The 56,954-nt window shown below is 67.7% G+C and carries 54 protein-coding genes (1 of these 54 running past the window's edge); 26 read left to right on the top strand and 28 right to left on the bottom strand.

Features of this window, described 5'->3' with window-relative positions:
- The 4 genes from JZ791_RS16535 to JZ791_RS16520 all read left to right on the top strand — a co-directional run.
- Positions 1-2,368, top strand: partial view of an ATP-binding protein gene (locus JZ791_RS16535; protein ID WP_216895788.1) — the 3' portion only. It extends 56 nt beyond the left edge of the window; 2,368 of the gene's 2,424 nt are visible here — the last part of the coding sequence; the start codon falls outside the window, past its left edge; the stop codon is at positions 2,366-2,368.
- 89 nt (positions 2,369-2,457) lie between these two features.
- A complete protein-coding gene (locus JZ791_RS16530; protein WP_216895786.1) occupies positions 2,458-5,730 on the top strand; it encodes a tetratricopeptide repeat protein in 3,273 nt (1,090 codons plus the stop codon).
- Positions 5,731-5,905: 175 nt separating this feature from the next.
- Positions 5,906-6,097, top strand: a complete 192-nt coding sequence (locus JZ791_RS16525; RefSeq protein ID WP_216895784.1) for a hypothetical protein — start codon at positions 5,906-5,908, stop codon at positions 6,095-6,097.
- A 60-nt stretch (positions 6,098-6,157) separates the two neighbouring features.
- The gene (locus JZ791_RS16520) at positions 6,158-6,880 is read left to right on the top strand and encodes a response regulator transcription factor (protein ID WP_216895782.1); all 723 of its coding nucleotides are present in this window, start codon (positions 6,158-6,160) and stop codon (positions 6,878-6,880) included.
- Here JZ791_RS16520 and JZ791_RS16515 read toward each other — a convergent pair.
- On the bottom strand, positions 6,794-8,233 hold the full coding sequence (locus JZ791_RS16515; protein ID WP_438804527.1) for a sensor histidine kinase: 1,440 nt from the start codon (positions 8,231-8,233) through the stop codon (positions 6,794-6,796). The two genes, JZ791_RS16520 and JZ791_RS16515, sit on opposite strands and share 87 nt — an antisense overlap.
- A 401-nt stretch (positions 8,234-8,634) precedes the next feature.
- Between JZ791_RS16515 and JZ791_RS16510 the strand changes: the two genes are divergently transcribed.
- The 4 genes from JZ791_RS16510 (at position 8,635) to JZ791_RS16495 (ending at position 12,762) form a co-directional block, all read left to right on the top strand.
- A complete protein-coding gene (locus tag JZ791_RS16510; protein WP_216895780.1) occupies positions 8,635-11,580 on the top strand; it encodes a WXG100-like domain-containing protein in 2,946 nt (981 codons plus the stop codon).
- A 116-nt stretch (positions 11,581-11,696) separates the two neighbouring features.
- Positions 11,697-12,158: a YbaB/EbfC family nucleoid-associated protein gene (locus JZ791_RS16505; protein WP_216895778.1), complete on the top strand. Its 462-nt coding sequence runs from the start codon at positions 11,697-11,699 to the stop codon at positions 12,156-12,158.
- 5 nt (positions 12,159-12,163) lie between these two features.
- Entirely contained in the window at positions 12,164-12,478 is a 315-nt protein-coding gene (locus JZ791_RS16500) for a hypothetical protein (RefSeq protein WP_216895776.1), read from the top strand.
- A 113-nt stretch (positions 12,479-12,591) separates the two neighbouring features.
- Complete coding sequence (locus tag JZ791_RS16495; protein WP_216895774.1) at positions 12,592-12,762, top strand: hypothetical protein; 171 nt, start codon at positions 12,592-12,594, stop codon at positions 12,760-12,762.
- Positions 12,763-12,929: 167 nt separating this feature from the next.
- Here JZ791_RS16495 and JZ791_RS16490 read toward each other — a convergent pair whose 3' ends face one another.
- The 4 genes from JZ791_RS16490 to JZ791_RS16475 form a co-directional block, all read right to left on the bottom strand.
- Entirely contained in the window at positions 12,930-13,598 is a 669-nt protein-coding gene (locus JZ791_RS16490; RefSeq protein WP_254205804.1) for a L,D-transpeptidase, read from the bottom strand.
- 145 nt (positions 13,599-13,743) lie between these two features.
- On the bottom strand, positions 13,744-14,106 hold the full coding sequence (crcB, locus tag JZ791_RS16485; RefSeq protein WP_216895772.1) for a fluoride efflux transporter CrcB: 363 nt from the start codon (positions 14,104-14,106) through the stop codon (positions 13,744-13,746).
- The gene (crcB, locus tag JZ791_RS16480) at positions 14,103-14,594 is read right to left on the bottom strand and encodes a fluoride efflux transporter CrcB (protein WP_308162949.1); all 492 of its coding nucleotides are present in this window, start codon (positions 14,592-14,594) and stop codon (positions 14,103-14,105) included. Before crcB (JZ791_RS16480) ends, crcB (JZ791_RS16485) begins: the two co-directional genes overlap by 4 nt.
- Before the next feature lie 219 nt (positions 14,595-14,813).
- Positions 14,814-15,023, bottom strand: a complete 210-nt coding sequence (locus JZ791_RS16475; protein ID WP_216895770.1) for a TOBE domain-containing protein — start codon at positions 15,021-15,023, stop codon at positions 14,814-14,816.
- 104 nt (positions 15,024-15,127) lie between these two features.
- Here JZ791_RS16475 and JZ791_RS16470 point away from each other — a divergent pair, with 104 nt between their 5' ends.
- Positions 15,128-15,520 carry a hypothetical protein gene (locus JZ791_RS16470; protein WP_254205812.1) on the top strand — a complete coding sequence of 131 codons (393 nt, stop codon included), beginning with the start codon at positions 15,128-15,130 and terminating at the stop codon, positions 15,518-15,520.
- 4 nt (positions 15,521-15,524) lie between these two features.
- Here the strand turns inward: JZ791_RS16470 and JZ791_RS16465 are convergent, their stop codons facing one another.
- Entirely contained in the window at positions 15,525-16,733 is a 1,209-nt protein-coding gene (locus tag JZ791_RS16465) for an alpha/beta hydrolase (protein ID WP_216895768.1), read from the bottom strand.
- A gap of 413 nt (positions 16,734-17,146) precedes the next feature.
- Between JZ791_RS16465 and JZ791_RS16460 the strand changes: the two genes are divergently transcribed.
- On the top strand, positions 17,147-18,226 hold the full coding sequence (locus tag JZ791_RS16460) for an MCE family protein (protein WP_216895766.1): 1,080 nt from the start codon (positions 17,147-17,149) through the stop codon (positions 18,224-18,226).
- A 33-nt stretch (positions 18,227-18,259) separates the two neighbouring features.
- Here JZ791_RS16460 and JZ791_RS16455 read toward each other — a convergent pair whose 3' ends face one another.
- Together JZ791_RS16455 and JZ791_RS16450 are read right to left on the bottom strand one after the other, a co-directional pair.
- Positions 18,260-18,805 (bottom strand): YceI family protein, encoded by a 546-nt coding sequence (locus JZ791_RS16455; RefSeq protein ID WP_216895765.1) that lies wholly within the window; start codon positions 18,803-18,805, stop codon positions 18,260-18,262.
- A 139-nt stretch (positions 18,806-18,944) separates the two neighbouring features.
- Positions 18,945-19,163 (bottom strand): DUF5808 domain-containing protein, encoded by a 219-nt coding sequence (locus JZ791_RS16450; protein ID WP_254205803.1) that lies wholly within the window; start codon positions 19,161-19,163, stop codon positions 18,945-18,947.
- A 251-nt stretch (positions 19,164-19,414) separates the two neighbouring features.
- Between JZ791_RS16450 and JZ791_RS16445 the strand changes: the two genes are divergently transcribed.
- A complete protein-coding gene (locus JZ791_RS16445) occupies positions 19,415-20,575 on the top strand; it encodes an acyl-CoA dehydrogenase family protein (RefSeq protein WP_308162948.1) in 1,161 nt (386 codons plus the stop codon).
- A gap of 91 nt (positions 20,576-20,666) precedes the next feature.
- Here the strand turns inward: JZ791_RS16445 and JZ791_RS16440 are convergent, their stop codons facing one another.
- The 3 genes from JZ791_RS16440 to JZ791_RS16430 form a co-directional block, all read right to left on the bottom strand.
- Positions 20,667-21,257 (bottom strand): HdeD family acid-resistance protein, encoded by a 591-nt coding sequence (locus JZ791_RS16440; RefSeq protein WP_216895763.1) that lies wholly within the window; start codon positions 21,255-21,257, stop codon positions 20,667-20,669.
- Positions 21,258-21,454: 197 nt separating this feature from the next.
- Positions 21,455-22,516 carry an AraC family transcriptional regulator gene (locus tag JZ791_RS16435; protein WP_216895761.1) on the bottom strand — a complete coding sequence of 354 codons (1,062 nt, stop codon included), beginning with the start codon at positions 22,514-22,516 and terminating at the stop codon, positions 21,455-21,457.
- Between the two features lie 121 nt (positions 22,517-22,637).
- Positions 22,638-23,687 (bottom strand): AraC family transcriptional regulator, encoded by a 1,050-nt coding sequence (locus JZ791_RS16430; protein WP_216895759.1) that lies wholly within the window; start codon positions 23,685-23,687, stop codon positions 22,638-22,640.
- Positions 23,688-23,966: 279 nt separating this feature from the next.
- Here JZ791_RS16430 and JZ791_RS16425 point away from each other — a divergent pair, with 279 nt between their 5' ends.
- The 6 genes from JZ791_RS16425 (at position 23,967) to JZ791_RS16400 (ending at position 30,990) form a co-directional block, all read left to right on the top strand.
- Positions 23,967-25,262: an aldehyde dehydrogenase family protein gene (locus JZ791_RS16425; protein WP_216895757.1), complete on the top strand. Its 1,296-nt coding sequence runs from the start codon at positions 23,967-23,969 to the stop codon at positions 25,260-25,262.
- 123 nt (positions 25,263-25,385) lie between these two features.
- The gene (locus tag JZ791_RS16420) at positions 25,386-25,739 is read left to right on the top strand and encodes a hypothetical protein (RefSeq protein ID WP_216895755.1); all 354 of its coding nucleotides are present in this window, start codon (positions 25,386-25,388) and stop codon (positions 25,737-25,739) included.
- Positions 25,740-25,877: 138 nt separating this feature from the next.
- A complete protein-coding gene (locus JZ791_RS16415; protein ID WP_216895753.1) occupies positions 25,878-26,738 on the top strand; it encodes an LLM class F420-dependent oxidoreductase in 861 nt (286 codons plus the stop codon).
- An 87-nt stretch (positions 26,739-26,825) separates the two neighbouring features.
- Positions 26,826-28,076 carry a permease gene (locus JZ791_RS16410; RefSeq protein ID WP_216895751.1) on the top strand — a complete coding sequence of 417 codons (1,251 nt, stop codon included), beginning with the start codon at positions 26,826-26,828 and terminating at the stop codon, positions 28,074-28,076.
- Between the two features lie 47 nt (positions 28,077-28,123).
- On the top strand, positions 28,124-29,299 hold the full coding sequence (locus JZ791_RS16405; protein WP_216895749.1) for a serine hydrolase domain-containing protein: 1,176 nt from the start codon (positions 28,124-28,126) through the stop codon (positions 29,297-29,299).
- Between the two features lie 59 nt (positions 29,300-29,358).
- The gene (locus JZ791_RS16400; protein ID WP_216895747.1) at positions 29,359-30,990 is read left to right on the top strand and encodes a carboxylesterase/lipase family protein; all 1,632 of its coding nucleotides are present in this window, start codon (positions 29,359-29,361) and stop codon (positions 30,988-30,990) included.
- 4 nt (positions 30,991-30,994) lie between these two features.
- On the opposite strand, the gene JZ791_RS16395 is transcribed toward JZ791_RS16400, so the two are convergent.
- Positions 30,995-31,738 carry a TIGR04282 family arsenosugar biosynthesis glycosyltransferase gene (locus JZ791_RS16395; RefSeq protein WP_254205802.1) on the bottom strand — a complete coding sequence of 248 codons (744 nt, stop codon included), beginning with the start codon at positions 31,736-31,738 and terminating at the stop codon, positions 30,995-30,997.
- Positions 31,735-32,400: a glycosyltransferase family 2 protein gene (locus tag JZ791_RS16390; RefSeq protein WP_216895745.1), complete on the bottom strand. Its 666-nt coding sequence runs from the start codon at positions 32,398-32,400 to the stop codon at positions 31,735-31,737. The genes JZ791_RS16395 and JZ791_RS16390 overlap by 4 nt, the downstream gene beginning before the upstream one ends.
- 421 nt (positions 32,401-32,821) lie before the next feature.
- On the opposite strand from JZ791_RS16390, the gene JZ791_RS45040 reads away from it, so the two are divergent.
- From JZ791_RS45040 to JZ791_RS16375, 3 genes are read left to right on the top strand one after another with little or no spacing between them, the layout of a single operon-like run.
- Positions 32,822-34,477, top strand: coding sequence for a hypothetical protein (locus JZ791_RS45040; RefSeq protein WP_308162947.1), 1,656 nt, complete (start codon positions 32,822-32,824; stop codon positions 34,475-34,477).
- Positions 34,478-34,481: 4 nt separating this feature from the next.
- On the top strand, positions 34,482-35,183 hold the full coding sequence (locus tag JZ791_RS16380) for a response regulator transcription factor (RefSeq protein WP_216895743.1): 702 nt from the start codon (positions 34,482-34,484) through the stop codon (positions 35,181-35,183).
- Positions 35,173-36,195, top strand: a complete 1,023-nt coding sequence (locus JZ791_RS16375; protein WP_216895741.1) for a sensor histidine kinase — start codon at positions 35,173-35,175, stop codon at positions 36,193-36,195. Before JZ791_RS16380 ends, JZ791_RS16375 begins: the two co-directional genes overlap by 11 nt.
- On the opposite strand, the gene JZ791_RS16370 is transcribed toward JZ791_RS16375, so the two are convergent.
- From JZ791_RS16370 to JZ791_RS16335, 8 genes are all read right to left on the bottom strand, one after another.
- Positions 36,196-36,960, bottom strand: a complete 765-nt coding sequence (locus JZ791_RS16370; protein WP_216895739.1) for a hypothetical protein — start codon at positions 36,958-36,960, stop codon at positions 36,196-36,198.
- 220 nt (positions 36,961-37,180) lie between these two features.
- Entirely contained in the window at positions 37,181-37,618 is a 438-nt protein-coding gene (locus JZ791_RS16365; protein ID WP_216895737.1) for a MarR family winged helix-turn-helix transcriptional regulator, read from the bottom strand.
- 69 nt (positions 37,619-37,687) lie between these two features.
- A complete protein-coding gene (locus JZ791_RS16360) occupies positions 37,688-38,749 on the bottom strand; it encodes an NAD-dependent epimerase/dehydratase family protein (protein ID WP_216895817.1) in 1,062 nt (353 codons plus the stop codon).
- A 314-nt stretch (positions 38,750-39,063) separates the two neighbouring features.
- Positions 39,064-39,477 (bottom strand): PaaI family thioesterase, encoded by a 414-nt coding sequence (locus JZ791_RS16355; protein WP_216895735.1) that lies wholly within the window; start codon positions 39,475-39,477, stop codon positions 39,064-39,066.
- 50 nt (positions 39,478-39,527) lie between these two features.
- Complete coding sequence (locus tag JZ791_RS16350; protein WP_216895733.1) at positions 39,528-39,758, bottom strand: DUF397 domain-containing protein; 231 nt, start codon at positions 39,756-39,758, stop codon at positions 39,528-39,530.
- A 217-nt stretch (positions 39,759-39,975) separates the two neighbouring features.
- Entirely contained in the window at positions 39,976-41,070 is a 1,095-nt protein-coding gene (gene galK, locus JZ791_RS16345; protein WP_216895731.1) for a galactokinase, read from the bottom strand.
- Positions 41,067-42,158, bottom strand: coding sequence for a galactose-1-phosphate uridylyltransferase (galT, locus tag JZ791_RS16340; protein ID WP_216895729.1), 1,092 nt, complete (start codon positions 42,156-42,158; stop codon positions 41,067-41,069). Before galT ends, galK begins: the two co-directional genes overlap by 4 nt.
- Before the next feature lie 196 nt (positions 42,159-42,354).
- Positions 42,355-42,759 carry an Rv1352/Rv1906c domain-containing protein gene (locus JZ791_RS16335; protein ID WP_216895727.1) on the bottom strand — a complete coding sequence of 135 codons (405 nt, stop codon included), beginning with the start codon at positions 42,757-42,759 and terminating at the stop codon, positions 42,355-42,357.
- 260 nt (positions 42,760-43,019) lie between these two features.
- On the opposite strand from JZ791_RS16335, the gene JZ791_RS16330 reads away from it, so the two are divergent.
- From JZ791_RS16330 to JZ791_RS16320, 3 genes are all read left to right on the top strand, one after another.
- A complete protein-coding gene (locus JZ791_RS16330) occupies positions 43,020-43,583 on the top strand; it encodes a sigma-70 family RNA polymerase sigma factor (RefSeq protein WP_216895725.1) in 564 nt (187 codons plus the stop codon).
- Positions 43,584-43,744: 161 nt separating this feature from the next.
- Positions 43,745-44,182 carry a QcrA and Rieske domain-containing protein gene (locus JZ791_RS16325; RefSeq protein WP_216895723.1) on the top strand — a complete coding sequence of 146 codons (438 nt, stop codon included), beginning with the start codon at positions 43,745-43,747 and terminating at the stop codon, positions 44,180-44,182.
- Positions 44,183-44,429: 247 nt separating this feature from the next.
- Positions 44,430-45,794: an N-acetylmuramoyl-L-alanine amidase gene (locus tag JZ791_RS16320; RefSeq protein WP_308162946.1), complete on the top strand. Its 1,365-nt coding sequence runs from the start codon at positions 44,430-44,432 to the stop codon at positions 45,792-45,794.
- A 199-nt stretch (positions 45,795-45,993) separates the two neighbouring features.
- On the opposite strand, the gene atzF is transcribed toward JZ791_RS16320, so the two are convergent.
- The 5 genes from atzF to JZ791_RS16295 all read right to left on the bottom strand — a co-directional run bounded on the left by atzF (position 45,994) and on the right by JZ791_RS16295 (position 52,849).
- Positions 45,994-47,625 carry an allophanate hydrolase gene (gene atzF, locus JZ791_RS16315; protein WP_216895721.1) on the bottom strand — a complete coding sequence of 544 codons (1,632 nt, stop codon included), beginning with the start codon at positions 47,623-47,625 and terminating at the stop codon, positions 45,994-45,996.
- Between the two features lie 8 nt (positions 47,626-47,633).
- The gene (locus JZ791_RS16310) at positions 47,634-49,571 is read right to left on the bottom strand and encodes a 5-oxoprolinase/urea amidolyase family protein (protein WP_254205806.1); all 1,938 of its coding nucleotides are present in this window, start codon (positions 49,569-49,571) and stop codon (positions 47,634-47,636) included.
- Between the two features lie 313 nt (positions 49,572-49,884).
- Entirely contained in the window at positions 49,885-50,529 is a 645-nt protein-coding gene (locus tag JZ791_RS16305) for an urea amidolyase associated protein UAAP2 (protein ID WP_216895719.1), read from the bottom strand.
- Positions 50,526-51,290: a DUF1989 domain-containing protein gene (locus tag JZ791_RS16300; RefSeq protein WP_216895718.1), complete on the bottom strand. Its 765-nt coding sequence runs from the start codon at positions 51,288-51,290 to the stop codon at positions 50,526-50,528. The genes JZ791_RS16305 and JZ791_RS16300 overlap by 4 nt, the downstream gene beginning before the upstream one ends.
- A gap of 44 nt (positions 51,291-51,334) precedes the next feature.
- Positions 51,335-52,849, bottom strand: a complete 1,515-nt coding sequence (locus JZ791_RS16295) for an amino acid permease (protein WP_216895716.1) — start codon at positions 52,847-52,849, stop codon at positions 51,335-51,337.
- Between the two features lie 197 nt (positions 52,850-53,046).
- On the opposite strand from JZ791_RS16295, the gene JZ791_RS16290 reads away from it, so the two are divergent.
- Positions 53,047-53,721: a TetR/AcrR family transcriptional regulator gene (locus JZ791_RS16290; RefSeq protein WP_308162945.1), complete on the top strand. Its 675-nt coding sequence runs from the start codon at positions 53,047-53,049 to the stop codon at positions 53,719-53,721.
- Positions 53,722-53,848: 127 nt separating this feature from the next.
- On the top strand, positions 53,849-54,787 hold the full coding sequence (locus JZ791_RS16285) for a DMT family transporter (protein WP_216895712.1): 939 nt from the start codon (positions 53,849-53,851) through the stop codon (positions 54,785-54,787).
- Between the two features lie 13 nt (positions 54,788-54,800).
- Here JZ791_RS16285 and JZ791_RS16280 read toward each other — a convergent pair whose 3' ends face one another.
- The gene (locus tag JZ791_RS16280) at positions 54,801-55,721 is read right to left on the bottom strand and encodes a 2-hydroxyacid dehydrogenase (RefSeq protein ID WP_216895710.1); all 921 of its coding nucleotides are present in this window, start codon (positions 55,719-55,721) and stop codon (positions 54,801-54,803) included.
- Positions 55,722-55,961: 240 nt separating this feature from the next.
- Here JZ791_RS16280 and JZ791_RS16275 point away from each other — a divergent pair, with 240 nt between their 5' ends.
- Positions 55,962-56,423, top strand: coding sequence for an Rpn family recombination-promoting nuclease/putative transposase (locus JZ791_RS16275; protein WP_216895708.1), 462 nt, complete (start codon positions 55,962-55,964; stop codon positions 56,421-56,423).
- A gap of 92 nt (positions 56,424-56,515) precedes the next feature.
- On the opposite strand, the gene JZ791_RS16270 is transcribed toward JZ791_RS16275, so the two are convergent.
- Positions 56,516-56,954: GTP-binding protein (locus tag JZ791_RS16270; protein WP_216895706.1), on the bottom strand; the 439-nt coding region annotated here is incomplete at its 5' end.

Below are 56,954 nucleotides of genomic sequence, written 5' to 3'. Positions count from 1 at the left end.
ACTCTCGGGTTCGGGCGGCGATATCGTGCAGGCCCGCGATGTCCACGGCGACGTGCATTTTCATGGATCACGAGAACCGAATGATCCCACGCCACGGCAATTACCGTCCGATGTCCGCGGTTTCGTCAACCGGCTCGCCGAACTCGCCCGGCTCGACAAATTGCTGGCCGGTAATCCCGAGGAGCCGCTCGTCTGCGGTATATCGGTGATCACCGGAACGGCAGGTGTCGGCAAGACCTCCCTGGCCTTGCATTGGGCGCACCGGGTACGCGACAGATTTCCCGACGGTCAGCTGTATATCGACCTTCGGGGCTACGATCCGGGAGATCCGGTCGGCCCCGGCCAGGCGCTCGACGGCTTTCTACGGGCGCTGGGCACCGTGCCTGCCCGGATTCCGGCGGAACACGCCGACAAAGCCGCCCTGTTCCGGTCGTTGCTCGCCGAGCGCCGGATGCTGGTCGTCCTCGACAATGCGGCGACGACCGCCCAGGTACTGCCCCTGCTGCCCGGTACGGCGGGGTGCCTGGTCGTCGTGACCAGCCGCAGCGATCTCCCCGGCTTGGCGGTGCGGGCGGGTGCGAAACGGCTGACGCTGAACGTGCTGAGCGAGAACGAATCGGTGACCCTGCTGCGAACCGTCACCTCGGACGATCGGGTCGCCGACGACGCCCAGGAGCTGGCGGAACTGGCTCGCCTGTGCGGGCGGCTGCCCCTGGCGTTGCGGATCGCCGCCGACCGTGCCGTCGCCCGGCCGCACGTGCCGCTGGCCGACCTGATCGCCGATCTGCGCGACGAATCCGGACTCTGGGACGCGCTGGGTTCGGGGCCCGAGTCGGAAACGGATGTGCGCACGGTGTTCGCCTGGTCCTATCGGGCGCTTCCGGTCGAGGCCGCGAATCTCTTTCGTGTGCTGAGCCTGCACCCCGGGCCCGAATTCGGTACCGCCGCGACCGCGGCCCTGGCCGATCTACCCGTTCGCCGGGCTCGCCACCTACTGGACGTCCTGGCCGGTGCGCACCTGATCGAACAGCATGCCCCGGACCGGTATCGGTTCCATGATCTGCTGCGCGCTTACGCGCTGGACCAATCCGCCGCGGCGGAGACGCCGGAGGCCCGGGCGGCGGCTCGGCGGCGCGTCCTGCTCTGGTACCTGCTCAGCATGGACGCGATGCAGGCGGTCGTGCGCCCGATGGAATCGCATGTGCCCCTTCAGCCGGACGAGTCGCCCGAACGGATCTGGACCGCCGCCGCACCCGCCGCGTTCGCGACGGCCGAACAGGCGACCCGTTGGTACGCCCTCGAGCGCGTCAACGTGGTCACCGCCGTTCGGGCGGCGGCGACCGCCGGGCTGGACAGCCTGGCGTGGCGGCTCCATATCACCCTGCGCAGTATCTATATGGGAGAGAACCCATTCGACGATTGGCTGATCACCGGGCATGCGGCGCTCGCTGCCGCCCGGCGTGTGCCGGACCGTGCCGGGGAGGCCGAGGTTCTGGAAAGCCTGGGGATGGCCTACACCCAGTCCGGCCGGCTGGACGAGGGCGCGGCACATCATCGCGCGGCCCTGTCGATCCGGCGCGCGATCGGCGACCGGTTCGGCGAGGCCATGTCGCTGAACGGCTTGGGGCTCCTGGCTTTTCGGCAGCATGATCTCGCCACGGCGCTGAGTCTCCTGGAGCAGTGCCGTGATCTGCTGCACGGGCTCGGCGATTCGATGTGGGAGACGGTGGTCACCGTCAATATCGCCGAGGCGTATTTCCGCCTCGATCGGCTGGGTGAGGCGCAGGCATTGATCCGCTCCGCGTTGGTGACATACCGGCGGCGCGGGGAGCAATCCGGGATCGGAAATGCGCTGTGGCTGCTGAGCATGACATCGCGGGAACTCGGCGACCTGGACGAGGCGGTGCGGGCCGCGCGGGAGGCCGTCGAGATCGCCCGAAACCACGGTAACCACATGTGGGAGGGGTGCTGGACATTGGAGCTCGGGGCGGTACAGCGAGCGCTGGGGCAGCAGGGCGATGCCCTGACGTCGTATCAGCGAGCGGTCGTGCTGCACCGCGAGATCGGGGATCGCGGCCGCGAGGCGCAGGCGTGGGACGGCACCGGCGAGGTGTACCGGGATTTGGGCAGACCCGGCGAAGCGGCGGCCTTCCATCGCGCGGCGGTCGCCGCTCAGCGTGAACTCGGCGACCGGTGGCTATGGGCTTGCGCCTTGGCGCATCTGGGCGATGATCTCCACCGTTCGGATGACGCCGACGGAGCCCGGCCGTGCTGGATCCAGGCTCGCTCCCTCCTTGCGGAGTTCGACGACCCCAAGGCGAATCGCCTGCGCCAGCGTGTCTCCGCGAGCCTTGGGCCGAACAGGTAATGCCGTGGCTTCATGCCTGGGGGCTGTCGGTGGTGCGCGGTATAACGTGAGGCACGTATTCGGCGAGAGCAACATAAACGGGGCGGTCCATGACCATGGCGGAGGCGGATTCGCGCGCGTTGGTGATCGGTGACATACCGGACGAGCCGATCGGTTTCGTCGATCGGGAGATCGTCACGCGGGTGCGCGGCATGCTGGAGCGGTCCGTGGTGGTGCTGACAGCACCGGAAGGTACCGGGGGAGTGGGGCGTACGCAGATCGCGGCCGCTTGTGCCCGGAAGGTGATCGCGGGCGATCGTGGCGTGGTCGGCTGGGTGAGTGCACGCACGGAGGCGGAATTGCTCACCGGGCTGCTGGGGATCGCCCGGCAGCTCGAGCTGACCGATCTCGCCGATGCCGATGCCGAGGGCTCGGTGCGCGAACTGTACGCCGAACTGGCCGCGCGCCAAGGCCCGAATCTGGTCGTATTCGACCACTCCGCCGATCCCGGTCTGGTGGCACGCTATCTGCCCCCGCCGGGGGCGGCCCAGGTCATCGTCATCGAAAACGGCGGCGCCGCAGCGCCGGTCGGGGAGGCGGTGCCGGTCGAGCCGTTCGCCCGGCCGGAATCGGTGGCCTTTCTGGGCAGGCGGGCGCAGCTGAACGACGCCGCGGGCGCGGAGACGGTGGCCCAGGCGCTGGGTGATCTGCCGCTGGGGCTTGCGGTGGCGGCGGCGACGATTCGGCTGCGCCGATTTCAGCAGGCGCGGCGGGTGGACTATGCCGGATACCTCGAACTCCTCGACTCCGGCGGTGTCGACGCGGCCCTCGCGCTGGCGTTCGAGACGATCTCGTTCGAGGACGAGAGCGGCCTGATCGCAAGGGTACTGGCGACGGTGGCGGTGCAACCCGCACACGCCGTCGCACGGACCGTGCTGTACGAGCTGGTAGGTGATCAGGGCGCTCCGGACCATACCCCGGTCGAGCCCGCGTTCGCCGACGATCGCGGCGCCGTGCATCAGGAGGAGGTCGAAAGGGCGATAGACGACTGCCTGCGCGGCGCCCTGCTGCTGTACTCGGTGGACAGGCGGACCGTGCTGATGCACCCGCGACTGGCGCGGGTGATCCGCGAAAGGCTCGGCGCCACCGCGACATTGGATTCCGCGATCGAATCGGCCCGGGCGAGGTCGGTGTCCGAGCAGTCCGCCACGCTCCCGGACGCGACGGAGATCGCCGATCTGCTGCGCGTCTTCGCCGACCGGGTGAGCATGCTGGGCGCGCTGCACCCCGAGGCGGCGCAGGCACGGAACAACCTCGCGGTCGCCTACCACATTGCCGGACACCATGATTCCGCGATCCGTCTCTACGAGACCGCGCTCGAGGAGGCCGAACGCGAGCTGGGCCCCGGCGATCGGCGGACCATCATCGCCCGTGGCGATCTGGCTCGCACGCTGCGATCCGGTAAGCGGTTCGACGAGGCGGTCGCGACGTTGGAGCGGACGGTCGCCGACAGCGAGCGCCTCCTGGGCTCCGACGATCCCGACTTCCTGGCCGCGCGGGAACATCTGTGCGCCGTCTATGCGCAGTCCGACCGATACGGGCAGTCGGTAGCCCTGTTCGGCAGATGCGTCGCCGACCAGTGGCACAGGTTGGGCGCCGATCACCCGACAACCCTGGCCGCGCGCCGGTACCAGGCGATGCAGTACTTCAGCGCCGCACGGCGCGACGAGGCCGCACCCCTGTTCGAAAGCCTGATCACCGATCTGGAGCGGCTGCTCGGCAGCGAGCACGAGGATCTGGACTGGGCGCGCTCGGATCTCGGGTCCTGCTATCAGTGGATGGACCGGTTCGAGGACTCGATACCGATACTCGAACACACCCTGCGCGGCTTCGAACTGCACTGCGGCGCGGAGGATCCGAATACCGCGGATATCCGCCTCAATCTCGCCGTCTCCCTGCACCGGACCGGACGGTCGGCGGAGGCGTTGCCGCTGTTCGAGCACGCACTGTCGGTGAACGAGCGCGTCCGGGGCGCCGACGACGAACAGACCCGGCTGGCTCGCGCGCGCATGGCCGAGGCGTATTCCACCCTCGACGATCGGGTGGAGGACACCATCGTCCTGCTGCGCCGCGTTCTGGCCGACCACGAAGAGCACGACGGCCCGGACCATCCCCAGACCGTCGTCGCGCGCCGCCGCCTCATCAACGCGTACAGCAAGCCCAAACGCTGGGAGGAACAGATACCGCTGCTGGAACAGGCACTGGATGTCGCTGTCCGGGTGCAGGGCCCCGCCGGCGTCGAGGCGTCCGACGCGCGTTTCCACCTCGGCCTGACCTACGGGCTCGTCCGCCGCGACGCCGATGTCATCCCGCTGCTGACCGTCGTACTCCCCGAGCGGGAGGGCCGGCTCGGTTCGGATCACGACGGGGTCGATATGGCCCGTTTGGTCCTGGCGTTCAGTTACACCAGGCTGCGTCGTCACAAGGACGCGATCCCGCTGCTCCAGCGGCTGCTGTCGGTCCGCGAACAACAACGCGGCCTCCAGCACAAGGACACCGTTCTGGTGCGGCACTCGCTCGCCCTGGCCTATTCCGAGGTCGGACGGCACGGTGACGCCGCGGAACTGCACGAGCGGGTGCTCGCCCACCGGGAGAGAACGCTGGGGTTGGAGCATGCCGACACTCTCACCGCCCGCCGCCAACTCGCCGGGGCGTACCGACGGTCCGGACAGGCGGAGAAGGCCGCGGCGATGGACGAGAAGAATCTCGCGGCGCAGGAGCGCGCGCTCGGGCCCGATCACCCCGATACCCTCATCTCCCGTCACGATCTCGCCCTCGCCTACCGGAAGACGGGCCGCAGCGAATTGGCGGTCATGCTGTTCGAACAGACCCTCGCCGCCCGGGAGCGGGTGCTCGGTCCCGAGGACGCGGCGACCGTGACCACACGCGCCGAACTCGCCGTCGCCTACGCCCATACCAATGTCGAGCGTTATGACGAGGCCGTCGCGCTCGAGATCCGCAACGTCGATATCCGCACGCGCACCCTCGGCTCCGACCATCACGACACCCTGTGCAGCCGGCACCATCTCGGTCTGGTCTACATCCGGATGGGCCGCTACGCCGAGGCTCTCGCCGTCATCGAGCCCACCCTGGACGATCGTCAACGCACGCTGGGGCCGGAGCATCACGAAACCCTGGTCACGGCCAATAACCTGGGCGTCGTCCACCATTATCTGGGCCACCGCCAGACGGCCATGGCGATTCTCGAGCAGACCCTCGTCGCGCGCGAACGGGTACTGGGCCCGGGCCACGCCGATACGGTCTCGACCAGAGGGAGTCTGGAGAACGTCGTCAAGAGCCGGCCGACGCCACGTCGGCGATGATGCCCCGGTAAGTCATCGGGAAGGTGTGAATCCCGGTCGGATGGGTATTTCCGCCAAAGCGCCTCCGCGGGTCGCGCGCACGGGTCAAGATCGACACGGCGCGTCGATCGGGTGAGTTGATCTTGTCCCGGTGGCGCGCCGCAGTGCAGTGACCCGGGCCGGTCAGGAGGTATCGATGCGACGACGCATCTCGAAAGCCGAAGTGTGGCACCACATCATGTGTGGTCTCATCGCGTTGGGCGGCTGTGTAGGCCCGGCCGAGGCATACGGCGAGTACATGCGTGACCGGCATCAGCCCGAACCGGACTGGGATTGGTCGATCCCGAATCGGTGGTACGACGAGGCTTGGCGGCGCGGCAGCGTGTAGCCGCCCCTTGTTTCCCGGGCTGCGCTCGGCCAGGGCGGAGCGGTGGTGCATGCTGGTTCGGTGCGTGTGCTGGTAGTCGAGGACGAGCCGCGGCTGGCGCAGACCCTACGGCGGGGTCTCGAGCTGGAGGGATTCCTCGTCCAGATCGCCGAGACCGGTACCGACGGGCTGTGGTGGGCGGTCGAGCACGATTTCGATGTGATCGTGCTGGACATCATGCTGCCCGGTCTGAGCGGTTACGAGGTGCTGCGGCGGCTGCGCACGCGGGATGTGCGGACCCCGGTGCTGATGCTCACGGCCAAGGACGGCGACTACGACCAAGTCGATGCCCTGGACATGGGCGCCGACGACTACCTGACCAAACCGTTCTCCTTCGTGGTGCTCATCGCCCGCCTGCGCGCGCTGCTGCGCCGCCGCGCCCCTCAGCAGCCCACCCGGCTGTCGGCGGGAGATCTGGTGCTCGATCCCGCGCGCCGCTCGGTCCACCGCGGTGACGTCGCGGTGACGCTGACTCCCCGTGAATTCGGCCTGCTGGAATTCCTGTTGCGACACAAGGGAAATGTGCTGACCAAGGCCGAAATCCTGCGCAATGTCTGGGATGTGCACTACGACGGCCCGGAGAATGTCGTCGAGGTCTACGTAGGCTACCTGCGCAAGAAGATCGATACGCCCTTCGGCCGCACCAGCATCGAGACCCTACGCGGGGTCGGGTACCGGCTGCTGGACCCCGACGGGGCCGAGGACGGGCAGTTCGACGACGAATCGAGCGCCGCCCCACGGTGATTCGCCGACGGTGACCGTACCGTTGTGGGCGGCCACGATTTCCGCGACGATCGCCAGCCCCAGCCCGGATCCGCCGCTCGAGCGGGCGCGGTCGGCCTCCAGGCGCACGAACCGCCCGAATACCCGCTCCCGGTCGGCCGCCGGAATCCCGGGGCCGTCGTCGTCCACGACGAGCCGCGCGCGGTCGCCGGATTCGGTGATGCCGATCGCGACCCGCGAGCGTGTGTGCGCGGCGGCGTTATCGGTCAGATTGCGCAGCGTCCGAGTCAGTTTCGGCCGGTCGCCGATGATCCGCACCGGGGTGATCGAGGTCTGCACCGCGACGTCGCCACGCAGCCGTAGCGCCGCGGCCTCCGCGTCGACCAGATCGTCCAGATCGACCTCCCCGATGCGCAATTCGAGCCGGTCCTCGTCGGCGGCCGCGAGGGTCAGCAGATCCTCCACCAGGTGCCGCATGCGCTGCGCCTCGGGCAGCAGGGTGCCGGAGATCAGGTCGCGGTCCAGCACCTGCGGGCGGTCGCGGGCCAGTTCCAGCGCCGCGGTGAGAGTGGCCAGGGGACTGCGCAGTTCGTGCGAGGCGTCGCCGACGAATCGCCGCTGGGCCTGATGACCCGCCTCGACCCGAGCCAGCATCTCGTTCATCGTCTCGGCCAGGCGGGCGATCTCGTCGCGCGCCAGCGGTACGGGCACCCGCTGGGACAGTGCCGTCGCGCCGATCCGGTCGACCCGGGCCCGAATCGCCTCCACCGACCGCAGCGAGCGCCCGACCAGCAGATACGTCGCGGCTGCGGCGGTCAGCACGACCACCGGCCCGCCGATCGCGAGCAGGCCCGCGACCTCGGCAAGGGCATGTTCGGCCGATTCGCTGTTCGCGGCCGCCAGGATCGTGTAGGTCCCCGAGGGGGTCGGCACGGTGCGCGCGGCCACCCGCAGATCCTCGTCGTAACCGTCGGCGGCGGGCAGTCCGGTGACATGTCCGGTCGGCGGGACGGCTGCCGGATCGGTGAGCGGCGTTTTCGGATCGGCCGGATGCTCTGCCCGCGGGTTCGGTGCGGACGACCATCGCACTCGGCCGTCCGGCCCGAGCACCTGCACGGCCGCCACCTCGCGTTCGGTGGCCAGCAGTCCATCGGGCAGATGGTCGCCGTCGTCGGCCCGCAGCTCGTCGGCGATCTGACCCGTGCGGACGTCGGCCGCGACATCTAACTCGCGGAGCAGCGAATGGCGCAGCAGGCCCAGCATCGCCCCGGCCGCGGCCAGCAGCACCACCCCGACGATCAGAGCGGACACGACCGCCGACCGGATCTGCACACCCCACCGCGAGGGGCGCAACCAGGCCGGGAACCGTTTCACCCTCCCATCATCGACCATCGGCATGTCGCGGCCGCGAGCGTTCTCAGCGTGTTCTCAGCCGGGTCTCCCGCGCGGGCAGCTGTCCGGCTGGACAGAACCGGCCTGGTGCTGCATTTTCTTGCCCGATTCATCGGAAACCAGACTCTTCGGCCATGAAAATGCAGCGTGCGGCCGGAGTGGAACCCAGCGTCCCCTCGGATGGGCCGCGTTGTCGATGACTGAGTGCGCACAGTCGGCCGTAGTGTTCGCGGAGAATTCGCTCGATCGATGGTCTTGTCGAATTTCCGTGTACGCCATCGTGAATTCACTCGCATCGGGTGAGGTTCGAATGGCAGAGGTGTGCAGGTGGAGGTGACACGGGTGGGGTCGGATCGGGTCTGGATCCCAACGATCGAGGTGCTATGACGCTGGAAATGCCGGAGGGGCTGCGCTGGCTGGGCTGGGTCGCCGGATCGAGCTGGCCGGACGGCGACGAAGATGCCATGTGGAGCATCGCCAACGACTGGAAGGCCGCCTCCACCGCATTGGCCGCTCTGGAACAGCAGGTGCTCCAGGCCCAGAAGGACACTGAACAGGCGTATACCGCGGGCTCGGGTGCGGACGCGATGGGCGCGAAGTTCGACGATCTGATCACCGGCGACAAGTCGGTCAAGGCGCTGGCCGAACTGCTGGACGAGGTATACAACTCGGCTTTCGACATGGGGACCCAGCTGCAGGCGACCAAGATCACCATCATTCTGTCGCTGGCCTGGCTCGCGATGGAGATCATGTGGGCCTGGCTGTTCCCGCCGACCGCCCCGGCGGTCGAGGCGGCGGCCGTCACGACGACCAGGTCCCTGCTGAAGGTCGTCGAGGATTACGTTCAGAATGCCATCGAACGACTCGCGGGTCAGCTCGGGGCCTCGACGATGAAGGGCCGGTACTTCTGGCGTGAGCTGGTCACCGGCGGCAAGCTGATCATGCCCAGCGCCAAGGGGTTCGGCGTGTACTCGATCAAGGCGCTGGAGAGCGCCGGGGCGTCGGCGCTCATGGACGGCTCGGTGCAGCTCGGGCAGATGGCGGCCGGTAAGCGTCACGGGTTCGACTGGAAGGAGTTCGGGGTGTCGATGGCCGCGTCGGTCGCCGGCGCGGCGCCCGGTCGTGAGGCCGCACGGTATCTGGGCGACGGGATCGACAAGTACTTCGGCAAAGACCTGGCCAAGATGAACTGGAAGGTGGGAGGCCTCACCTACCCGGTCGGCTCGGTGGTCCGGGGCGCCGGGATCGGCGTGGTCTCCGGTGCGGTCAGCACGCTGTTCGGCGATATGGTCGGTGCGGCCGCCTACGGCACCTCGGTGTTCACCTCCCCGCAGGGGTGGGTGGGCGGTATGGCCCGCGGTGGCATCGTCGGCGCGGCGCGCGGCACCTTCATCCAGCGGACGGCGGTGTCGGGCCAGAACGACGCGGGCGAGACCGAGCAGGACTTCAGGTCCACCGCCTGGGCGAAGTCGGCGCCGTCGAACAAGGTGAGCCGCACGTCCCGGCCTGCTGCCACCACCGGTGGGGGCGAGGGAGAGACCGTGACCGCCGGCGGGACCCGCACAGGCGGCGGCGGGAACCGTGAGGGGGATGAAGCCGAGGGGCACGACGACAACGCCATGATGTCCGGTGCGAACGGCACCGGCGGGCGTGGCGGCGGCGAACCGCAGGATCAGACGACGCTGAACAATCGCGCCGGCGGCAACGAAGACCAGGCGAATGGCGTGGGCGGGTCGCGCGCTGGTGGGCAGGGTCAGCAGCAGAATTTGTCCGGCGGTGCGCGGTCCGGTGGTCAGGATCAGCAGAATTTGTCCGGCGGTACGCGGTCCGGTGGTCAGGATCAGCAGAATCTGTCCGGTGGTGTGCGGTCGGGCGCGCAGGATGAGCACACCACGGGTGGTGGGAATGAGCGGTCGTGGCTCGACCTGGGCGAGGAGTCCTCGGCCGGCCGAGGTGGGTCCGGTCGCGGCGATGAGTCGTGGATCGAGATGGGTGACGATTCGACCCCGAGTGGCGGTAGGGGACTGGGGAGTACGGCCGGCGGGCAGCGAACCGGTCTCGGGGGGCAGGACGAGAGCACGCCCCTGGGCGGTCGCACGACGGGATCCGGTGCGCTCGGCGGGCGCACACCACTGCGCGGTGACGGTTCGTCCGCACCGGTGCGTGGCCCCGGTGTGACACAGAGCAGGTCCGGCGCACCGGGTTCGTCGCGTACGGGTGCTCAGCAAGGCACGAGCGCGACCGCGGTGGGGCGCGGGGGTGCTCGGGGCGGTCAGAATTCGACCGGCGCAGTGCGTGCCGGGAGCCAAGGCGACAGGGCATGGCTCGATACGAACGACGACTCGTCGCACAGCGGTGACGAGGCGCAGGCCGTTATTCAGCGCGGGACCGGCGGGGGCCAAGATCAGCTGGCCGGTGGTACGACGTCCGGCGGGGCCGGCAGTGGCCGTCAGGGCAACGAGGAACAGTCTTGGCTGGATCTGGGCGATGATTCGGCCACCACGGGTGGCACGCGTGGTGGGCGTGGTGCGGATGATTCGTGGCTGGATATGGATGGTGATGGTTCGTCGGTGAGTGGTGGCGCTCGTGGTGGTCGTGGTGCGGATGATTCATGGCTCGATATGGATGACGATGGTTCATCGGTGAGCGGTGGTGCTCGTGGTGGCCGCGGTGCGGATGATTCGTGGCTCGATATGGATGACGACGAGTCTGTGAATGGCGGTGCTCGTGGTGGTCGTGGTCCCGGCCGGTCGTGGCTGGACATGAACGACGACGAATCCTCGCCTGTACGCCATCGAGGTGGGGGCGGGGGTGCCAGCGGCGGGGGCGAACCCGCGCACGAGCCGGCCAAGGCGGCAGCCCCGCCTGTGCGACGCGGGCAGATGCTGGACAAGGACTTCCTGGGCAAGGCCACCGATATGAAGGCCAAGACCCGACCCAAGCGACATCCCGAACCCGAGCCGCTGCCGGGGCCGTTCGAGGCTCCGACAGCGCCGACCGCCGCAGACTGGGTGCCCGCGGGGGCGACCGGACCGGACGGCGGGTTGGGTGGTGGAACCGGTCCGGATGGAGGGACCGGACCGGACGGCGGAACCGGACCGGACAGCGGAGGGACCGGCCCCGGAGGCTCGGGCGCCACCGGCAGCAATCCCCAGGGTACGAACCCCTTCGGCACGAACCCGTTCGGTACCGACCCCTTCGGCACAGATCCCGAGGGGACGGATCCCGGCGGATCGGGCTCCAAGTCCGGCGCGGGAGTCGGATCGGTCGATATCGGATTCACGCTGACCTCTCACCACACCGATTCAGGCAACGGGACAGGATCCTGACCACCGAAGATTGGTTGCATGTCGTGTCGGATTTCCGTACGTGACATTGCGAATTCACCGGAGTGCGATGGTCTGGACTGGGCGTAACCGACTGTCGGGGCAACGGTGGAGGTGTGATGGTCAATGAGCGAATGGCCGCGGATATGGCGACGATGCTCGACGGACTACAGGCTCAAATGCAAGGTATCGCCGAGTTGCAGCAGCAGCGTTCGAAGCTGACGGCCACGGCTCAGGCCTGTGACAAGCGGATCTCGGTGACGGTCAACGCGGACGGCATGGTCGTGGAGACCCACTTCGCCGAGAACATCGCGGACCTGAGCTACGAGGAGATCGCCGAGGCCGTGACCGCGGCCGCGCAGGCCGCGACGCAGGGTGTGCTGGCCCGCAGTCGCGAACTCATGCAACCACTGCTCGAACGCAAGAAGCGGCTGCCGAAATTGTCCGAATTCATCGAGGGCGCACCGGATCTGGAGGACTTCCTGCCGAAAGCCCCGCCGGCGCCCACGACGCCGCCGCGTATACGGAGCACCGGCGACAATGACGTATCGCGATCGTTGATCGCAGACAAGGATCGGTAGCTGCCATGACCACAGCGGGTCCCGTCCAGGTGAATCCGACTGAGCTGCGCGCCGCGGCCAAGGATTCCAGCGATATTCAGACCAGCATCACCAATGTGCTGTCCACACTGCAGAATTCACTGACCATGTCGAACAAGGCCCCCTGGGGCAACGACTCGTTCGGCCACAAGTTCGCCAACGGCAGCTCGGGATATCTCGCGGTCCGGGACAACCTGTTCTCCGGGCTCAGCGGTATGGCCAGCACTTTCGGTTCGATCGCCAGCGGCCAGAACGAAGCCGCCGACGAACTGAGCGACGCCGACAACGGCAACGCGACATAGCCCCATCCCAGACGGACCGACGAGGCACAGCGTTTCCGTGGTTCTCGGCCTGCGGGGTTTTCAGGCCCTCGAGCCCGCCCGAACGACTCCCAGGATCGGGTTAGGCTGGGGGAATGGGCGTCTTCGGAGAATTGTTCGGCAAGAAACTGACCGACGAGAGCGGCGAGGACAGCGACGGCCAAACCCACCGCCCGCGCCTGGACCTGGACCTCGACAGCGGCGTGATCCGCATATCCCGCCCCGCCGCGCCCAAGCCTGCCGAGGACACTCCAAGCGACAGCTGATCTGCCACCGATCCGCTGTTCGGGCGCGGTGATCGATCGCCGGTGATGATCCTTCGAAGCGAGACCCTGAACAGTTCTGTGTAGCCGCCGTCAACCAGTCGACCTACGTCCCGGCCACATGCGAAGGGCCCCACTTACCGAGCAGCGGGACCCTCTCGCTCAGATACCTACCGAACGACCTCGAACTGGTCGCCCGGGCGCAGATAGTCGTAGAACGCGCGGGCGCCGTCCGGTGTCATCCGGATGCAACCATGGGATTTCTCGTTGATCGGGCCGATGTGCGTGGCGATATCGCCGTTGAAGAACACCGCGTAGCGCATCTCGGCGTTGTGCATGGTGCTCCAGTGGTACCAGTCCTTCGACGCCACGTGGAACAGGCCGGGCGGCGTCTCGTAGCCGGGTCGGCCGTGCGAGATCGGGGTGGGGCCGAAGACGACCCGGCCCTTGTCCATCAGCCAGCCCAGATTGGACGACAGTTGCAGGCACGCCCGGGTGCCGGGGGTGGTACAGGGTGCGGAGATCGGGAGGGTCGGGCCGACCACCGACACGCCGGGAACGGCCGGTCCGCCGGGCCAGCGTGGGGCGGCGGCCGAGGGGCCGACGCTCGGTCCGTTCGGCCAGAGTTGGGTGGTGTTCGACAGTCCCGGAACCGCCGGAACGGCCGGCAACGCCGGCGCGGCGACCGGTGGGCCGGGGATTCTGGGTCCGCCGGGCCAGAGTGGTGCGGCGTAGGAGGGCGCGGCCGTGATCATCGCCGCCGCACCGACACCGGCCAGCAGTGCCAGTCGCGCCGCGCCCTTACGAATACGGTCCTTGCGAAAACGCTTGCTGCTCATCACGATTGCACCTCTTCCGTCAACGCCACATCATTGTCGCTTGCCAGAGTGCTGTAACCGTTTCGGAAAATCATTCCCGACCGGTGTGTCGTGGGCAATCCCGGCGCGCGAATACGTACCTATTCGTGATGACCGTGTCGATACCTCAGCTGGTCAGCGCGTGGGCGACGGTGTACCCGAGCAATGCCGCACCCAGTCCCGCGATCACGCTGACCGTCACGTTCATCACCGCATAGAAATAGAGGCGCTGCTCCATCAGCCGGATCGTCTCGAACCCGAAGGTGCTGTAGGTGGTCAGCGCACCGCAGAAGCCGGTGCCGAGCAGCGCCAGCAACGGGCCGCCGGTGGCCGCGCCGGCGAGGGAGCCCAGGATCAGGCATCCGACCAGGTTGACGGTGAGGGTGCCCCAGGGGAACGGGCTGTCATGACGCGCGCCGACGAGGCGGTCGGTGAGGTAGCGAGCGGGTGCGCCCAGGATCGCGCCGAGGAAAACCAGAGCCAGGGTCATGGCTGCTCGTCTCCCATCGCCTCGACGGCGGTGACCGGTGTGGGCAACATCAGTTTTCGAGCCAGTGTGACGGCGGCCAGCACGGCGAGCAGGGCGGCCAGAAGCGTTCCCGCCGCATAAACGAACGCCAGCACGACCGTGCCGGGCTGCAACAGGTTGCGGGTCTCCACCGCGTAAGTGGAGAAGGTGGTGAATCCGCCCAGGAAACCCACGCCGAGAAAGGGCCGCACGAGCCGGTGCCCGACCCACACCTCGGTGATCAGAACCATCAGCACACCGATGGCGAAGCAGCCGATGACATTGGTGAGAAAAGTGCCCCAGGGAAACTGGCCCGGCTTCGTGGGCAGCAATTGCGCGATACCGTAGCGCGAGAGCGCGCCCAGCCCACCGCCCAGCGCGATGACGGCGAAGACCGGACCATCGGTGCGCCACCAGGCGTTTTTCACGCTCGGATCATCCGCTCTGCCGGCAAGACGTACTTCGGTCACGACAGACTCCTACTCGATCATCAAAGTGCTGGTCAAGTAGGGACTGTTGGCGGCGAACCGCAGTTGTTCCGAGTCGTCGGAAGTGGCGAGCCCCACCGCCACGTTTTTACAGAATAACGGGGTCGGCCGCGGGAGCAGGAGTCCGCCACCGTATGAGTGGCGGCGAGACCCGCCACGACGTCCGCCGCGGCGAATCTCGGCGGCATGGCTATCTGCTGGTTAGTTGACGCCGAGGGCGACCTCGGTCGATTTGATCAACACCGTCACGGCCTTGCCGTCCGCCAAGCCCAGATCGTCCACGGCATCCCGGGTGATCGACGAGGTGACGATCGCACCGCCGGCGAGCTGAACCTTGACCACGGCCATGGCGTCGCCGCGGGTGATCGAGACGACCGAGCCCTCGAGCTGATTGCGTGTGCTGAGTTTCATATAACGCAGTTTACTCAGGGCAAACATGGAATACTGCTTGCGGCCCACGCGGATTCTGAGAGGAAACAAAGCGAAGCCTCAGGCTCCGATCAGGCGTGGCACGCATGCTGGACGAGGACAGCAAGGCGACGAAGGTGAGGTGCGCGATGGTCGAGATCGAGGTCGCGGGGACGACGGTGACCGTGCATGTGCGCGGGACGCATCGGTATCTCGCGCTACGTGAGTACGTCAGCTTCGATTTGGCGAACGTCACCGCCGTCGTGCCCGCCGAGGTCGATCTGCGGCCGCCGTGGCTACGGACGCCGGGCACCTTCTTCCCGGGCGTCATCGCAGCCGGAATCTTCCGCGGTAAGGGCCGTAAGGAGTTCTGGGACACCATGTTCCAGGGCGACGGCCTGCGGATCGAGCTGTCCGGCACCGACTTCACCCGCGTGGTGGTGGACGTGGCCGATGCCGACGCGGTGCGCGCGCGGCTGACCAGGTCCGCGGCGGCCTGACGCCTCACATCACGTGCTGCCGCATAAACCGGCTCAGTTCCGGCCGCAGTAGCTGGGATCCCCATCCGCCCCATTGACCGATGAACCCGTGGTCGACCCACGGCAGGTCGAGGGTCTGCACCGGCACGCCGGCCGCGGTGAGCGCGGCGGCAAGCCGGTCCGCCTGATCCGGCGGCACCAGATGGTCGCTGCCGCCCTGCACCAGAAATGTTGCGGGGAGCCCGGATTCGACGTGCTGGATCGGGGAGGCGGCCAGATAGTGATCGCGGTACTGGTCGATGTCGCCGCCGGTGTATTTGTCGAGCAGATCCTTGCCCACATCGGGCATCTTCGTATCGTTCAGCGCGGCAGGCAGATCCGTGGGCCCGTAGAGGCTGATCACCGAGCGTACGGGCGCCTCGGTGACCGGGCACGAGGGTGGGAACTGCGGATCGCCGACCGTGTACGCGGCCAGCAGCGCCAGATTGGCCCCGGCGGAATCGCCTGCGACGGAGACGTCGTCGGAGCTCACCCCGTACTGCGCGGCGTGCCCGCGCACCCAGCCGAGGGCGCACTTCACATCACCGGTGGCCTCATCCCAGCTGGGCGGGGGAGCCAGGCGGTAGTCGATGGAGAAGACGGTCACGCCCTGGGTGGCCAGCCAGGTGAACCAGCGTGCGCTCGCACCGCGGTCACCGCCGGTCCATCCGCCGCCGTGCACGTAGACGATCGCCGGATGGGCCGCGGCGGGTAGTGCCGAGCGATAGACGTCCAGTTTCAGTTCTTGGCCGTCGATGGTGTCGAAGATCGTTGTCTGCGTGGGGGATCGATGTGGACCGTCGTCGGAGAAGGAGAACCACGACACCGAGTCGCCGTCGGCGTGCGCGGTCCGCCAGGCGCCCAGCCAGGGCGCCAGCACCACCGCCAGCGCCAGTGCCGCCGCGAGCACGGCGACCGTCAGGCGCCACCACTCGCGACCCTGCCAGGACAGCACGATGATCATCAGGCCGACGGCGAACGCGAGTGCGAATTCCACTGTTGCCAGGGACATCAGCAGCCCGCCGGTCCCGACCACGTCCTGTACCCACCGCAGCGGCAGCTTGGGGGAGAAGAAGACCGCGGCGCACACGATGACGAGGACGCAGAACGCCCACATCGCAACGGATCCGATGCGCGCGGCGGGCGGGCGTGCGGCTCGATGCTCGGCCGCGGGAGCCTGGGCGATCTCCGACATGAGCGACAACCTCTGAGGGGACGGTGAGCCGGCGGAACGTGCGGAGCCGGCGGGGTGGGTGAGCGTGGTTAGGCAAAATACCTCCTGCGGGCGTGCTGGGTGCGGTACGACCCACCCTGCCTGCGAAAATTGCCCGGCCGTGCCTGCGGAGCGCGTGCGGGAGGGCCGGATGCCGTCCGTGCCGACACCGCCCGGGGCCGCCAGGATTGCCAATCGGTAGCCGATGGTGTTGTCTGTACCGGATCGTCGGCAGTGATTCCGGTTCCACGAACGTGTTCGAGGAGGCGTGCTGTGCTCGTACGGTATCGATGGGGTCTGCGCGACCCGTTGGCATCCCGCGTTGTTCGAGCGGGCTGCCGCCTCGGCATACCGCCGTCCGGAGGGACGGGGATGCCCCGGATCTCGACGGCCCGATGACGCGAGCCGGTGTGCGGTCCAACAGCCCGCGGGCTCAGCTGCGCCGCAGTGCGCTCGGATTCGGCGCGTTCGCGCTGGTGGCGGTGCTGGTGACCGCGGTGATATGGAATACGCTCGCGCGCAATGTGTCGGGCCCGACAGATACCTACAGCGCGACCTTCAGCAATGTGCTCGGGCTGCGCACGGGCGACGACGTCCGCATCGCCGGTGTGCGGGTCGGCAAGGTCGACGCGATAGATCTGGCCCGTGATCCGGCCGGCAACAAATACGTTGCCACCGTGCGTTTTCGGATGCAGCACGGGCAACGCTTGTACGGCGATACCAAAGCCCTTGTGCGATACCAGAACCTGATCGGCCAGCGGTACGTCGCACTGGCGCAGGGAACCAAGGGCGATCCGGGGCAGCTGCCCGCGGGCGCGACCATCCCGCTCGCGCGCACCGAGCCCTCGTTCGACATCTCGAGCCTGCTCAACGGATTTCAGCCGCTGTTCGAGAACCTGATGCCCCAGCAGATCAACGATCTGTCCAGCACGCTGATCCAGGCGCTGCAGGGCGACGGTGTCTCGTTGAGCGCCTTCATCACCCAGGCCGCGGCGCTGGCAGGGGATTTCCAGCGGCGCGATGCCATCCTGACCGACATCATCGCCAACCTGTCCGGTGTGATGGCGGGCCTGGCCAAGCGAGGCGACGAGCTCGAGACCCTGGTGACGCAGACGAGGGCGCTGGTCGGCGGGCTTTACCAGCAGGGCAGCTCACTGCTGTCCTCGACCGAGCACATCGCGGATGGCACGGATTCGCTGCAACGCATGATCTCGCGGATCCAGCCGAAACTGGCCGTGGCACAGAACGACACCCGGGACGTGCTGACCCTCCTGCTGACCAACGGGGACAAGCTGGACCACGCGGCGCTGGACCTGCCCTCGATCCTGGCCGATGCGGCCAAGGCCAGCCAGGACGGCGCCTACGTCTCGGCGACCGTATGCAGCCTGGACATCTCGCTCTACGGCATTCTGCTGCCCCGCGGGCTGTTCAACCAGATCGGCGGCAACTCACACTCGGCGATCTGCCGGGGCTGAACGTGTTCAGCCCCGGCGACGCGGCCGTCGGGGTCAGCCCTTCAGGCCGACCTCGATGTCCAGCTCGAGGGTGATCTTGTCGCCGATCACGACGCCGCCCCCGTCGGGCAGCGGCATATCGATGTTGATGTCGAAGTCGCGCCGGTTGATGACCGTCCTGGCCTCGAATCCGGCGACCGGGCCCTGGCCCATGCCCGGGTTGACGCCGGTGAATTCGACCTTCAGCGTGACCGGCTTGGTCACACCGCGGATGGTGAAATCGCCCGTGACCTCGAAGTCGTCCCCGTTGACCCGGAATCCCGTCGAGCTGAACGTCGCGGTCGGGAATTCCTCGGCCTTGAAGAAGTCGGCGGTCCGCAGGTGTGCGTCGCGCTGATCGTTGTCGGTCGTCACCGAGGCCACCTGGATCTGCGCATCGGCCTGGGCGGTGCCGTCCTCGTTGATGACCAGCTGACCGGAGAAGTCCTTGAAGTGGCCGCGGATCTTGCTGACCATGAGGTGTCGCGCGCTGAAGCCGAGCTTGGAATGCACGGGGTCGATGACCCAGGTCCCCGGGGTGAGTCCGGTGGGTGTGGACATGGCGTTCTCCTTTTCGGATCGTGTTCGGGAGGGTGAAGCTGTCCTCGGTGACAACCACTGCCAGCCTATTTGGTTTCCATGTCCACCTAACCGAAATCGGCGGATCGATATTCCGGCGAGTCGGATCTCTGGGGTGGCGTCAGGGGCGGCGCCAGTGCAACAGCCGGTAGAAGTTCAGGTCGTAGCCCCAGCCGAAGGATTTCGGGGTGAACAGACGCGGATCGTCGGGATTCCACATGCGGGACAGTGCGCGCGCCCCGGTTGGGCGCCGCCAGTCGTAGGGGACGCCCAGGAAGGCCCCCTGCTGTTCGGGGACGTTGTCGTTCGGGCTTTTGTCGTCGGAGCGTGCCATCGCCATCCCTCGACTGTCGGATCCGTGGTTACCGGTGCACGGCTAGCTCCAAGTATGCCAGCGCGGCGTGATCGATCCGTGTACGCATGCCTGAATCGCACGGTCGTCTCGGTATGCCCCGTGTCGTCGGCGCGGGCCGCTGGTAGCTGGGATCCGCACCCGGCCCGAGGTGCACGATTGTCGATACATATCGGCTATATCGCCCATGCGTGTCGGGTACGGTTGAAGTCGCGATACCTGAAGGAAATGGGGCAGCCGTGCAGGGTCTCGTTGTCGATACCGCCGAACAGCGAATGTTGCGTGAGTCGGTCGCGCAGATCGCGACGAAATACGGAGCGGAATACTTCCTGGAGCGCACGCGCACCGGCGGGAAACTCGATGAGCTGTGGGCCGATCTGGGCGCCGCCGGCATGCTGGGCGTCCATCTGCCCGCCGTGTACGGTGGCGGCGGCGCGGGCTTGACCGAATTGGAAATTGTCGTGGAAGAGCTTGCTGCCCACGGTATTCCACTGCTGCTCACAGTGATCTCCCCGGCCATCTGCGGGTCCATCATCGCCGCGCACGGTTCGGTGGAGCTGGCCCGCATGTGGCTGCCCGGCCTGGCCGACGGCACCTTGAAGATGGCGTTCGCACTCACCGAACCCGACGCCGGGTCCAACAGTCACGTGCTGCGCACCTTCGCCCGCGCCGAGGGCGATGGCTGGATCGTCTCGGGCGGAAAATGTTTCATCTCCGCCGCCGACGAGGCAGATGCGCTGCTGGTCGTCGCACGCGCGATCGACGTGCCGGACGAGCGGCGAAATCCGCTGTCGTTATTCGTCGTTCCGGCCGAGGCGAAGGGTGTGACGCTGCAGCCGATGACGACGGCGGTGGTCTCGCCGGACCATCAGTTCACGGTATTCCTGGACGAGGTCCACCTGGCGCAGAGCGCGCTGATCGGCATGCACGGCAGGGGATTACCGCAGGTGTTCGCGGGGCTGAATCCGGAACGCATTCTGGCCGCGGCGATCAGCGTCGGCATCGGCGTCTACGCCATCGCCAAGGCCGTCGACTATGCCAAGCAGCGCCGCGTGTGGTCGGTGCCCATCGGTGCGCATCAAGGAATTTCGCATCCGCTGGCCGAATCCCACATCGCGGTGGAATTGGCCCGGCTGGCCACCCGCTCGGCCGCGCAGCTCTACGACTCCGGGCACGACGCCGCCGCAGCGGCCAATATGGCGAAATTCGCCGCGGCCGAGGCCGGTTTGCAGGCGCTGGACCAGTCCATCCAGGTGCACGGCGGCAACGGCCTGACCGCCGAGTACGGCCTGGCCGAGATGTGGTTCACCGCCCGGCTGATGCGCTCCGCGCCGGTGAGCCGGGAGATGGTGCTCAACTACATCGGCGAGCACGTACTGGACCTGCCGACGTCGTACTGACGCCCCACCCCGCAACGCGGGCACACCACCGCGATGTCGGGAACCGTTGCCGGAGCCCGAGATTCGCGGTGGTATGCGAGATGTCGCCGGACTACAGTTCGCCGAGTGTGTGCTTGGCCGCGCTGCGCACCCGGAAGGCGTGCACGATCTCCACGACGCCGACGAACAACAGCCACCATCCGGCCAGCAGGGTCAGCGCCGCGATCGAGTGGATCGGCCACACGACCAGGACCACTCCGGACAGCAGCAACAGGACGCCGAACAGGATCGTCCAGCCCTTGCCGGACTGCCCCGGCGCGGCTTCCACGCCGCCGATCAGCACCGCCATCCCGCGGAACAGCCAGCTCACCGCGATCCACAGCGCGAGCAGGACCAGCGATGAACCGATGTTCCGGAAGCAGAACACCGCCAGAATGAACGACAGGATGCCGCTGACGATGGACAACACCCGCCATCCGGTGCCCACCTGGGGCCCCATCGCCGCCACCAGCTGCAAGATCCCGGAAAACAGCAGGTAGAAGCCGAACAGAATGCCCGCGACGACCAGGGTCGGCCCCGGCCACGCCAGGATCATGATGCCGATGACCACCGACGCGATGCCGATGATCAACAACGACTGCCACGCACCGCGGGCCAGCTGATGCAGCGGCCCTTCGGAAACTCCTTCTTTGCTGGATACCATAATGGAAGGATAATGGCAGCTAAACAATATAGCGGCATATTTGCCCTGTTAGGGCAGATGGCTACGTGCGGGCACATCGCAGAGCGGCCGAGATGAGTCATCGCCGACTCGGAGCACGGCATCCGCCCGCTTAGCCTGGCCCGAAGTCTGTCGGCGTGGCCGGAACTCGGTGGTTCGGGCGGAACGAAGCGCCGAGGCTACAACTTCGCCGAGACGCGGCCGCGGTTCTCCCGGGCGAAACTTCCCGGCGACTGTCCCTTCCAACCACGGAAGGCGGTGGTGAAGGCCGAGACGCTGGAATAGCCCAGCCGCTCGGCCACCTGCTCGACCGTCAGGCCGGTGATCAGCAACTCCTCGGCGAGCAGCCCCAGGGTCTCGGCGGACAGCTCACGGAAGGTGACGCCCTCGCCGGCCAGCCGTCGCCGCAGGGTGCGCACACCGATGCCCAGGTCCGAGGCGATATGGGACTGATCGGCCAGGCCGCCGCGGCGCAGCAGCATCGTGCGGACCTGCGCGCTGATCCCGGTGCGGCCGCGCCGGCGCTGCATGATCTCCTCGCACTGCTGCCGGTAGTACTCGGCCATGGTCGGATTCGCCTGTGGCATTTCCATATCGAGCGTGCCCGCGCGCCACACCGTGACCGTCCGCTCCGCGCCGAACACGAGACTGTCCACATCGAGCATGGCCCCGTACATCTCGTAGACCGGGTGCGCGGCGGCGGCTATCTCCACCCGCAGGACCGGGACCCGGGTGATCGACATGTCCTGCTGGATGGTCGCCGCGGCCGCGAAATCGCGCTCCATCGCGAACCGGCGCAGGTCGGCGGGCACCTCGCGATCGTCGCGCACCCGCCACAGCTCGTCGCCGTGATGTTCGAACGAGTGCCGGGCGATGGCGAAGGACTGGTCCACATAGCGCATGCCGACCTCGGTGGCCTCGTACAGGGTTCTGCTGCTCATCATCGCGAATCCGAACGCACCGAAATTCGGTGCGTGACAGAGCAATCCGGACATCAACCCCATACCGGGCTCATTGCGGACCCCGGTCACGACGTTGCGCAGCACCGTGATCTCCTGGGCGAGGGTGATCTCGGTGTTCGGCTCTCTGAGCTGCTCTTCCCGAATCCTGCTGCCCCGCAGCACTGTTGACACGGGCAAGCCGCGCGCCACCGCGAAATCGACCAGTAGTGAGGCGCTCGCGATGGATCGCACCCGGGTGGGCTCGTTCCCGGCCGCGGCATGGATCCCCACATCCTCCATCCAGAAATCGTCTCAGAGGTTGCTGAGTCTCGCTGGCGAACGGGGCGGTTCGGGCGAATCGGCAGCAAGCGGGCGGTGCGATGTCGAGGTGTCGGCGATGATCATGATTGCTGACAGATTGCTAAACTCGAATCGCCGCGCGTCCCCGATTCGTTCGCGCGAAAGTACCCGGAGACTGCCCCTTCCACGCGCGGAAGGCGGTGGTGAAGGCCGAGACGCTGGAGTAGCCGAGTCGATCGGCGACGTGTTCGACGGTGAGCCCGGTGATCAGCATCTCCTCGGCGAGCAGGCCGACGGTCTCGTTGCTGACCTCGCGAAATGTGGTGCCCTCACCCGCGAGACGGCGACGCAGGGTGCGCACGCTGACATCGAGGTCGGCGGCGATGCGCGACTGGTCGGCGACACCGCCGTGCCGGATCAGCAGCTCCCGTACCCGGGCGGACAGGCCCGTGCGGGTGCGGCGGCGCTGGATCAGTTCCGCGCACTGTTTCTCGTAGAAGTGCGCGGTCACCGAATTGGCCTGCGGAAGGGGCAGTTCCAGGCTGCTCGCATGTCCGACCAGGACGGTCTGCTCCATGCCGTAGGTGATGTTGTCCACGCCCAGCAGCGTCGCGAACATCTCGTAGATCGGATGGGCCTCGGCGGTGAGATCGGCCCGGATGATGGGAATTCGCGTGCCCAGCAGATCCTGCTGGATGGTCGAGATGGCCGCGATATCGCGCTCGAGCACGAAGCGGTGGATGTCGGCCGGTACGGCGTGGTCGTCGCGGATGAACCGGAACTCCGGGCCGTGGTTTTCGATCCGATGTTCGGCGAAGCTGACTCCCAGATCGGCGTACTGGATCGTGATCTCCGCGGCCCGGCGCACCGATGGGCTGCTCATCACCGCGAAGCCCAGGACGCCGAAGTTCGGTGCGTGACACATCAATCCCGCCATAAGCCCCATTCCGGGCTCGTCGTCGACCGCCGCGACGACCTTGCGGATCAGCGCGATCTCCTGGGCGAGCGTGATTTCAGCGGTCGGATCGGCCAATTTGTCCGGGCGGATACCGGTTTCGGCCAGCAGCGACGGCGCGGACAGACCGCGACTTGCCGCGAACTCCATCAGCAGTGCCGCACCGCTGACGGAACGCACGCGGGTGGAATCCTCCGACATCCTCGCATCGCTCACCTGGAAATCCTCGCAGAATCGGCGTCTGTTCGCGGCGAAATGCGGTGCGCCCGTACATTTTACTGCGCGGTAAGTTTGCTGGGGGCGTCCCATATTCGCCGGTTCCTGGCCCAACATGCACTGGTTGAACCCTTCGTGATAGCCATACGGTTTCTCGTATGCCGCATCGCGATCGGTCATCGTCCCCTTCGGCCCGGTCATTCCTCCAACAGACCGGTGAGCCATACGTTCGCGGTGCGGCTCCTCTTCCGTCCCCGCCACGTCCGGAGTGAATCCCGAATGCTGTCGACCCCCTCGAATTCCCGAGACTCCTGGATCACCGTGACCGCGCCCGCCGACGGTCGCGCTCTGGGTGTATTACCGACGCACTCACCCGAACGGGTGCAGGCGGTCGTCGCCGGACTGCGCGAGGCGCAGGAGGCATGGCGCGCCCTGGGCGTGGTGGGACGGGCCAACTGGCTCACCAGATTCCGGGACTGGCTGTTGAGCAACGCCGATGCCATCGTCGAGGTGCTGGCCCTGGAGACAGGTAAGTCGTCCGCCGCCGCGTACCGCGAGTTCCGCGTCGGCATCGATGCCCTGGACTACCACCGCACCCGCGCCGCCGACTTCCTGGGCCCGCGCCGCGCGCGCATCGGCGGCGCGGCGAACACCGCGCTGCAACTGGCCATCGCGCACCGCCCGTGCGCGGTCGTCGGGATCATCTCCACCTGGACATTCCCGATGGCCGCTCCGCTGCTCGAGCTGATCCCGGCGCTGCTGGCCGGATCGGCGGTGGTGGTCAAGCCGTCGTCGGTGACGCCGCTGACGATGCGCACACTGGTCGCCGGATGGGCCGGTCTGGGCGCGCCGCAGGTGCTGGACTCCGTCGTCGGGCACGATGCCGGGCCCGCGGTGGTCGATTCGGTGGACCTCGTCCACTTCGCCGGTTCGCCGGAGACCGGCAAGGTGGTCGCGCTGCGCGCGGCGGCCCGGCTGATTCCGTGCCGCCTCGAACTGGGTGGTAAATCCTCGGCCATCGTGCTGGCCGGCGTCGACATGGCCCGGGCGGCGGCGGGGATCGCCCTGGGCGGCCTGGCCGGCTCGGGGCAGAGCTGCGGCAGCATCGAACGGGTGTTCGTGGAGTCGGCGGTCTACGATTCGTTCATCGATCGCCTGGTCGAGGAGGTCGTCGCCTTCGGCGCCCAGGACCCCGACGACAGCACGGTCGAGGTGATGGCCTCGGCGGCGCATGTACAGCGGGTGCAGGAGCAGGTCACCGACGCGGTCTCGCGGGGCGCCGAGGCGCGGGTGGGCGGATCCGGTTCGGGGCATACCTTCGAGCCGACGGTGCTGGCCGACGCCGATCCGGCGATGACCGTGCTCACCCAGCAGATCCTCGGCCCGGTGCTTGCCGTGGTGCGTGTCGCGGATGTCGAACAGGCGGTTGCCCTGGCCAACGACCCGTACTCGCCGTGCGTGAGCGTCTGGACCACCGACGGGTCGGCCGCGGGCTGTGTGTCCGCCCGGCTCACCTCCGCGCGAATCGCGATCAACGACGTCGCGGTACACCTCAATCCCCCCATGCATGTGTAAATGGTTCGACAGCTGTAATTCGTTCGATAGCAAGGAAATTCGCACACAGTAGAAGAGAGCGATGAATACTCGTCACGAATATGCGCCCGAGTCGACACATTCGGTCATCATGGGGGTGAAATGATGGGCAGCTGGCAGATTTTCGCCGCGGCCATGGTGATGGCCGGCACGATGGCGGGGGTGTTGCTGGGCCTGCGCCCGCAGCGGATACCGCACGGCCGCAGCGTCGCCGACATCCGGGCACGCCTGGTCGCGGAGACCTCCCCGCTCGAGCTTCCCGCACCGCTGGTGCTGCTGTCGGGGCACGGCGAGCCCGACCACGCCTACGACTCGACCGAGGCGCATCGCGTGATGCAGGACCATCTGGACTGCGCTGTCACCCGGTGCCCACGCAAGGCCGCGGCCTATCAGGTGCTGGTCGACGCGGGGAAGCTCAAGCCGCGTCGCGCGCTGATGTCTCCGTCGTCGCACGGGTGATTTCGCCGGTTTCTTCTGATAGCGAAATTGACGTTTATGCGTGGATCGGCTCGGCCGCATGTGTGTTCGACGGCACTAGGGTGAGTGACCGAGGGGATGTATCAGTCCTCCGGGCCCGCCTAGTGCGAAGGAACAGCCATGGATCTGAGTCTGCACTATTGGAACTTCTCGACCCCGTCGGATCCGGCGCGGATCGCCAGTACGCTCGCCCGCACCGCACAGGTCGCCGAGCAGGCCGGATTCGCCGAGTTCACCGTGATGGACCACTACTTCCAGATGGAGGCGCGTGGTAGCGCCGACGAGCCGATGCTCGAGGCGTACACCACCCTGGGGTATCTCGCGGCGCTGACCGAGCGCATGCGCTTGGCGGTCCTGGTGACCGGCGTGATGTACCGGTATCCCGGCCTGCTCGCCAAGATCGTCTCCACGTTGGACGTGCTGTCCGAGGGGCGGGCGCAGCTCGGCATCGGCGCCTCCTGGTACGAGCGTGAACAGCTCGCGCTGGGCGTGCCACTGGTGCCGATGGGCGAGCGGTTCGAGCGGCTCGAGGAGACCGTCCAGATCTGCCTGCAGATGTGGAGCGACAACAACGGACCGTACAAGGGCAAGCACTACCAGCTGGCGGAGACGCTGTGCGTCCCCCAGCCGCTGACCAGCCCGCGCCCGCCGATCCTGATCGGTGGTGGGGGTGAGAAGAAGACATTGCTGCAGGTCGCCCGGTACGCCGATGCCTGCAACGTGTTCGCCTTCACCGTCGAGGATGTCGCGCACAAGCTCGAGGTGCTTCGCGGGCACTGCGAGGCGGAGGGCCGTGATTACGACGCGATCCGCAAAACGGCCACCTATTTCGGCTCGATCGCCGATGCCGACGTCTTCCTCGCCGACGCGGAACGCTATGCGGCCCTGGGGATCACCCAGTTCGACATCATGCCCGAGGGCGACCCGATCGCCTACACCGAACAGGCGGGGCAGCTGATCCCGCGCCTCTCCGCCATCTGAGGCAGGCATTCCGGGACGACGAGAAACAACCGTCCCGGAATGGTCGCTCCCGTCCATATACCCCCAAGGGGTATAGTCTCGCTCCAGATGGCGGCACGCCGGGACGTGCCGTACGAATCGGAGCGAGGTGGGCTGATGCACGCGATCGGACATGCGCTGGCGCTGACCGGGTCGATGACCTGGGAGATTCTGTGGGCGCTCATTCTCGGGTTCGCGCTCTCGGCGGTGGTGCAGGCGGTGGTGCGCAAGTCGACCGTCGTGCGACTGCTCGGTGATGATCGGCCGCGCACGCTGGCGTTGGCCTCGGCGCTCGGGGCCGCCTCGTCGTCGTGCTCGTACGCCGCGGTCGCGCTGGCCCGCTCGCTGTTTCGCAAGGGCGCGAATTTCACCGCGGCGATGGCCTTCGAGATCGGGTCGACCAATCTGGTCGTCGAACTCGGCATCATCCTGGCGCTGTTGCTGGGCTGGCAGTTCACCGCTGCCGAATTCATCGGCGGTCCGATCATGATCGTCTTCGTCGCGGTGCTGTTCCGGCTGTTCGTGCGGTCGCGGCTGGTCGCGGCCGCTCGCGAGCAGGCCGAGCGCGGGCTGGCCGGATCCATGGAAGGTCATGCGGCCATGGATATGTCGGTCGCGGGGGACGGGTCGTTCCTGCGCCGGCTGCTGTCCGCCCGAGGGCTGACCGCTGTGTCGAACGTGTTCGTGATGGAGTGGGCGGCGATCCTGCGCGATCTGATCATCGGGCTGCTGATCGCCGGGGCGATCGGCGCGTGGGTTCCGGATGCGTTCTGGCAGAGCCTGTTTCTTTCCGGTCATCCGGTGCTGTCGGCGGTCTGGGGGCCGCTGATCGGGCCGCTGGTGGCGATCGCGTCGTTCGTCTGCTCGATCGGCAATGTGCCGCTGGCCGTGGTGCTCTGGAACGGCGGCATCAGCTTCGGCGGCGTGACCGCCTTCATCTTCGCCGACCTGCTGATCCTGCCGATCCTGAACATCTACCGCCGGTACTACGGCACCCGCATGATGCTCACCGTGCTGGGCGTGTTCTACGCGGCCATGGTCGGGGCGGGCTACTTGGTCGAAATGCTTTTCGGCGCAACCGGACTCACGCCGCATCGGCACGCGGCGGCAGTGATGGCCGAGGGAATCCGCTGGAACTACACCACCTGGCTGAACATCGTATTCCTGTTGCTGGCGGCGCTTCTGGTGTTCCGTTTCGTGCGTACCGGGGGAATTCCCATGTTGCGCATGATGGGCGGGTCACCGGACGCCGAGCACGAGGGCCACGAACACATGGATCACGATCACCCCGGGCACGGTCACGCGGCGCACGACCATTGATATCGCTGTCGGGAATACCCCGCAAGCTGCGGACGTAGGCTATGGGCATGACGATCAGCGGAACGGTCGAGCCGGGATTCGAGCTGGTAAAGGCGGCGTTCGAACGCAACTTCGCCGAGCACGGGGACATCGGCGCGGCCGTCGCCGTGTACCGCGACGGCCGCCCGGTGGTGGACCTGTGGGGCGGTAGCGCGGATCCGGCCGCCGGCCGTCCGTGGGAGCGGGACACCATGACGCTGGTGTATTCGGCCACCAAGGGTGTGCTGGCCACCGCCGCACACCTGCTGGTCGAACGTGGGCAGCTCGATCTGGACGCCCCGGTCACGCGCTACTGGCCGGAATTCGCGGCCGCGGGCAAAGGGGAGATCCCGGTCCGCTGGCTGCTGAGCCATCAGGCCGGGCTGGCCGCCCTGGACAAACCCGTCCCGCTCGATGCCGCGCTGAGCTGGGACCCGATGGTCGAGGCGTTGGCGGCGCAGCGACCGGAGTGGCAGCCGGGCACCGCGCACGGATATCACGGCCGGACGTTCGGATGGCTTGTGGGCGAGGTGATCCGGCGTATCTCCGGTCGCACGCCGGGCCGCTTCGTCGCCGACGAAATCGCGGGTCCGCTTGGTGTGGAGTTCTTCATCGGGCTCCCCGAGGCCGAGCGCGGCCGGGTCGCGCGCCTGAATTACGCCCCGAAACTCGATCCGAGTGCGGTGTCGATCGAGGATGTGCCCGAGGAACTCCGGACGATCGCCGCCGCCATGCAGGACCCCGAATCCCTGATGAATCGCGCGTTCCAGGTCACCGACCCCGCCGATCCGGACTTCAACTCGCTCGCGGTGCAGTCCGCGGAAATCCCCTCCAGCAACGGCATCGGCACCGCGCGCGGCCTGGCTCGCCTCTACGCGGCCCTGATCGGCGAGGTGGACGGCATCCGCCTATTGTCCCCTTCCACTCTCGCCGACGCGGTTCGGGAGCAGGCCGTCGGCATCGATCGTGTGGTGATGATGCCCAGTCGTATCGCCAGTGGCTACATGCTCTCCTCCGGGGGGCTCGAACTGGGTGGTCCCGGCAGCTTCGGGCACCCCGGACGCGGTGGCTCCCTGGCCTTCGCCGATCCGGCCCGCGCGCTGTCCTTCGCCTATGTTCCCAACTACATCATCGAGGGCGCCCTCGACCCGCGCGGGTCCGGCCTCGTCGCCGCGCTGAACCAGGCCCTGGATCAGGCCGGATAACTCGCCCAACTCATCCCAGGAGTTGGCCGCGCTCGTCGTGGACGTGTGAAAGTGTCACGTTGGCGGTTGTCGGCTGGTGGTTCGAAGGGATGGGCGTGATCGGGACGGCACTCACTCGGCGTCGGTTGTTCGAGTTCGCGATGGGGTCGGCCGCGCTGGCCGCCGCGGGATGCTCCGGCGATCCGGCGCCCACACACGTCGCGCAGCGCGAGGTGCGCACCACCGCGGGGCTGGTGCGAGGCCAGATCGAGAACGGGATCGCGGTCTTCCGGGGAATTCCGTATGCGAAGGCCCCCGTCGGTCTGTTGCGGTTTCAGGCTCCCGAGCCCTATCCACAGTGGAAGGGGGTGCGTGACGCATTCCAATTCGGACCACAACCACCGCAGAACCAGCCCGCCGGAGAGGTTCTCGAACCCATGGGGCCGGGTGACGAATGGCTCACCGTCAACGTCTGGTCGCCGAACACTCGCGGGCACGGGCTGCCGGTGATGGTGTGGATCTACGGCGGCGCGTATATCCACGGCTCGTCGAGCATGCCCATCTACAACGGCGCGAACCTGGCGTCCCAGGGCGCTGTCGTGGTCACCCTCAACTACCGGGTGGGTGTGGAGGGGTTCGTCCAGATCGACGGCGCCCCGGCGAATCGCGGTGTGCTGGACCAGATATCGGCGCTGACGTGGGTCCGCGACAATATCGCGGCCTTCGGCGGTGATCCGGGGCAGGTGACGGTTTTCGGCGAATCGGCGGGCGCGGGTTCGGTCGTCATGCTCTTGGCCGCGCCGTCCGCGTCCGGACTGTTCCATCGGGCTGCCGCCGAGAGCGTGCCCGGAGTGTTCCAGACGCCCGAGTTGGCCGCCGACGTGTCACTGCTGATCGCCGGTGCGCTCGGGAAGCTGCCGACGGTGGACGCGTTGGGCGGCGTTGCACCGCAGGCCCTGGTCGACGTGGAATTCGGGCTGGTGCGCACACTGGCCACCTACCAGCGCCGCTGGGGTTTGGCGCAGGTCGTGTCCACCACACCGGTCCTGCCGGTCATCGATGGCATCGTGCTGCCCGAGACACCGTGGCAGGCACTGTCGCGCGGGGTGAGCAAGGACATCCCGCTGCTCGTCGGGACCAACCGGGACGAATACGCGTTGATGATGCCGACCGTCGGCGGCGTCCGCAAGATCACCCCGGCCCAGGCCCAGGAGGCTCTGCATACCCTGCCGCCGATTCCCGATGGCCCAGAGGCATACCGGGCGGCGTACCCGCGCATGAGCGACGGGATGCTGTACCAGACCGTGTGCTCGGACTACCTGTTCCGGATGCCGAGCCTGCATACCGCGCAGGCGCACGTCGCCGGGGGAGGAACCGCGTATCTGTACGAATTCCGCTACGACGCCACGCCGGTCGGCGCCGCCCACAGTGTCGAGCTGCCGCTGATATTCGGTACGGCCGGCACCTCGGGCGCCCGGTTCTACGGCTCGCCCCCGTCGGCCGGCGCGCTACGCCTGGGCAAGCAGATGCAGGCCGACTGGCTGTCCTTCGCCGCGACCGGTGATGCAGGTTGGCCCGCCTACGCCGCCTACTCCCAATCCACGCGTCTGTACGACGGCAGGTCGGTGAGCGTCGGACCGTTCCCGGAGCAGGCCTCGGAGCGTATCTGGGCCTCGGCGTCGTTCGACCCGCTGCCCCTACCGCGAGTCTGACGGGCTACACGGGCACCGGCGAGCCGAGCGGCAGTGCGTGCGCGCGTTGTAGTCGCTCTACCGTCTGAGGGAAGCGGCCGCGATACTCCTGCGCGACGGTGAGCGCATCGGTGACAGTGTCCACATCGGTCAGGATCGGCAGACGGCGCACGCGGCATCCGCAGCGGCACAGTGCTTCCCGGGTCAGCTCGCCGGTTCGGTCGGTCGACATCGGGACCTCGGCGAGGGTGCGGGCCGGGCGCGGGTCGGTCAGGCCGAGGGCCCACCAGCCGCCGTCGGCGGCCGGGCCCAGGACGGCGTCGCCGCATTCCAGCAGTAGTGATGCGGACACCGCGAGCAGGGCCGGACCGGCCTGCGGGGTGTCCATGCCGATCTGCAGAACCGGCAGGCCCAGGCGGAAGGCGTCGGCGTGCGCGTTGGCCAGCCGCTGTCCGAAGGTGTCACCGCGCTGCGGGACGATATCGAATTCCTCCAGGGCCGAGGCCAATTCGTCGGATCGCTCCGCCCGTGACAGGTCTCCCGTCCACGCCACCATCCGCCGGCGCACACCGCTGTTGCGCGCGGCGCTCAGGGTGTCCAGCAGCGACGCGGCGGCCAGCTGCGCGGCCTCGTGCGGCGAGAACGGTGGTGTCAGACGGGTTTTGGCGAATCCGGCGATCGGCGCCTTCGCGATGATCAACAGCGTCGCCGCGATACCGGGCGATTCGGCGGCATCGGCCATCGGGATGCCGGACGTGGTGGCGCTCATCGCACACTCCAGAAGTCGTGGACGGCACGCAGGGTTCCACGCACCGATCCCGAAACCTTGGACACTCCATGGGTTCTGGGCCGGTAGCTGATATCCCGCTCGACGATCCGCCATCCGGCCGCCGCCGCGCGGATCAGCAGCGCGAGGGGGTATCCGGAGCGCGGATGCAGCGGACCCAGCGCGAGCAGGCGCTCCCGCCGCGCGATGCGCATGGCGGCGATATCGTGCACCGGCAGCCCGTGTCGTCGTCGCAGCAGCACGGCGATCAGCAGATTGCCCAGGCGGGCGTGCCATGGCCAGGCGCCCGCCTGCACGGGCCTGCGCCGGCCCACCACCATATCGACATCGTCATCGAAATCGCCGAGTAGATAAGGCAATTCGGCGGCATTCATGGAACCGTCACCGTCGAGCACGGCGACCAGCGCGGTATCGGCCGCCCGCACCCCGGCGTGCACGGCCGAGCCGTAGCCGGGGACCGGCTCGATCACCACGGTGGCTCCGGCAGAGCGAGCCACGGACGCGGTGTCATCGGTGGAGGCGTTGTCCACCACGATCACCTGATACCCGGATGGGACGGCCGCGAGTACGCCAGGCAGCGCTCCGGCCTCGTTGTGGCACGGGATGACCACGGTCACGTCACGTGCGGTAAGTATGTCGGTCACAGCTCCGGCACCTCGTAGGCCCACATAGTCTGGTGATCCCGTACAGATTCACCGTTAGCCCTGCGTGCGTGTAGCCCGGATCCGCACTGTGTGGACACCACGATGAATCGCTCGGGTAACTCGGAATGCCGATGGGCGAATCCCGCGACCGGGCCGTCATCGCGGCGTACCTGTGGTCCGGATTCGCTGCGTTCGACGGCATACCGGGTGGGTCGCCGCCGCAAGCGCGCGGAGACGAGAGAGCCGCCGCGACATCGGCCGCCGGTATCGGTTGGTGTGCCCATTCGCTCTGTCACATCTGTGACCGTAGGCCCCTGACCACCGATTTCGGCTCAAGGAACCGGTGACGAAAGTATGACGGGCATGGTTCGGACGGGCGGATTCGCCGGTGCGTCGCCGGGGGCGGCTTAGGGTGAATGCTGTGCAGCAGACTCTCGTCCCGACCCGGCGCGCCGACGGCGTTCGCGCCGATCTGATGTGTGCGGCCGGTGCGGCGGTGCTGGTCGCCGCGGCCTTCTCGGTGCCGTTCATCATGGGGCGGGCGTGGTCGGAGCATCTGATCGCCGCCGCCGCGCCGATCTTCGGAATCTGGGAGCCGCATATCGGCTGGGGTACCGGACCGGCCATCGTGATCGCCGTGCTGGTCGTGCTCACCGGACCGGAGCTCGCCCGGAGGTTGCCGTGGCGTCCGATGCTGCTGTCGGCCTGGGCAGCATCGGTGGCATGGACATTCTCGCTGGCGATGATCGACGGCTGGCAGGAGGGTTTCGCCGGGCGGCGGCTGGCCCGGCACGAGGAGTACCTCTGGGAGGCCGGGCGGGTCACCGATATCGGTGGGATGCTGCACGGATTCTCAGGCAGAATCCTGGATTTCCAGCCGGATTCGTGGGCCACGCACGTGTCCGGGCATCCCGCGGGAGCGCTGCTGACGTTCGTCGCGCTGGACCGGATCGGCCTGGGCGGCGGGGCGTGGGCGGCCTGGGTGGTGGTGCTGGCCGGGTGCAGCTCGGCCGTGGCGGTGCCGATTGCGCTGAATGCGCTCGGCTCACCCGAACGGGCTCGCAAAGCTGTCCCTTTCCTGATCCTCGCGCCCGCGGCGGTGTGGATCGGGGTATCGGCCGACGCGCTGTTCGCCGGAGTGACGGTGTGGGCGGTGGCGCTGGCATCAGGGCTGCTGTTCGGGTATGGGCTGTACCTGAACTACGGACTGACGCTCATGGTGATTCCGGCGGGCGCGGTGCTGCTCGTGCGGGGTCTACGGGGCGTGGTCCCCGCTGTGGCCGCGCTGATCGGGGTGGCGCTGGTGGTCGCCGCGTTCACCGCATCCGGATTCTGGTGGTTGGACGGCTATCACCTTGTGGTGCAACGGTATTACCAAGGGATCGCCTCGGAGCGGCCGTATTCGTATTGGGTGTGGGGGAATTTGGCCGCGACCGTGTGCGCAGTAGGGTTGGCCTGCGCCGCTGCTCTGCATCGGGTGGTGCGTGGGGTCGTTGCTCCCGTTCTCGGCGCGTCGAATCCCCGTTGTTCCGATGATTCGGACTCTCGTCATCCCGGTCGTGCAGATCTCCGTCGGTCCGATGGTGCGGACACTCGTCAGGTCGGTGAGGTGGGGGGTTCCCGTCATTCCGGTGGTGCGGGCTCTCGTAATTCCGGCATGCTTTTGGCCGGAATCTACAATGAGCGAGCTGGTTTCGGTGGATCCCGGCCACATGCACGCCGGGATGACGGTGTGGATACTCGCGATGACGGTATGGGCGCTCGGGATGACGTGGGGGGCAGTCGGGAGTTCGGCATAGACGCGCGCGGCGGCGCGGTGAGCTGGTCACTGTGGCTGGATCGTTGGCGCAGTGGCGTCGATCCGGCGGCCTTGCTTGCCGCGGCCGGACTGATCGCGATCCTGGCCGCCGACCTGAGCGGTCTGAGCAAGGCCGAGACCGAACGGATCTGGCTGCCGTTCGATATGTGGCTGCTGGCCGGCGCCGCATTGCTGCCGACCCGGAACGTCCGGGTGTGGCTGGCGGTGCAGGCGCTGGCTGCACTGTCGATCAACCATCTGCTGAAGACGAACTGGTGATGTGATGCGCGTTCTGGTGGCCGACGACGATACGGTGGTCCGCGAGGTGGTGCGCCGCTACCTCGAACGTGACGGGTTCACGGTGGTGGAGACCGCGGACGGCCCCACCACCGCGCAGGTGCTGGAGCGCAACGAGATCGATCTGGCGGTGCTGGACGTGATGATGCCGTCCCCGGACGGCATCGAGCTGTGCCGCGCGGTACGGGCCGGTGCGCATCCGGACACCCCGATCATCCTGTTGACCGCGCTCGGCGAGGAGGAAGACAGGGTGCTGGGATTACAGTCCGGGGCCGACGACTACATCGTGAAGCCTTTCAGCCCAAGGGAATTGGCGCTGCGCGTCGCCTCGGTGCTGCGCCGCGCCCAGCGGGGCCCGGCCCAGGTCGCCGCCCAGCCGCTGCGCAGCGGCGCCATCGAATTGCGGCCCGACGCGCAGGCCGTGCTGGTGGACGGGCGCCGGGTGGAGCTGACCGCACGCGAATTCGACCTGCTGGCCTTTCTGCTCGCCCATCCGCAACAGGTGTTCGGGCGGCCCGAGCTGCTCGAGCGGGTATGGGGGTGGACCTTCGGCGATCAGTCCACCGTCACCGTGCACATCAAACGGTTGCGTGCGAAACTCGGTGCGGCGCATCGTATCGAGACCGTCTGGGGCCGCGGCTACGCGTGGGGTCGCCCGGGTTCGCAGGAGGTGGACGATGCCGACTGACATACTCGCACTGATCGGCTACGCGCTGGCCGGATCGGTGCCGGTGACGGCGCTGGGTGCGCTGGGCATGCGCCTGAGCCACAATCGCAGCCTCACCACCAGCATGGTGCTGCTGGTGCTGATCCCGACGCTGGCCACCCTCTCCGGAATGATCGCCGTATCGGGGATGATGTTCACCGACGCGTTGCGGCGCATCGGCGTGGTGCTGGCCGTCGTCACGGTCGTCGCGGTGCCCGCCGCGATCGCGCTGGGCCGGGCGCAGGCGCGAAAAACGGTGTGGGAACGGCAGATGCGCGAACAGGAGCGTGCCGCCGAACGCTCCCGCCGCGAGCTCGTGGCGTGGGTCAGCCATGATCTGCGCACCCCGCTCGCCGGCATCCGGGCCATGGGCGAGGCGCTGGTCGACGGCGTGATCGATCGGCCCGACAGCATCGAGCGCTACGCGAACCAGATTGTGCGCGAGACGAACCGGTTGTCGGCGATGGTGGACGACCTGTTCGAGATGTCGAAGATCAACTCGGGCGCCCTGCGGCTGCAGCTGGAACCGATAGATCTGCGCGAGCTGATCGATGAGGTGGCCGCGGCCAATCAGCCGACCGCCGCGCGCGCCCAGGTGAGCCTGGTCGCCCGCCAGCCCGATTCGGAAATCCTGATCTCCGCAAGCGACCGTGCGCTGACCCGGGTGCTGACCAACCTGGTGGCCAACGCGATCGAGCACACCCCACCGGGCGGCCGTATCGACATCGCCGCCGGTACCTACGACGGCCACGCGTGGGCCCACGTCACCGACACCGGCCCCGGTATCGCGACCGACGATCTGCCGCGCATCTTCGAGGTCGCCTACCGCGGCAGCGCGGCGCGTTCCCCGGTGACCGATACGGGCAGCAACAGCGGCATGGGCCTGGCCATCGCGGCGGGCCTGATCCAGGCCCATCGCGGCGAGATCAGCGCGCACAACCAGGATGTGGGCTGCCGCTTCGAGGTCCGCCTGCCGCTGCTGTCGACACAGTAATCAGGCGTCGCCCTCGGCGTGCAGGGTGTTGTACATCTGCGCGGCGCTGGCGATACCGACCGGCGCGCCGACCGCGGCCCCGCCGACGAGCGCGCCGAGGCCGCCAAGGGTGGCGGCGCCGAGCACGCAGCCTCCGATGATGCCGGCCGGGGTGCCGACGACCGTGACCGCGGTCAGCGTTCCGCCGGTCACCATTCCGATCGGGCAGCCCACGACCAGGCCCGCGACACCGCCGACCATGCTGCCGACCCCGGTCGCCAGGCCGAAGTTGGTGGCGGCGGTGCCGAGTGCGGATTCGAAGTCCTTCTGCGGATCCTTCGGTGCGGGCGGCGCCGGATTGTCCACCGGCTGAGCCGCCGGTGTGATCGCCGCGGACTGGGCCGGCGCGCCCACCGACGCACTGCTCGCGGCCGCCTGTGCGGTGGTTGCGGTGGGTACTGCCGGATTACCAGCGGGTGGCTGCACCGTGGTGGCGGCTCTCGGCTGCGTCGGGAACTGCTGTCCGAACAGCGTCCGGCCCTGTGCGTTCGTGACCTGGACCTGCCCGCGCTCAGTCGTCACGGTCCCGATCGGACTGGAGAGCACCGTAGAGCTGTCCGTCGTGTTGCCGGTGTACTGCACACCGGGTGCGATCTGCGCGGTCAGCGTGTGCGGATCGGCGGGTTTTTGCACGGCAGGGGCAGCATTCGCCGTGCCCGCACCAAGTGCCAGTGCCCCGGTTGTGGCCAGTGCCGCGAGCGACACCGTATACGTCATCTTTTTCATCGAATCCCTCGTTGCCATTCGTGAGCCGCGCCATCGATCCGTGGCGCGTGCGGCGCCCGTTGCGAGGGCTGTATCAGCGCTTTCGTCACGCTGCGGCAGTGACCCGCAATACCTGTACACATCACAACGGTAGCATATAAGCAGTCTAGGCTGTTCATTTATCTGCACAGGTTACCTGTATATATGGTTACAGTTCACCGAGCGTACGGAAGGGACGGATTCAGCTGTCGGCGAGACGTTCCATGATCTGCGCCGCCTTGGCCAGCGTGCGACGCTCGGCGGCCGAGAGTTCACGGTCGATCGCGCTCGTCAGCCAGGTCTCACGCATCGCGGGAATGCTCTGGATCAGGGCGCGGCCCTGGTCCGTGGCGGCGATGGGCGACTTGCGCCCGTCGGCCGGGTCCGACTCCCTGGTGACCAGTCCGTGCCGGAGCAGGGCGGTGACTGTCTCGGCCATCGACTGGGGTCGAACATGCTCGGCCGCCGCTAGCGCGCTGGTGGTGGTCGGCCCCTCTTTGAGAATGCGGCTGAGCGTGGTCAGCTGCGCCCAGGACCAAGGCATATCGGCGCGCTCGGACTCCGTGCGCAGCCGCGCCCGCAGGCGAGCCATCGCGTTCGCCAGCTGTGCGGCGGTGTCGCGAGGGCCGGGCGCGGTCATAGGGCCGATGTTAGTGGACCCGGCGGCTCCATATTGCCAGGCGTCCTGCATAAATAGCGCGGCTCCTCATTACCGCCATTCCGGCGCCCCGGTGCCACAGGCGGTGCGCAGCGGGGCGGTGGCGAATTCGGTGAGGCCCGCGGCGGGGGCGACGGCGGCGTTGAAATCCAGGACGGCACGGGCTCTTTCGGGACTCGCGACGATGTGGCGGACGTCCCCGGGCCGGTACTCGCCCGTGACGACCGGCGCCTTGCCGCCGTGTGCCGCGGCGAGCAACTCGGCGACTTCGCCGATGCCGATGGGGATACCGGAGGCGATGTTGAGCGGAACGAAACCGGTCAGTGGCCGGTGGATCGCGGCCAGATTGGCCGCGGCGATATCGCGGACGTGGACGAAATCCCGCATCTGCGTCCCGTCCTCGAACACGCGCGGCGACTCACCCGCCTCCAGCGCCGACCGGAAGATCGCCGCGACTCCCGAATAAGGTGTGTCCCTGGGCATATCGTCGCCGTACACATTGTGATAGCGCAGCGCGGTGACAGTGCCCCCGGTGGCCGCGGTCCAAGCGCCGGCGTAATGCTCCTGCGCCACCTTGCTCGCCGCGTACAGGCTGCGCGGGCGCAGCGGGCTGTCCTCATTGATCGCGACCCAGTCCAGCGCGTCCCCGGTGTGCGGGTCGACATGGTCGAACACGCCCCGATCCAGGTCCTCGCGGCGACGCGGCGCGGGCAGCGCCGGCGCGAAATCGGCTGTGCGGTATTGCCCTTCGCCATATACCACCATGGACGAGGCCAGCACCAGCCGCCGCACCCCGGCCTCGGCCATGGCCGCCAGCAGCACCGCGGTGCCCAGATCGTTGTGGCTGGCGTAGGCGGGCGCGTCGGCCGCGCTGACTCCCGCGCCCACCACCGCCGCCTGATGGCATACCACCTCGACCCCGCGCAGCAGTTCCGCCACCGCCTCGGGATCGCGCACGTCCACCCGGCGCACGCCATCGGGAGCCTCGGCGCCGGGACCGTGTGCGGCGCTCAGCATCAGGTCCGCGGCCACCACCTCGTCGCCCGCCGCGTCCAGCGCCCGCCGAACATGTGATCCGATGAATCCGGCCGCGCCGGTCAGCAGTACCCGCATCGCGTCAGATCGCATTCGATCGAGTGAGAGTCATACCTGCGATCCTCGCCTCCGAGACGTCCTCACACGAGGCGAATCGCCGTCCGTAAGAGTTTCGTCATCGGTGGTGTTCGCTTTCGGCCGGCCGCGGCAGGGGTGACACCGTATCGGCACACCGAGATGTTCGGCGGTCGTCGCTACGGAACAGGCGCCGCGGAGGGCGTAGGTCGCGTCATGGATCCGAGTTCGGGCGGATCGGACGTCGGGACACTGGCGAGACGGAACAGGGAGGCGCGATGGCTGCGTCTGGGCCGAGGAACTCGGGCGCTCCGGGACTACAGGACAGCCTGGGTCTGCGTGACCTTGGCGACGAGTTTGCCTGCCTCGTCCCGGATTTCGGTCTCCACGACGATGAAGCTGCGACCGGCGTGCAGCGGCCGCGCGGTCGCCAGGGCGTATCCGGAGCGCACCGCGCGCAGGAAGTTCGTCTTCGATTCGACGGTCGTCGTCCCCTGTCTGCCCTCGGGCAGATTCAGGAACGCGCATACCGCGCCGGTGGAATCGGCCAGCGCCATCAGCACGCCGCCGTGCAGCACGCCGCCCAGCGTGCACAGGCTCTCGTGCCAGGCCAACCGGCTGCGCACCACCTCGGGGCCGTGCTCGAGCACCTCGACGCCGAGCTTCTCGCTGAACGGCATGGTGGTATGGAACAGCCGGGTTCCCGCTTCGTCGATCACCGTATCGGTCATGGACCGAGCTTGCCGCACACCGTGCGGACAGTCGATGACCTCGGAGGTAGTCAGATCAGATCGTCGAACTCCCCGGTCCGGCAGCCCAGGACCCACGCGGACATCTCGGCGCGGGTGAACAGCAACGTGCCCGCCTCGGGACGATTACTGTTGCGCACCGCGATCATTGCGGACGGGAGTGTCGCGAACTCCACGCAATTACCGTCCGGCCCGCTGAAACTGGACTTGCGCCAGGTGATCCGCCCCGGTCCCGTCGCGCGCGCTGCATCGAAGCTGGTCATGATGTGCCTCCAGGGAAACTTCGCAGAAGTGACGACGATGCCGACCGTCCACTGTTGGCACCGCGCTTCTCCTTGCAAAGTTCCCCCTCGGCGCGAGGGTTAACCATTGATTCGCGTCGGTCACGAATTTCTGTTATTCCGCCGTGATTTCTAACAGGTGTTTACCGCTGCTGCCTGCGAATTCGGTCGAGAACATATGTGAATCACTGCCTCTTCGCTACGCGATTCGGCGCGCTCCCGCCGACGGAATCGCCACGAAGGTGCGCGGCGCGGCGAACTCCGCTGCCCGGAACCGGGTTTCGATCGCGGCGACGGTCGCCTCGGTACGCTCGGCGTCCACCAGGGCGATGATGCTGCCGCCGAATCCACCGCCGACCATCCGTGCCCCGTGCGCCCCGGCCCCCAGCGCGGCCTCGACCGCGGCGTCCAGCTGCGGGGTGGAGATCTCGAAATCGTCACGCAGCGAAGCGTGTCCCTCGGTCAGGATGGGCCCGATCTCGCGTGGATCACGGCCCGCGCGCAGCATGTCGACGATCGTGAGCACGCGGGCGTTCTCCGAGACGATATGCCGGGCCCGCCGACGCGGGGCCTCGTCGGCGATCCGTTCCACCGCGGCGAGATTCGGCACCTCGCGTAGCGAGCGCACCCCGAGCGCGGCGGCGGCCTCCTCACATTCGCGCCGGCGGTCGGCGTACCCGCCTCCGGCGTGGTGATGCGGGGTGTTGGTGTCCGCGACCAACAGGGCCAGGCCGGCCGCGGCCAGATCGAACGGCACCTGGGCGTGTTCGCCCTTGCCGAAGTCCAGGAACAACGCGTGTCCGGGCGTGCACAGCACCGACGCGGACTGATCGAGGGTGCCGGTGGCCGCGCCGACATACGAATTCTCCGCCGCGCGCCCGATATCGATCAGGTCGGCGTCGGTGACCGGCACGGCGAACAGGTCCCGCAGGGCCACGGCCGCCGCGCATTCGATCGCCGCGGACGAGGACAATCCGGCCCCGACCGGCACCGTGCCGTCCAACTCCATCCGCACCCCGGGGATGGCGTGCCCGCGCCGGGTGTACTCGTACATCACGCCGAGGGGGTACCGGGCCCAGCCGGTCACCGTCGAATCGGCCAATCCCGCGATCGGCTCGGAGATCGTCTCACCGGGATGTTGCAGGGACGAAACCGTCACCAGCGCATCGGATGTCGCCTCTGCCGTGCACCGCACCACATGGGGCAGCGCGATCGGCAGCGCGTAGCCGCCGTTGTAGTCGGTGTGCTCGCCGATGATGTTGACTCGTCCGGGCGCGACCCATATTCCGTTCACGCGCTGACCCCTCGCAGTTCGGCCGCCACGGTTTCGGGCGTGGTGTCGCTGATGAAGACGTTCATTCCGGACTCGCTTCCGGCCAGGTACTTCAATTTCCCGGCCGCTCGGCGGATCGAGAAAAGCTGTAGGTTCAGCCACCAATCATCGCGTGGCACACCAGATTTCGGCGTCGGCGCCTGATTCCAGGCGGCGATGTATGGCATCGGCGTTTCGAAGCGGTACGCGAAGCGGCCCAGCACGTCCAAGTACAGCGCGGCGAACGCGTCGCGCTGGGCGTCGTCGAGTTCGGGGATGTCGGCGACGCGGCGATGTGGATACAGCTGCACCTCGTACGGCCAGCGCGCGAACGGCGGCACGAAGGCGGTCCACTCGTCGTTGGCGGCCACCACCCGTAGTCCGGCCGCGCGTTCGGTGGCCAGCAGATCGCCGAACAGATTGGCGCCGTGAGACTTCCGGTACCGCGCCACATTGGCCGATATCTTCGCCACGCGCGGGGTGACGAACGGGTAGGCGTAGATCTGCCCGTGCGGATGCGACAGGGTCACCCCGATCTCCTCGCCGTGGTTCTCGAAGCAGAACACCTGCTCGACCCCGTCCAGCTCGGCCAGTTCCGCACTGCGATGCGCCCACGCGTCGACCACCAGCCGCGCCCGTTTCTGGTCCAGTCGCGCGAACGATGAATCGTGAACGCTGGTGAAGCACACCACCTCACAGCGCCCGTATCCATCCTGCAGCGGGGTCAGCGGCGAACCCTCCACCGTGGCAGGCCAGCTCGCGTGGGAGGTGGACAGCGATGGGAACCGGTTCTCGAAAACCGCTACCTGGTACTCGGATTCGGGGACCTCGGTGGCCCGCTGCGGGGTGGACGGGCACAGCGGGCAGAGGTCGGCGGGCGGCAGGAAGGTGCGGGTCTGGCGATGCGAGGCCAGGACCACCCATTCACCGAGCAGCGGATCGAAGCGTGCCTGCGAATGCGTGGTGGTCTGCGGTAGATCCCGGGTGTCGACCGCGGTGCGGTCGGTCGGCGCCTCGTCGAAGTAGATGATCTCGCGGCCGTCGGCGAGCGTGCGGCGTGTGGTGATCACCGGGCCGGCCGCCGGGTGTACGTGTGGTCGTGTGCGGGCAGCGCCATGACAACCTCCGATCGGGACACGACAGACTCGGTCGGACAGTACACGGAATGCATGTGAACGCTCACATCGGGTCGACGGCGACACCGCCGAATCATCGGCGGTGTCGCGGGTGGATCGGGGTTCGGACCAGGTCAGCGAGTGTGGACGATCAGTACTCGCTGCCGAACAGCCCGCCCGGTCCGTACGATCCGGTGCTCGGCGGCGGGGGCACCATGACCCAGCTGCCGCAGTGGACGGCCTCGAAGCCGACGTCGGTGGCCTTGATCATCACCCGCACGGGACGCGTACGGGTCCGATCGCTGGCGACGATGTACTGGTTCGGATCGCTGTGATCGCCGGGACCCTGAATCTTCCATACCCGCTGCCAGTAGCACGCGTAGTTGGGATCCGTCGACCCCGCCGACTGGTAGATCCCGGGCTGGATGTCGATGCCCACCCGGTAGGTCCCGTCTCCGGGCATTCTCGTCGCGGGTGCGGCGGCGGCGTTTGTGGTGGTCAGCAACGTCCCCGCGCAGGCCATGGCCCCCGCGATCACGAGCGTGCGTGAACGCACGACGGTTCCTCCTCGAACTAGCGTGTCGGCGTGGCGCACAAGCAGAGAGCCTCACCGTTGGGATTACCGTCTACCAGAGTTGACCGCCCGCGTCGAGATGAACCGGCGAAATCTGGTCGATTGCATCCTTCGGCACCCGGAAAAGCGGTGAATTCGTCGGTGCGGCCGGATGGTTAACAGTCGCGGCAGTCGGATGGTTCACACTGTGACGATTCGAGTGCCGCGTTGTCGTTCCGCTCCCTCGGCGCGATATCCCGGGTATGAGTTGTCCACGGTCCCGCATACCGGATTCCGCCTGCGGCGTCAGCTGCGCGCACCTGTGCACCGAGCGCGGTTTAGCCGCCGTGCTGGACGCCGATGGCGGTCTACTGCACTGGCGGGCCCGGCGCAGCCTCGGCGATCAGGGGCTAGCAGAACACGCCGTGCAGGAGACGTTGCTACGAGCGTGGCGCGCCTGCCCGTCGTACAACCCCGACCGGGGCAGCGTGCGCACCTGGCTGCTCGCGATCGAGGCCAACGTGCTCACCGATCTGGCCCGGATGCGCGCGGCCCGGCCCGTGGAGACCAGCTGGGACGATGTCGACGGCGTGATCGACTTCCGTGGCTCGCGGCCTGATTTCGCCGAGCATCTGGCCGATGGGCTGCTCGTCGCCGAACTGCTGGAGCGGCTGCCCGGACCGCAGCGCGACGCGGTGGTGCAGGTGATCCTGCGCGACCGTGCCTATCAGGATGTCGCGCAGGATCTGGGTGTGCCGGTGGGCACGGTCAAGACCAGGGTGCACTATGCGCTCCGGTCGCTGCGCCGGCTTCCGATTTCGGCGTGAATTCGATGTTTTCGCGTAGGCGCGGGCGGCATGGTCCGCTTCGCGGTCCACGATCGGCGGCGCGAGTATTGTTGCGCTGAACCGAACTCCGACCCCGAACGTTCGAATGGCATAGCCGAAACGTTCGGTCCTTTCAGTCCAATACGTCAGGGAGTTTGCCGATGACCAGTCATGATCTCACCTCGGGCCCCGTCGATCGCCGCACGGTGGTGGCGGGTGTAGGCATCACCGCGGCCGCGCTCACGCTGACCGCCGCGTGCAGTTCGAACGACTCGTCCACCACGGCAGTCGCCTCGGCCGCCCCGCCGCCGGGCGCGCCGGCCGGTCAGCTGGCTCGCACCGCCGATGTGCCGGTCGGGGGTGGCGTGATCGTCGGCGATACGGTCGTCACCCAGCCCACGGCCGGAAAGTTCGAGGGGTTCTCCTCCACGTGCACCCACGCCGGGTGCAAGGTCAACAAGGTCGTCAACGGGCTGATCGAATGCCCGTGCCACGGCAGTCGCTTCCGCCTCGACGGCACCGTCGCGCAAGGCCCGGCCCCGCGTCCGCTGGATCCGCATCCGGTCAAGGTGCAGGGCGGGGCCATCGTCAAGGCCTGAGACAACCACGCGATACCGCGCCCCGACGGCGTAACCAGGTCGTCGGGGCGTTCGGTCGTGGGGCCGCCAGAATGATGCTCGAATGTTGCGGAATGCTGTGAACTAGGGCGAGAGGCGCGACATCGAGCATGAACACAGTTATGCTCACCCGTAACAACCGCAACAGCAGTAACAGCTAGGGCGGTACGGCGCCCCGGCTGTGCTCCTGGAACCGTCAGACGGTACCAGCACGGATTTGGAGGGCGTCGTGTTCTCTCGCCAGCTGTTCTACCGCAAGACCAGTGTCATCAGCGCGGGGCTGTGCATGGTCACGGCCGCCGCCACCGCCGCGGCGTTCGCGCCGGTCGCGTCCGCAGTTCCGGCCGCGCCCGCACCAGCTCCGGCAACGTCGGATATCGCGACAAAACTCGCCGGTAAGACGGTGTTTCTGGATCCGGGCCACCAGGGCCCCAACCACACCGAGAACCTCGCCCGGCAGGTGAACAACGGGTACGGCGGCACCAAAGAGTGTCAGACCACCGGTATGACGGCGCTCGACGGCACGCCCGAGCACACGATCAACTGGAAGGTTGCCAGCCTGGTCAAGCAGTCGCTCGAGGCGCTCGGCGCCCGGGTGGTGCTCAGCCGCCAGGACGACACCGGATGGGGCGGCTGCGTGGATGATCGCGCCGCGGCGGCCAGCCGGTCGGGCGCCGACGTCGCACTCAGCATCCACGCCGACAGCGCGCCCGCACAGGATCGAGGATTTCACCTGATCGTCCCGCAACTGCCCGTGCCGGACGCCAGGGCCGACCGGGCGCAGTCGGGTCCCGGGCTGACCGCGAGCAAGGCCATGCGCGACGCCTACGTGGCCTCCGGATTCCCCGCGGCCACCTATGCCGGCGCCGTGGACGGGATGCAGACCCGCCACGACATCGCCGGTCCCGCGCTGACCGAGGTGCCCGATGTGTTCCTCGAGATGGGCAACGGCGCCAACAAGGACGACGCCGCGCAGCTGACCTCCAACGACGGCCAGATCAAGCACGCGATCGCGATCACGACCGGGCTGGCCGGCTATCTGCTCGGCGTGTCGCCGACGCAGCAGACCGGATCGGCCGGCAGCAAGGCGTCCGCGCCGATACCCGGGCAGTCGAATGCCGTTCCGGCGGCGAACAATGCGCCCGTCCCGCAGCCTGCGACACCCGCCGCACCGCAGTATCAGGCCGCGCCGGGCACCTACGCTCCGGGCGGAGCGAATTCCGGGGCGAATGTGTATCCCGGGGTGAGTGGTCCGGGCTATCCGGGTACCTCGCTGGGGACGAACGCCGCGCCCGGGACCAATAGCTATCCGGGCGCCGGCGCAACCCCGGGTGCCTATACCGCGCCGGGCGCCCAGCCCGGTACTCAGGCGCAGCCCGGAGCCCAAACTCAGCCCGGAACGTCGAATTCGACCGGTGATCCCAACGCCGCGATGAGCACGCTGCTGAACAGCGCCATCACGCTGCTCGGTCCACTGGCCAAATCGCTGGGCGTCGGCGATCTGGCGAATTCCGAGCTGATCAACCTCGCTTACACGCTGGTGTCGACATTGATCGGCGCGGCCGGTAACGCGGCCTCCACCCTCACGAAGTAGTACCCGGCGCCGCGCCCTGCCGGACTGACGGTTCGGCAGGGCACGCTCGTGTTTCCGGGTCGCTGGGTCTACAGCGCGGTATTCGCCTCGGCTGTCGGACGGAACCCGCGACCGACATTGGCCGACTCCGCTCGACGAGATGCCAGAACGACAGTTGCCGCTGCGGTAGCCCTGTCGCGCAGCGGCTTCGGTGGGCCGGTCAGCCAACCGCGCCTGCCGCGAGAGCGGCGGTCCAGCTGCTGTATTCGCTGATGTCCTTACCCGCCGCCGCGGCCGCACCGTCGCAGCCGAAGGCCGTGTGCCATGTGCCGTCCGCGAATTCGACAGCGCCCAACTGCATCGGCGGCGGGAGTCGAGCCAGGAAGCGGCCGAGGGCGGCGGGGGACAGCAGCCAGCGCTCGCCCGCCACGGCTACTCCTGCCTCGCCGTCGGGACGCCGGGTGACGGCGGGCTTCGGCGGGTGGGTATCCAGTGCTGCCAGCCGGTAGCGGGGAGCGGTGCGCACCGGGCCCATCCAGCGGGCGCCCAGGTCGGTGAGCTGATGCTCGAGCGGCTGGCCGCGCAGATGCGCGCCGAATACGATCACCTCCTGTGCGGGGGCGACGGACAGCGGCCACACTGTATCGAGCGGAGTGGGAGTATCGCTGTCTCCGTTGGTGATTCGTGCGGCGATATCCAGCGCCACGGCATCCTCGAAGGCGCGGGCCAGGACGGTGACACCGAACTGCGCCGCACCCGCCATCCCGGACGGCACGGCGACCGCGCACAGATCGAACAGATTGCAGAAGTTCGTATAGGCGCCGACCCGCGAATTGGCGCCGACAGGATCGGCGGCAACCTGCGCGATCGTCGGCTGGCCCGGCGCGGTCGGCGTCAGCAGGGCGTCGGCCCCGGCCAGGCTCGCCAGCGCGCGGGACCGCAGTTCTTCCAGTGTGGCCAGGTCGGAAACCAGCCGGTGCGCCGGAATATCGCGGGCCGCGCGGATGATCGAGCCCACCGTCGGGTCGACGGACTCGGCGTGCGCATCGACGAATGCGCCAACCGCCGCATACCTTTCGGCGACCAGTGCGCCGCCGTAGAGCAGCCGGGCCGCAGCGAGGAAGGGTTCGGGATCCACGGTGACGATTCGTACACCCCCCTCGCGCAGTGCGCCGACGGTGCGCTCGAATGCGCCGCGCCACAACGGGTTCAGCTCCGGCAGCGAATCGAACACCGCGACAACGGGTTCCGGCGGCGCCGCGAGGCGGACATCGGCGGGCCATTCGCGCCGGCCGGCTCCCGCGGCCAGCACACCCATTGCCCGGTCCGCCAGCGGCAGATCCGCCGCGAACAGGGTGACGCAGTCGTAGGAGCGGCAGGCGGGCACGACGCCGTCGGTGGACACCACACCCACGGTCGGCTTGATCCCGACGATTCCCTGGAACGCCGCGGGCACCCGGCCCGAGCCCGCGGTATCGGTCCCGATGGCGATATCCGCGGCGCCGGTGGCGACCGCGACGGCCGAGCCGGAACTCGAACCACCCGAGACGAACTCGGGTCTGCGCGCGTCCGGTACCGCGCCATGGGGTGAGCGCGTGCCGACCAGACCGGTAGCGAACTGATCCAGGTTCGTCTTGCCCACCACGACCGCTCCGGCGGCTCGCAGCGCCGCGACAGCGGGTGCGTCCCGATCGGGGGTGTAGGCGAAGGCCGGACATCCGGCGGTCGTCGGTACGCCGGCGACATCCACATTGTCCTTGACCGCCAACCGAATCCCGGCCAGTGGCCCTGTCGCCTCGGCGACGTCCCGGGCGATCTCGGCTTCGGCCCGCTGGTGAATCCATATGGTCATTACCGGCCTCACGGTGTCTCGGTGAGTTCGCCGGCGGCACGCCAGGACTGGCGCTCGGCGGTGAACGCCTGGGTCTGATGGGCTCGGAACTCGGCGATCGAGGCGGCATTGTCGGTCAGGAAGCGCCGATGCTCGGCGAGCCGGAACTCGCCGTCCTCGATGTGGAGTCCTCCCTTGCCGGAGGCGAATTCGGACCGCATCTCCAGAAGCTCCTCGGCCGACACCGGATACCACCGGATACGATCGAAATACCGCAGCAACCAAGGGGATTCGTCGTCTCCGGTAGCCCGGTGATTCCACACCTGAGTGGTGCGCCCGACGAACTGATAGCCGCCGGGGCCCTCCATACCGTAGATGCACAGGTAGGCCCCGCCGATACCGACCGCGTTCTCCGGGGTCCACGTGCGCGCCGGATTGTATTTCGTGGTGACCAGCCGGTGGCGGGGGTCGGTCGGCGTGGCCACCGGGGCGCCCAGATACACATCACCCAGGCCCAGCACCAGGTACTCCGCCGCGAAGACCGTGTCGAAAACCTCCCGCACGCTGGGTAATCCGTTCACTCGACGGATGAATTCGATATTCCACGGGCACCAAGGCGCATCGGCTCGCACGCCGTGCATGTACCGCGTGATCGCCTCGCGGGTGGCCGGATCGTCCCAGGACAACGGCAGATGCACGATCCGGCTGGGCACCACCAGTTCCCCGGCGGGCGGCAGCAGTGATTCCGCGTCGGCCAGCAGGCTCAGCAGCTTCGCGGTCGACAGGCTGTCCGGATCGAAGCGTACCTGCAGCGAGCGCACACCCGGCGTCAGCTCGGTGATGCCCGGTTCGCGCCGCTCGAGCAGATGCTCGTGCAAGGCGTGCACCCGCGCCCGCAGGCCCAGATCCAGTGTCATATCGCCGTATTCGACGAGCAGACCGTCGTCGCCGGCGCGGCGGTAGGTGACTTCGGTGGTGTCGTCCGCCTGGGACCGGGCCAGCAGGCCGTCGTCACGGTCCCCGCCCGACGAGCGGACGAACGGCCATCCGGCACGGCGGGCCGGACCCAGCGCGCGCGGCGAGGCGGCGCGGTCCGCGCGCACCGGGACGAACCGCACGCGATCCCCGGGAGTGAGCTGGCCGAGCTTCCACCGATCGGCGGCCACCACGGTCACCGGGCAGACGAAACCGCCCAGGCTGGGCCCGTCCGGTCCGAGCAGGATCGGGGTATCGCCGGTGAAGTCCAGCGCGCCGACCGAATACGCGGTGTCGTGAATATTGGACGGGTGCAGCCCGGCCTCACCGCCGTCGGTGCGCGCGAACCGGGGCCTGGGCCCGATCAGCCGGACCCCGGTGCGATCGGAATTGAAATGGACCTCGTACTCGGTACCGCTGATGGTGTCGATATCGGTGCGGGTGAAGAATTCCGGAGCGCCGTGCGGGCCCTCGGTGACCGCGAGTTCCCAGCGCCGGGACAGCACGGGCTGAATATCGGCGGGGACACCCTCGGTGATTCGTCCGGGAAGTCCGAGCGTGAGCCGCTGTCCGGAGCGCAGCGCCGACCCGGTGCCGCCGCCGAACCGTCCCAGCGTGAATGTCGCTGCGCTGCCCAGATATTCAGGCACCGCGAGTCCGCCCGCGACCAGCACGTAGCACCGCATACCGGGGCCGCGGACGGACCCGATGTCCAGCACCCCGCCCTCGGGTACCCGCACCGTGCGCCACTGTGGGACCGGTGCACCGTTCACGGTCACGGATACGGGCGCACCGGTCACACACACCCAGGTCGGTTCGTCGAACCGTAATGCCGGTCCGGTGAGGGTGCATTCGAGGCCGGGTGCGCCCTGCGCGTTGCCGAGAGCGCGGTTGCCGAGCCGGAACGACAGATCGTCCATCGGCCCCGACGGTGGCACGCCCACATGCCAATACCCCACCCGGCCCGGCCAATCCTGCACTGTGGTCAGCATTCCCGGCCGCAGCACCTCCACGAAATTCGGCTGTTCCGAATCGGATACTTCGCTCGAAATCGGCTGGTGTTCAGAACGATCCAACGGAAGGTCCGCACGCGGGCGAGCCGCGTTCGGCACGTGCGTCCGTTCGGCGGCAGCGGCCACCGGTGCATTTCGAGAGGTCGACATGGTCGTGTCGGTCCGGGCGGTCCAGGTTGTCGCGGTGGTGGGTCGGTGTGCGGCGGGTGCGTCCATCGGGGTGGTATCCATCGAGACCTCCTGGCGGATAGGTATACGGTGCAGTGGGATTCGGGCGGACGCGCCGCTGTGCTCAGCGGGTCACGACCATCCGCACCGGAGTCGGGTCGAATCCGTTGCACGGGTTGTTGATCTGCGGGCAGTTGGACACCAGTACCAGGGTGTCGATCTCCGCGCGCAGGGTGAGTTTCTTACCGGGCGCGGACAGACCATCGACGATGCCGAGCGTGCCGTCGGCCTCCACCGGCACGTTCATGAACCAGTTGATGTTGGACACCAGATCCCGTTTGCCCAGACCCCATTTCATGCCCTCGGTGAGGAAGTTCTCCACGCAGGCGTGCTGGTGGCGGGTGTGATGTCCGTAGCGCAGTGTGTTGGACTCCTGTGAGCAGGCCCCGGCGAGGGTGTCGTGGTTGCCGACCTCGTCGGCGATCACCGTCATCAGCGCGGCGCCCGCATCGGTGCGCAGTACGCTGCCGGTGGTCAGGAAGATGTTGCGCTGCGCGGTGATGGTGGCCTGGGCGCTGTAGCGGTCGGCGTGATCGGCGGCCGAGTACAGCAGGCAGTCCACGGCCTGGTTGCCGTGCAGATCGATGATGTCCAGCCGGGCGCCGGCCGGGACGATCGCCGACCAGGGGGCTCGGGCGGGCACGGTCTCGTCCAGCAGCACCGTGCGTTCCAGGGCGGCTGTACTTACTGGCCCACTACGCTCGCTCATGCCGATTTCCTTCCGATCTGCTCCCACGGGTGTGCGGCCAGCCGAGCCCGTTCTGTGTTCTCCAGTGCGCGTTGGTATTCCGGGTCCTGGTTGTAGGCGTGTGCCAGGTCGTCGGGTGCGTACCAGGCGACGACGTCCAGATCGGTGACGGGAGTGTCGTCGAGTGGATGCGCGGCGTTGGCGACCAGCAGTGTGACCGGTAGATGGGTGAGCAGCTCGACCACCGCCCCCGCGGCGGACCCGCCCGTCGGACTGAGCGTGCCGTCCGGCTCGACGCGCACACCTCGAAACAGGCTGACGCTCGGGCCGATATCCCGCGGTGCCAGACCGTGTTTGGCGCCGGCCAGCCGCAACGCCCGGCGTGCGGCGGGGCTCGGTCCGCACAGTGCGTCGTGATGGCCCGAGGAATCGGCGACCAGCGTGGCCAGCACGCGCCCCTGATCGGAGAGCAGGGGATGACCCGCCGCCAGATACGCCTGCCACGGCACCTTGACCGTGTCGGCGACATTGAGTCGCTCCCAGGGTGACTCGGCACGTGTCAGCAGCAGGTGCGCACACGCCGCCCCGTCCGGATCCGAAAGGCGGATCCGGGTTCCCCGGGCCAGCACGATATTCGCGTACCCACCCGGGGGAATGCGCTGGGCGAAGCGGATATCTGTCGCCGAGACATCCGGAGGCAGGGCGGGACCGGTGATCTGCGCGTCCGAGGCCTGGGCCCGGGCGTGTGCTCGTGCCCCGGTGGTCGATTCGGTGCCGGTCATGATGTCCTTTCGAGCGTCGGAGCAGGAATCTGCGCGCGGTGTGTTCAGGCGGCCTGTAGGGCGGGACCGGCGTTCCGGGTCGGCCCCGTGACGACGACGCGGTGCACCACGGCTCCCACGGCGACGGTGAGCGCGACGAAAAGCGGTGCGGCCCAGAGCATCCACCAGCCCCCGCCGCTGGGTGTGTAGACCGCCGAGCGCGGCCAGGCCAGGTTCAACGCCATACCCACACCCCACAGCACGGCGAGTAGATTCACCGGAATTCCCCAGCGGCCCAAGGAGAACAAACCCGTCTTGTCCACGACGGCGCGATTGCGGACCCGCTGCACCAGCAAGGGCACGGTCACCAGCAGATAGGCCAGATACAGCATGACGATGCAGACGCTGGCCAGCGTCGCGAAGATCGCGGCGTTGCCGAGGTTGAGCACGAGCAGCGCGATCGCCGAGACACCGAGCACCACCGACGGGAGTACGGGTGTGCCGAAGCGCGGATGCACCGCCGCCAGGCGCCGGGCGAACGGCAGCTTCCCGTCGCGGGCCATGGAGAACATCAGCCGCGACCCGGCGGTTTGAACTGCCAAGGTGCACACCGAGATCGCGATCGCCACGCAGCACAGCAGGACCTTCCCGACGGGGCTGTCCAGCTTCGCGGAGATGACGTAGGCCAGGCCGCCGTCGGCGAGTTTGCCGTCGCTCAGGCTCGGCGCGGCCATGAGTGCACCCAGCAGCATGAGCCCGCCGCCGAGGGCCGAGACCGTGAGCGCGGACAGGATCGTGCGCGGCGCGACCCGGCGTGGATTCTTGGTCTCCTCGGAAAGCTCACCGGCGGAATCGAATCCGACCATCACATACGCGGCCATCAGTCCGGAGACCAGGAAGGCCGCCCAGTATCCGCCCGGCGCCGCGCTGCTGTGGTCCAGTACGACCCTCGGCCCGCGTTCGGTATGGGTGAAGAACAGTGCGACCGTCGCCAGGACGCCGATGATCTCCACCGTGACGCCGATGGTGTTGATCCGCGACATCACGCCTATGCCGATCACGTTGACCACGGTCGTCAGCACCAGTAGCACACTGCCCAGCAGCACCGCGTTCTCCGCGCCGGATGTCGAGGTCAGGGCGGTGTCGTGGCCGATGATCTGGAAGCCGCTCCAGACGCTCGGCAGTACCACCTGCAGCGCGATCGCCGCCGCGGCGGCCGTCACGATCTGCGCGATGATCATCATCCACCCCGCGAACCAGCCGACCACCTCACCGGCCAGCCGGCGCGACCACTGGTAGATGCAGCCCGAGATCGGGTACCGCGCGGCGAGTTCGGCGAAGTTCAGCGCGACCAGGAACTGGCCGGCGAAGACGATCGGCCAGGTCCAGAAGAACGCGCCGCCGCCGAATCCGTAACCGAATCCGAAGAATTGGAAGATGGTGGTGAGGATGGAGACGAAGGAGAATCCGGCCGCGAACGAGGCGTAGCGGCCGAGTTTACGATGCAGGACGGGCCGATAGCCGAAGCTCTCGAGGTCTGCGTTGTCGGAGTGGGTGGGGGGTGCCAGGATGGTGGCCATGGGCGGGAACCTTCCTCGTCGCGGCCAATATCTATCGCTTGACAGTTTTGCAATCGAGATCGCGTCGCTGGTGACGGCGATGTATCCGTCTGTCGCTCCGGGTAACTTTTGTGTTGCCGCTATTTCTGTCAGATGACAGAAATATCCCTGCCCAGGTCGCGGGCGTCCGAGTCGGCGGATAGGTAAGAATGGGAGCCGTGACGCAACTCGGACCGGGCCGCCCCCGCCTGGAGGCCCGGCAACGCCGTGGTTCGACGCCGCGCGCGGAGATCCTCGACGCGGCCGCCGAACTGTTCACCACCGGCGGGTACGCCAGTACGTCCACCCGTGCCATCGCGGATGCGGTCGGCATCCGGCAGGCCTCGCTTTACCATCACTTTGCGGCCAAGGACGACATCCTGGACGCGTTACTGGACGAAACCATCTCCGCGCCACTGGAATTGCTCGACCGCCTGGCCGGCGCGACCGAGTCTGCGGCGGTTCAGCTGTACGCCTTGGCCTGGTTCGATGTGCACCAATTGTCGACGGCGCAGTGGAATCTCGGTGCGCTGTACCTGCTGCCGGAGTTGCGCTCGGAGCGTTTCGGTCAATTTCGGCTGCGGCGTGCCGAACTACGCGGGCACTACGAGCGTTTGGCCGTGGGCGTAGTCGGTGACGCCGTGAGCGATGCGTACACACTGCCGTTCCGGTTGGTGGAGAGCGCGATCAACATCCGTTCCGACGAAGGCGCCGCGCCCGGCGAGGTGGACCGGATGATCCCGGACGCGGTGTTGCGCATGCTGGGCCGGTCAGGGGACGCGGTCCAGGTGCGCGCGGCCGCTGCCGAGCTGCTGGAGCGTGTGGCGGCCTGGTCGATCTCCGTGCGAGGGTAGGTTGCCGGAGCGGCGGTCAGTCGTGGGAAGAGCGCCGGCGGAATATGTCGGGCCTGTCTGCCATTGTGATCGATGCGGATGAGCGGTCCGGCGCGGTAGCGGTCGGCATCGGCAGACGGGAGGCGCGATGACGAGGCGCGGGTGGGTTCTGTTCCTGGCGATGGGCGTGATCTGGGGTGTGCCGTACGCGATGATCAGTATCGCGGTGCGGGATTTCGATCCGGTGGTGGTCGCCTTCGGTCGCACGCTGATCGGTGCGCTGCTGTTGTTGCCTATTGCCTTGTACACGAAGGCTTTAGGGCCGGTACTACGCCGCTGGCCCTGGCTGCTGGCATACACCCTGGCCGAGATCACCGGTCCGTGGCTGCTGATCGGCTCGGCCGAGACGAAGTTGGCCAGCTCCACCGTCGGTCTGCTGATCGCCGCGGTGCCACTGATCGCCGTGGTGATCGTGGCGGCCCTGGGGCATGATCGCATCGATGCGCGGCGGCTGGTCGGCCTGATCATCGGATTCGCCGGTGTCGCAACGCTTGTCGGCCTGAGCATGGACTTCTCCGATATGGCCGCGTTCGCCGCGATCGGTGTCACCGCGGTGGGCTACGCGATAGGGCCGATCATCATCAACCGCAAACTCGCCGACCTCCCGTCCATGGGCGTCGTCACGGCCTCCTTGGCCCTGGCCGCGCTGATTTACACCCCGTTCGCGGCGTGGCGCTGGCCGGCTAGGATCACGGCCCCCGCCGGATGGTCGGTCCTGGGCCTGGCCGCGATATGCACGGCCGCGGCCTTCCTCGTCTTCTTCGCCCTCATCGCGGAGGTGGGCCCAGCCCGCGCAACGGTCATCACATATATCAATCCCGTTGTCGCCCTACTGCTCGGCGTGGCTCTTCTGGGCGAGCCCATCACCATCGGAATGGCAATCGGCTTCCCCCTGGTCATCCTCGGCTCCATCCTGGGCACCGCCCGCACCAAGTCCAAGCTGCACCCCGTCGAGGTGAGTGCGGTCGAACCGTCCGGCTCGGCAATCGTTCACTCGGGCGGTTTCGATGCCGAGAGTGTGGGGTGATCGGTAACAGCCGTTATCGGTGATCGTGCCGTGCTGCTGTCGCGCTTGCTCGTAGGTCCGACAGCAGCCGGTCCTGCATGATGCGGTGGGCTTCGGGGCTGAGGTAAACCAGCGGGGGTTCGATGAAACCGGGACAGTTGTCGAAATATGACATCGTCTCGGGGAGTGCGTGATTGAGGACTACGCGCAGGTCGTTCGCGGTGGTGCGCTCTCGCAGAGCTGTCAGGTCGACCAGTTCGAGCGGTGCGGTGCATACGAATACCGCACCGGCGGGCATGGCGGCGATACGCGAGGCGTTGATGATCCCTCGGGTCTGTTCGGTAAGAGCCAGGTTGACCGAGACGAAGTCGGCCTCCGCCAGCAGAGAATCGAGATCCTGATACTGGAATCCCGTGTCGTCCTTACGATTTCGCGACCAGTACCGAACCTCGGCACCGAGTCCCCGCGCCATCTGCGCGACCCGGGCCCCGATGGTGCCCAGCCCGACCACACCCACCCGGCTCCCACGAAACTGCCGAGCAGGATAGGCCAGCGGAAACAGATTGCCCTCCCGCCGCAACTGCCGCCCCTGCGTCAACCCCGACGCCTGCTCGAGCATCACCGCCAAGACGAACTGCGCCACCGGCTCGGTCATATAGTCCGGCAACGTCCGCACGATGATCCCGCGCCCCCGCGCATACTCGACATCAACCACATCGAACGCAGTCGAAGCCACCTGCAGATACCGCAACTTCAGCGCGGAGTCGATCGCCACCCGATCGAACGGCACGCCGAACGCCAACACCACAGCCTCGGCATCACCCAGCTCAGGCCCCGGATCAACACCCCGCGGCACCGTCGCCACGGCATCGGCAAGGGCCTGCACCCCCTGGCGGTGTTCAGCGTCGAGAAGACCCTCGACACCACCAATGATCACAAGCTTGCTCAGCGTCACGCCCAGCACCGTAACCCCGGGGTACGACATATTCGGCCCACCCGACACTCAATCTCGGCGTCGCCCGGCTCAATCCTCAGCGCAGTCACGCCGAACCCGCGTATAACCCGTCCATTTCGGTGCGTTGAAACATTCCATTCGACAGCCCTCTGCAGAGCTGGAATATTCCAGCTTTGGACTCGAAATATGTTGCTCTACAATGATTTTGGGTTTGGGTTGAGTATGTGTACGGTGTGCCGCATGCCTTCGAATCCGACGAATCAACACGATGCGCTTTTCCGTCGCGTACTCGGCAACCCGGACGATGCCGCCTCACTGCTGCGGGCGGTCCTCCCCAAGGAACTGGTCGACTCAGTGGACTGGGACACCCTCCAACGGGTACCGGACTCGGTCGTGCCCGCCGACCTACGGGGCCGCCTCGGCGACCTACTGTTCTGCGCTTGCCTACGCGACCGCGAGAAATACCTGTACTTCCTGCTCGAATATCAGTGCGGCAACGACTCGGAGACGGCGATTCGGGTGCTCGACTACATGGTTTGCTTGTGGAACGAGCTGTTACGCATGGCTAAAGGCGGAAAGCAGCGACTGCCCAAGCTGCCGCCGATCATCGCGATCGCTGTATCCATGGGCCGGGCGGGGGTGCGTCGGGCCGCGCCGGTGCGCCTGTCCGAGCTGACCGCGACAATATCCGTGCCCTGCTAGAGGACTATGCCCCCCGGACAGTACCCTTGCTGTATCCCGTCGATGCCCTGGATATAGCCGACCTGCTGGCCGGTGTTCCATCGGCTCGTGGTTCACAGTTCGGCGTCGCTCAGCTCGCGGGGGACATAGCGCCAGACTCCGAGGAGTGTCTGCTCGTCCAAGGTGGCAGGGGAGGTGTGGACTGTGTCGCGGAGGCGGGTGAGGGTGGCTGCGGGGTCCAGGCCGGATCCGATGAAAACCAGTTGGGTTTCTCTGGGTTCGCCGCGGGACCAGGGGGCCGGTTCGAAGACGACGTGGTGGCCGACCATGTGCAGCAGGAACTTTCGCTGATCATCCGGGGTGGCGAAGGTGGCGAAACCCTTGGCTCGGAACAGGCCCACCGGGGGATCTTCCAGTAGGGCGATCAGCTTGCGGGGGTCGAGATCTGTTGTGCTGGTGAAGGTTACGCTGTCGTAGGCGTCGTGCAGGTGGTGGTGGCCGGGGGCTTGGTGGTCGTGGTCGTGGTCGTCGAGGAGTTCGTCGAAGCTGAGT

Source organism: Nocardia alni (genome assembly GCF_019038435.1).
Lineage (GTDB): Bacteria > Actinomycetota > Actinomycetes > Mycobacteriales > Mycobacteriaceae > Nocardia > Nocardia alni.
The sequence above is the reverse complement of the archived record's forward strand: the minus strand, read 5'-3'. Positions and strand labels throughout refer to the sequence as shown.

Bases quoted from the DNA above. Each gene is read 5' to 3' on its own strand.
- JZ791_RS16530 (WP_216895786.1), top strand. From the start codon at position 2,458: ATGACCATGGCGGAGGCGGATTCGCGCGCGTTGGTGATCGGTGACATA.
- JZ791_RS16525 (WP_216895784.1), top strand. From the start codon at position 5,906: ATGCGACGACGCATCTCGAAAGCCGAAGTGTGGCACCACATCATGTGT.
- JZ791_RS16510 (WP_216895780.1), top strand. From the start codon at position 8,635: ATGACGCTGGAAATGCCGGAGGGGCTGCGCTGGCTGGGCTGGGTCGCC.
- JZ791_RS16505 (WP_216895778.1), top strand. From the start codon at position 11,697: ATGGTCAATGAGCGAATGGCCGCGGATATGGCGACGATGCTCGACGGA.
- JZ791_RS16500 (WP_216895776.1), top strand. From the start codon at position 12,164: ATGACCACAGCGGGTCCCGTCCAGGTGAATCCGACTGAGCTGCGCGCC.
- JZ791_RS16495 (WP_216895774.1), top strand. From the start codon at position 12,592: ATGGGCGTCTTCGGAGAATTGTTCGGCAAGAAACTGACCGACGAGAGC.
- JZ791_RS16490 (WP_254205804.1), bottom strand. From the start codon at position 13,598: ATGAGCAGCAAGCGTTTTCGCAAGGACCGTATTCGTAAGGGCGCGGCG.
- crcB (WP_216895772.1), bottom strand. From the start codon at position 14,106: ATGACCCTGGCTCTGGTTTTCCTCGGCGCGATCCTGGGCGCACCCGCT.
- JZ791_RS16475 (WP_216895770.1), bottom strand. From the start codon at position 15,023: ATGAAACTCAGCACACGCAATCAGCTCGAGGGCTCGGTCGTCTCGATC.
- JZ791_RS16470 (WP_254205812.1), top strand. From the start codon at position 15,128: ATGCTGGACGAGGACAGCAAGGCGACGAAGGTGAGGTGCGCGATGGTC.
- JZ791_RS16465 (WP_216895768.1), bottom strand. From the start codon at position 16,733: ATGTCGGAGATCGCCCAGGCTCCCGCGGCCGAGCATCGAGCCGCACGC.
- JZ791_RS16460 (WP_216895766.1), top strand. From the start codon at position 17,147: ATGACGCGAGCCGGTGTGCGGTCCAACAGCCCGCGGGCTCAGCTGCGC.
- JZ791_RS16455 (WP_216895765.1), bottom strand. From the start codon at position 18,805: ATGTCCACACCCACCGGACTCACCCCGGGGACCTGGGTCATCGACCCC.
- JZ791_RS16450 (WP_254205803.1), bottom strand. From the start codon at position 19,163: ATGGCGATGGCACGCTCCGACGACAAAAGCCCGAACGACAACGTCCCC.
- JZ791_RS16440 (WP_216895763.1), bottom strand. From the start codon at position 21,257: ATGGTATCCAGCAAAGAAGGAGTTTCCGAAGGGCCGCTGCATCAGCTG.
- JZ791_RS16435 (WP_216895761.1), bottom strand. From the start codon at position 22,516: ATGGAGGATGTGGGGATCCATGCCGCGGCCGGGAACGAGCCCACCCGG.
- JZ791_RS16425 (WP_216895757.1), top strand. From the start codon at position 23,967: ATGCTGTCGACCCCCTCGAATTCCCGAGACTCCTGGATCACCGTGACC.
- JZ791_RS16420 (WP_216895755.1), top strand. From the start codon at position 25,386: ATGGGCAGCTGGCAGATTTTCGCCGCGGCCATGGTGATGGCCGGCACG.
- JZ791_RS16415 (WP_216895753.1), top strand. From the start codon at position 25,878: ATGGATCTGAGTCTGCACTATTGGAACTTCTCGACCCCGTCGGATCCG.
- JZ791_RS16410 (WP_216895751.1), top strand. From the start codon at position 26,826: ATGGCGGCACGCCGGGACGTGCCGTACGAATCGGAGCGAGGTGGGCTG.
- JZ791_RS16405 (WP_216895749.1), top strand. From the start codon at position 28,124: ATGACGATCAGCGGAACGGTCGAGCCGGGATTCGAGCTGGTAAAGGCG.
- JZ791_RS16395 (WP_254205802.1), bottom strand. From the start codon at position 31,738: ATGAGCGCCACCACGTCCGGCATCCCGATGGCCGATGCCGCCGAATCG.
- JZ791_RS16380 (WP_216895743.1), top strand. From the start codon at position 34,482: ATGCGCGTTCTGGTGGCCGACGACGATACGGTGGTCCGCGAGGTGGTG.
- JZ791_RS16375 (WP_216895741.1), top strand. From the start codon at position 35,173: ATGCCGACTGACATACTCGCACTGATCGGCTACGCGCTGGCCGGATCG.
- JZ791_RS16370 (WP_216895739.1), bottom strand. From the start codon at position 36,960: ATGAAAAAGATGACGTATACGGTGTCGCTCGCGGCACTGGCCACAACC.
- JZ791_RS16365 (WP_216895737.1), bottom strand. From the start codon at position 37,618: ATGACCGCGCCCGGCCCTCGCGACACCGCCGCACAGCTGGCGAACGCG.
- JZ791_RS16360 (WP_216895817.1), bottom strand. From the start codon at position 38,749: ATGCGGGTACTGCTGACCGGCGCGGCCGGATTCATCGGATCACATGTT.
- JZ791_RS16355 (WP_216895735.1), bottom strand. From the start codon at position 39,477: ATGACCGATACGGTGATCGACGAAGCGGGAACCCGGCTGTTCCATACC.
- JZ791_RS16350 (WP_216895733.1), bottom strand. From the start codon at position 39,758: ATGACCAGCTTCGATGCAGCGCGCGCGACGGGACCGGGGCGGATCACC.
- JZ791_RS16330 (WP_216895725.1), top strand. From the start codon at position 43,020: ATGAGTTGTCCACGGTCCCGCATACCGGATTCCGCCTGCGGCGTCAGC.
- JZ791_RS16325 (WP_216895723.1), top strand. From the start codon at position 43,745: ATGACCAGTCATGATCTCACCTCGGGCCCCGTCGATCGCCGCACGGTG.
- atzF (WP_216895721.1), bottom strand. From the start codon at position 47,625: ATGACCATATGGATTCACCAGCGGGCCGAAGCCGAGATCGCCCGGGAC.
- JZ791_RS16310 (WP_254205806.1), bottom strand. From the start codon at position 49,571: ATGCTGACCACAGTGCAGGATTGGCCGGGCCGGGTGGGGTATTGGCAT.
- JZ791_RS16305 (WP_216895719.1), bottom strand. From the start codon at position 50,529: ATGAGCGAGCGTAGTGGGCCAGTAAGTACAGCCGCCCTGGAACGCACG.
- JZ791_RS16300 (WP_216895718.1), bottom strand. From the start codon at position 51,290: ATGACCGGCACCGAATCGACCACCGGGGCACGAGCACACGCCCGGGCC.
- JZ791_RS16295 (WP_216895716.1), bottom strand. From the start codon at position 52,849: ATGGCCACCATCCTGGCACCCCCCACCCACTCCGACAACGCAGACCTC.
- JZ791_RS16285 (WP_216895712.1), top strand. From the start codon at position 53,849: ATGACGAGGCGCGGGTGGGTTCTGTTCCTGGCGATGGGCGTGATCTGG.
- JZ791_RS16275 (WP_216895708.1), top strand. From the start codon at position 55,962: ATGCCTTCGAATCCGACGAATCAACACGATGCGCTTTTCCGTCGCGTA.